A 57,671-nucleotide genomic window follows, 5' to 3' on the forward strand; every position below is an offset into this window, starting at 1 on the left:
ACTTCTACAAGGATTAGAAACTTTATCACTACGGGTTCAAAAACATGTAGAAAACACTTTACAATTAGCTAAATGGCTAGAAAATAACGATTTGGTTAAGGAAGTAAATTACCCCGGACTAACCAGCAATAAATATCATGAATTAGGCAAGAAGTATTTAAAAAATGGTTTCGGAGCCGTTTTGTCTTTCGAAATAAAAGGTTCTAAGGAAGAAGCATCGGCCTTAATAGATCATTTAAAATTAGTTTCTCATTTAGCCAATGTTGGAGATGCCAAAACATTGATTATCCAACCTTCTGTAACTACTCACCAACAATTAAGTGATGTGGAACAATTATTAGCTGGTGTAAAACCCAACCAATTAAGAGTTTCGGTGGGTATTGAGCATATTGATGATATTATAAACGACTTTGAACAAGCATTTAATGCCATAAAGGTCTCTACAAAATAAGTTAAAAAGGGTATGTCGACTTTAACCTATAAACACAAAAAAACTTTTAAGCTTGAAAGTGGCAAACGAATAAAAGCTTTAGAAATTGCTTATGAAACGTACGGTACACTTAATGCCGAACAAAATAATGTTATTTGGGTTTGCCATGCACTAACGGCAAATTCAACGGTACTTGATTGGTGGAAAGGACTTTTTGGCGAGAATGATTTATTTAATCCCAAAGACCATTTCATTGTTTGTGCAAACATACTCGGCTCTTGTTATGGAACAACCGGACCATTAAGCACGCATACAATTACCAATAACCCCTATTATTTAAGTTTTCCAACTATTACAATTAGGGATATGGTAGAGGCGCATAAAATTTTGGCTGACCATCTTGGAGTTAAAAACATAAAAGTATTAATTGGAGGATCATTAGGCGGTCAGCAAGCATTAGAATGGAGTATCATGTCTCCTAATAAGATTGAAAACTTGGTTCTTATTGCCACCAACGCATTTCATTCGCCTTGGGGAATAGCATTTAATGAAAGTCAACGTTTAGCAATATCTACCGATAGAACATTTTATGCCAATACGCAAACTGGCGGATTAAAAGGCTTAAAAACAGCAAGAAGTATTGCGCTTCTGTCCTATCGAACTTATGAAGCGTATGCATTAACTCAATTGGAGAGCGATCATTTGAAAACAGAAAACTTTAGAGCAGCAAGTTATCAGAATTATCAAGGTGAAAAGTTATGCAAGCGATTTAACGCATACAGTTATTGGTATTTAACCAAGGCAATGGACAGTCATAATGTAGCTCGAGATAGGAAATCATTAAAAAACGCATTACAACAGGTTAAAGCCAATACATTAACTATTGGAATTGAAAACGATGTGCTCTTCCCTATTGAAGAACAGAAATTGATAGCAGAAAATATCCCTGGCGCCAATTTTAAGACCTTGAAATCCGATTATGGACACGATGGATTCTTAATTGAAACAGACCAACTTACTCAGATTATAGGAAATTTCCTAAAAGATAGTATTAATAAAAAAATAATACCCTTAATAAAAACAGCATAAATGAACAATAAATTAAAAATTGGCCTTTTCGGATTCGGAGTAGTGGGTCAAGGATTATACGATATAATTAAAGGACAAGATTTAAACCTAGAGTTTACGAAAATAGCCATAAAGGACCCCTCAAAACCCAGAACTTTACCAGACAATTTATTCACAACAGATCATAACGAATTATTAGATAATCCTTCAATAAACACCATTGTAGAATTAATAGACGATGCTGATGTTGCTTATCATATTGTTAAAAAGGCCTTATCAACAGGTAAAAATGTAGTAAGTGCAAACAAAAAGATGATTGCTCACCATCTAGAAGAATTGGTAGAATTACAACAAAAATATGGAACCTCACTTTTGTACGAAGGAGCCGTATGCGGAAGTATTCCTATCATTAGAAACTTAGAAGAATATTACGACAATGAGCTATTACATGCATTGAGTGGGATTTTCAATGGGTCTTCAAACTATATTTTATCTAAACTCTACAATGAAGGATTAGGCTATAATGAAGCTTTAAAACGAGCACAAGAACTAGGTTTTGCAGAAACAGACCCAAGCTTAGATGTTGGTGGTTATGATGCTAAATTTAAACTAGCTATTGGTACAGCGCATGCTTATGGATTATTTTTAAATCCCGATAAAATATTTAACATCGGCATACAAAATATATCCAAACAGGACATAAAATTCGCAAAAGAAAAAGGCTTTAAAATTAAGTTAGTGCCTACTGCAAAGAAAGTAAGTCAGCGACAAATCATCACTTTTGTTATGCCGAAATTTGTAAAGCCAGACGACTTTTTATTTAATGTTGAAAATGAATATAATGGTGTAACCGTACAGGCTGCCTTTGCAGATCAACAATTTTTCTTTGGAAAAGGTGCTGGTGGCCATCCAACTGGAGCGGCGGTTTTAAGTGATATAGCTGCGTTAAGATATAACTATAAATATGAATATAAAAAGCATCATCAAAACGCTAACATTCTACAAACCAATAATATATCACTCGAAGTATATTTAAGATACCAGCACGAATACACAATAGAAAAATTGAAAGTCGATTTAATTAGTGAAAAATATTTTAGTAATGATTACAAATATATTATCGGCACAATTAAGCTTTCAGAATTAATAAAAAACAAATCTATTTTAGAAAACAAAGACATTTTTCTGGTTAGCACAGGAAAAATAAGCTATCAAGCTACGGCTTCAAAATCTAATACAGATTTAGATATAATTTAATTTTTACTGTACACATTATTTAACAAAAAAGCCCTGAACAATTAAATTTATTCAGGGCTTTTTATTATTTATAAAAGTTATTACAACTCTCTTTTTACATCGAAGTTCTCTAAATAATCGGCTACTCTTCTTACGAACATTCCACCTAACGAACCATCAACAACACGGTGATCATAAGATAAAGATAAGAACATCATATGTCTAATTGCAATTACATCACCATGTGCAGTTTCTAAAACAGCTGGTTTCTTTTTAATGGCACCCACTGCTAAAATGGCTACTTGTGGCTGATTAATAATAGGCGTTCCCATAACATTACCAAAAGAACCCACATTGGTAATTGTAAATGTTCCACCTTGAGTTTCATCAGGTTTTAATTTACCACCTCTTGCACGATTTGCTAAATCATTAACAGATTTAGTAATGCCGAATAAATTTAACTGGTCTGCATTTTTAATTACCGGAACGATTAAATTCCCAGAAGGTAATGCAGCAGCCATCCCTATATTGATGTCTTTTTTCTTAATAATTTGATTTCCACTAACAGAAATATTAATCATTGGGAAATCTTTGATAGCCTTAGCAACAGCTTCAATAAATATTGGCGTGAAAGTTATCTTTTCGTTTTCTCTCTTCTCAAACGAATTTTTTATTTTATCTCTCCATTGAACAATATTTGTAACATCAGCTTCAACAAATGAAGTAACATGCGGCGAAGTTTGCTTACTCATCACCATATGATCAGCAATAATCTTGCGCATTCTATCCATCTCCACAATTTCATCGCCACCACTTACAGAAATTACTGGTTTAGAAACTTCTTTTGCTGGAGCAGCGCTAACTGGAGCTGGTGTTGCAGACGGAGCAGATTGCTGACCTCTATTTTTTAAATAAGCCAATAAATCGTCCTTTGTTAATCTACCTTCAGAACCTGAACCCACTAATTGGTCTAATTCAGATAAAGGAATATTTTCTTGCGCTGCAATACTTTTCACTAAAGGCGAATAAAACTTAGTTGAAGAATTATCAGCAGTTACTTCAGTAGAATTTTGTGAGTTTTGATTTTGAACTGGAGCAGCAACAGGAGCTTCTTTAACTGGTGTAGCTTCAACTTGGTTAGAAGATTCTGCATTTCCACCTTCAGTTTCAATAATTGCTATAACCGTTCCTACCTGAACAACATCATCTACATTAAAAAGTGTCTTTACTAATTTACCAGCTACAGGAGAAGGAACTTCAGAATCAACCTTATCTGTAGCTATTTCCAAAATAGTATCATCTAAAGCAATCATATCACCAGGTTGTTTAACCCATTTGATTACAGTTGCTTCGGCAACACTTTCTCCCATTTTAGGTAATAACAATTCGTACTGCGCCATATATTCTTATTAATAATATTTTTTTGCAAAAATAGTGGTTTTTCTCCGTTATTTATCTTCCTTTTTTAAATGATACAATAAAAATGTTAATGCTGCCGAAGTAGCTCTATCTATTATCTGCTCCCTTTTACCACTAAAATTGAAAAGTTTTGTTTTTACACCTTGTTTTGAAGCAAAACCAATCCATACCGTACCTACTGGTTTTTCATCGTTATCAGTTGCCGGACCAGCTATTCCGGTTGTAGCTATTGCATAATCAGATTGAAACGTATTTAAAGTCCCCAATGCCATTTCTTTTACCGTTTCTTCACTTACCGCCCCAAAATTTTCTAAAATTTCTTTATTTACACCCAATACTTGGTGTTTAATTTGGTTATTGTATGTAATTGCTCCACCCACATAGGCTGCAGAACCACCAGCATTTAAAGTTAACATATGACCAATATTCCCTCCTGTACAACTCTCTGCCGTTGATAAAGTTTTATTTCTAGAAATTAATTCAGTTAATACCACTGCATCTAAAGTGGTATCTACCTCCGCTAAAACATAATCATTTGCAATACCTATGATTTGCTTTGCGATGGAATCAACTTCATTTTTTAAATTATCGTAATTTGCTCCAACCCCACTTAATCGAAGCCTAACTTGCCCCAGTTTTGGCAAATATGCCAATGAAATATGTTCAGGTAAATTATCTTCAACTGAAATTAATAATTCTGCTAAGAAAGACTCACCAATGTTTGCCGTTAAAATTGTTTTGTGATAAATAAAAGGCATCGAAAATTTTTCCTTCAACTTCGGAATCACTTTATCTTCCATCAAATATTTCATCTCAAAAGGAACCCCTGGCATAGAAACTACAACTTTACCATCTACCTCAAACCACATGCAAGGGGCTGTACCATATTCGTTTAACAATACTTCGCAACCTTCTGGTACTTCGGCTTGCAATTTATTAACCTCCAAAAGTGGGCGATTTAGTTTGGTGAAGAAATTTTCAACGTTTCTCAAAGTTTCCCCATCTACACGCATTTTCATGTTGAAATAACTAGCTAGGGATGATTTAGTAACATCATCTCTAGTTGGGCCTAATCCACCCGTAATTAACACTATATCCGCTCTAGTTAGGGCTGTAGATAATGCTGTTTTTATTGCTTCAGATTTATCAGAAATAGAAGTTATTTGTACGACTTTAATACCAACAGCATTTAACTTTTCTCCCATCCATGCAGAATTGGTATCTACAACTTGTCCGATTAAAATCTCATCTCCAATGGTTATTATTTCAGCAAACATATTAATATCTGGTATTAAATGATTTTCTTTTAGATAATTTTAAATCTTGCAAAATGCTAGCTCTTACCCTTAAATCAATAGAATAACTTTGAAATTGACCAAATGGAATCCAGTTTGCACTTAAATCCCAACAATGTAAATCTCTATAAATCGACAAAGAAGTACCAGAAATACGCTTAGCTGTAAAGTCGAAACCAGAAATAAACTGCACTTTCCATTTCGGCGTAATACTTAAATCTCCATTAAAGTTTAAAGTATTGGTTACTTGACCAGATTTTCCAAGGGGATTAAAATATTGAAGACTATAGTTAAATGCAATATTCCATGGAATTTTAAAATCTATAAATGCATTTGGGTCTCTAGCAATTAAAGCAAGCTGATTGGCTTGATCTGGGTTTAATGCACCCACTTTAGCCGCTTCTTTTCTAAACTGATCATTATTTAAATTCCTACTTCTAAATGATTCAGGATTAAAACTATAATCAAATGATAAACCAAATGATATTAATCTCGGTAATTTCCCTTCTTTAAAGGTATAAACATTAGATTCTCTACGGATGGTTCCTGAACCGTTTATATCCCGAATTTCTTCTACTAAATAAGGACTAAATACTCCGTTAAAATTAATACTTAGTTTTTCAGATAATTCTGAAGCACCAGAAAAAGAAATATTCGATAAATTCTTTTCCTTTTGAACAAAATTATAAGACCCATTAAATGTTAAATTTCTAAGAATGGCTAATTTTTTCTCTCCAGTACCTGTCGTGTCTTTTCTATCTGCCAGTTTTAATTCAACCGTATTTTCGAATCCAAAATTTAAACTAGCCGCTTTATTATTATTTGGCCCACCATAAATACCTTGCTCAAAAATAGAATACTTTAATTGACTTAATGGGTCGTTCGGATTCATAACCGGGCTACCATCAGGATAATAAGCATTCCTATAAATTCCTAATCTTGGATCCGTAAAATCTGGATTATAAGAAACGCCAATACTTGGTGTTAAAACATGTCTTAACTTTTTAATATTTCCTAGGTTTTTAAACTCAACAACTTTACTATAAAGTTTTGTCCCTAAAGAAAAGTTTAAACTATAACTTCCACCTCTTTTAAATCCAGGAATGGTATCATTTAAAACAGTTAATCCACTTGGATCGCGGTAAAAGGTCTTTTCTACTGTTTGCAAATACCAGGTATCAACATAATTAAAATTGGCATTTGCATTAATAAAATTGAATAAATTAAATGGCAACGACACAGGAATATTGTGTTGAAACCCATTTTGAAAATTATTTAATGATTCTCTTTTAAATAATAATGAGTCTATTGTTCTAATCTCATTCCTAGTTTGAAAGCTATAGCCTACGGTTAATCTTTCATACCATTTTGGATCAGAAATATTCTTTTTATTTGCAAATGGACTAACGGTCGACATGTTTAAACTCACCTCTGGTAATGATAAAGAAACACTATTTGTAGTAGTTTGTTGAGAGTGACGAGCTGCAACACTTAAATTAAATAACCCATTCCCAAAAACCTTTCCGTAACTAATACTAGAACTAAGTGCATTTTCGGCAATTTGATTTAAATTATAACCATATCCACCCGCAGTATTATTATTATAACTACTTGTTCTAGCATTAACAGAGGCACTAAAGGTAGTACCGGGTCTTGCATTTTGATTCTGCGAATGCGTCCAAACCACACTAAAATCTTTTCTAGGTTCATATTCTGGTGTTCCTTCTAAACCTAAACGTGTACTTGCATAATCGAAACTAAATCCGCCAGAATATTTATATCGCTTTGTATAACCTGCATTTACAGCTGCATTATATGAACCCCTAGTTGTAATGGTTCCAGTAAACTTGGCATCCCAATATTCACTTAATCCAACATAATACCCAAAATTTTCCAACATAAAACCCCTAACAAAATCTTCGCGCGGCGTACCAATTATTAAACCCGACGATTTCTTATTGGGTTTAGTGAAAAATCCGAAGGGAATACCGACTGGAAGTGGAATATCTTCTACCTCCAAATAAGCCGGACCTGTAATAATCATTTTTGGTGAAACAATACCTTTTGTAATGTGAATACCAAAATGTGGGTGAGGCAAATTACAAGTACTAAAAACAGTTCCTTTACTATGGATTTCATTATCTGGTTGTCGTTTAGACAATCCTCCAGAAAAATACCCCCCAGATTGCTCAGTAAACAAACCGTAAATAACCAATTTTTTAGATTCCAAATTAAATAAAAGTGAATCTGCAGAACCAGTTCCATCGGTTTTACTCTTAAAAATGGGCTTACCGATGTAATTATTTGCCGCATTATAACTACCTCTTGCAAATAAAGTATTGTTTTGTTGGTCGAATTCTATATAATCTGCATCTAATTCAAAATCTTGATAAATAACCCTCGCTTCTCCAATTAAATAAAAAGTATTATTTAATCTATCATACCTCGTTGTTTTAGCTGCTTTATGAACCACCTCTTCTGTATTTACTTTAGATTTTTTAGTGGTATCCATTTTATTTGGCGCAGTAGAAACCACTGGATCTTGAAACAGTGATAAACTACTAGCCAAGGTGGTTTTTGTACTAAAAATTACAATCAGTACAACAACAAATGAAATGAATGTCTTGAAAAGTTTCAAATTGAATATGTGAATGTTATTTTTGCAATAATATTAATTGCAAAACGTTCAAAATTAATGAAAAATATGCCATTGAGAATTTCTAAAAAATTTTTAAGATTAATTTTTATTTCTGCTATTGTTTTATTAACTGATAATCAACTGTTTGCACAAGAATATAAAATTAAAACTATTGTAATTGATGCGGGTCATGGTGGGATTGATGGAACTACAAGGGGATTAAAATACACAGAAAAAGACCTTGCCCTTAAAACAGCCTTAGCACTGGGAGCAGCAATTGAACAAGAGTTAAAAGACGTAAAAGTTATTTACACTAGAACTACCGACGTTTTTATACCTTTATATGAACGTATAAACATTGCCAACGAAGCTAAAGCCGATTTATTTATTTCAATCCATTTAAACGATATGGCTGCAAAAGCCGTAAGAGTTCCTAATGGATATAAAACAGTTAAAGGTAAAAGAGTTGCTCAATATAAAACCGTTTATAGAAAACCCACCTCTGTACGAGGTACAGAAACATTTGTTTCTGGTTTAGGTAGGGTAAATGAGCAAGATGAAGTAATAAAAAGAGAAAATGCCTCTATGTTTTTAGAAGACAATTATGAAGCTAACTATTCGGGTTTTGTACCTAATGACCCAGAAAATGCTATTATTTTGTCGTTAATGAAGAATGCATACAGAACTCAAAGTTTAAATTTGGCTAAATTTATTCAGGAAGAATATGTTGCAGTAGGTAGAGTAAACCGAGGTGTTCAAGAGAAAAGTCTAGCGGTTTTAGCTAGAGCTGGAATGCCTGCCGTATTAACAGAAATAGGGTTTTTAAGTAATCCTGAAGAAGAGGAATATATGGCTTCTGAAAGCGGACAAATAGAAATTGTAAACTGTTTATTAAGAGCTATAAAGGCTTATAAAACACAAATAGAAATATAACACTACACACACTAAATGAAAAAAATACTAATATTCCTGTCACTTTTAATTATAATTTCAACACAAGGTTTTAGTCAGAATTACAAAATAAAAACGATCGTAATAGATCCCGGTCATGGTGGAAGTAAACCAGGATCAGTAGGTAAAATTTCTAAAGAAAAGGATGTTTGTCTTCAGATTGGATTAAGGTTAGGTAAGATATTTGAAGAAAAAATGCCTGATGTAAAAATTATTTTCACCCGAAAAACAGATATTGATGTAGATTTAGGTAGACGAGCGGAGATTGCCAACAATGCAAAAGCAGATTTATTTATTTCTATCCATGCCAACTCTATGCCAGTTGGTTCTAAACCTGTTAGAGGTACAGAAACTATTGTTGCAGGCACAGGAAGACTCAATGAACAAGATGCTGCATTACGAGAAAATGCCGATATGAAATTAGAAAGTAATTACCAAGAAAAATATAAGGATTTCACCTCTGCAAACCCAGAATCAAATATTATGTTATCTTTGTTAAAGAATACTTATAGAGAAAAAAGCATTCAATTAGCTAAATTTATACAAGAAAATTACACGAATGTAAACAAACGTATAGATAGAGGTGTTAAAGAGCAAAACATTTTGGTTTTACAAAGATGTGGTATGCCTGCGGTCTTAACAGAAGTAGGATTTATCAACAATCCGGAAGAGGAACTTTACATAAACTCTGAAACTGGTCAGTTAGAAATTGTTACCGCAATTTTTAATGCAGTAAAATCATATAGAACAGAAATCGAAAAATAAAAGTTTAAACTACACAATTGTGAAGATAACAAACGAAACTAAAGTAGGCATATTGGCAGCATTTTCAATCGCCTTGTTAATTATTGGATATAACTTTTTAAAAGGAAATTCAATTTTTAAAGACGAAACGGTATTGTATGCTAAATATACGCGGGTTGATGGACTTTCTGTGTCTAAACCCATCTTAATCAACGGATTCCAAATTGGTAGAGTTAGCGCATTAAAATTACAACCAGACGGAATTATTATAGCTACTTTAAACGTAGATGGTAAATATGAAATTCCATTAAATACAATTGCAAAACTAGAAAGCACCGATTTATTAGGTGGCAAAGCAATTGTTATGGAATTAGGAAACAGTGCTACATTTGCTAAAGATGGTGATACTTTAAATGCCAATGTTTCTAGAAATTTAATGGAAGCAGTTGAGCCAGTTCAGAAAAAAGCTGAACAAATTATTAGTAAAATGGACTCTATTCTAACCAGTGTAAATTCTATTTTAAACCCAACATTCCAGAAAAATATTGAAAGTAGCTTTACAAGTATTGCAGGTACTTTGGGTTCATTAGAAAAAACATCTAAAAAAGTAGATGCATTAGTTGGTACTGAAAGTAGTAGAATTTCAGCAATTTTTAGTAACCTAGAAAACATTACTGGAAATTTAAAAAACAACAACCAAAAAATAAACGATATTTTAGCTAATATAAATACGGTAACCGATAAATTTGCGGCTTTAAATTTCCAAATCACCATAGATAATGCTAACAAAGCAGTGGCTGATATGCAAAAAGCGGTTGATAAAATAAACCGTGGTGAAGGTACTTTAGGTAAATTAGTAAACGATGAAGAGTTGTATAGAAATTTAGCAAATGCATCTAAAAATCTGGATAACTTAATGATTGATTTGAAAGAAAACCCTAAACGATACGTTCACTTTTCTATATTTGGTAGCAAAAAAGATTAGTTAAGAATAAAATAAAAAGTCCCGATGAAAATCATCGGGACTTTTTTTATATCTGAAATGTTCTCCCCTCTATTGCTAATTCTGTTGATTCGAAAACAGTTTTAGCTTCCATAAGAAGTGGAATTAAAGTTTTATAACGCGAACTAAAATGTCCGATTAACAATCGCTTAGAATTAGTTTTTTGAGCTACCAATGCGGCCTCATAAGAAGTAGTATGAAAAGTTTGTTTAGCTCTATCTACTAAATCATGCATAAAGGTTGCTTCGTGATATAAAAGATCTGAATCTTTAATATATGAAAAATAAGTTTCTTCAAAAATTGTATCAGAACAATAAGCGTATTTCCTAGGTGGCAATGGCGGAAAAGTAAAATCCGAATATTTATAAACTTTCCCATCCAAATCTGTAACATCTACCCCTCTTTTTAACATAGAGTAAAAGTTTAACGGAACAGCTTTGGCTTCTAATTCAGAAACATTTAATTTTCTACTGTGCGGAGTTTCTTTAAAGACAAATCCAGTACAGGGAATTCTATGATTTAATGGAAATGCCTCCACAATCAAATCTTTGTTTTCCAATATTACGGAATGTCTAGAACCATCGATTGGATTGAAAATTAAAGGAAACTTAAGCACTGTATCAGAATATTTAAATTGAATATTTAAAATATCCTCCAATGCTTTTGGACCATAAACATTTAATGCCTTTGTACGACCGTTTAAATGCAAACTACTTATTAGACCAATTAGACCAAAATAATGATCGCCATGCAAATGCGTAATAAAAACATGATCTATTTTAGAAGCTTTATATCCAAATTTAATTAACTGCTGTTGGGTACCCTCGCCACAATCAATTAAATAAAAATTATCATTACAGTTTAGTAATTGAGCAGATGGATTTCTATTAAATACCGGAGTTGCAGAACTACTTCCTAAAATGGCAATTTCAAACTTCATAATTTATTGATCCACCTCGCCTCTAAATTCTCTTTCTAATTCCTCCATAAATATAATATCAATCGCTTCATCAATTTTATTAACAAAAGTTACCGATTGGAAAATATTAGAAAGTGAAATTATTTCTTCAATTTGCTTGTTTACCCCTGTTACTACAAATGTACCACCTGCTGTCTTACACAGCCTGTCGCCCACTAATAATGAACTTAAATCTTGAGCATCTGTACATTCTTTCACGGCGCTCAAATCAAGTATAATATTTTTATAGCCTTCGGCATTTAATACATAAAGCTCTGCTTTAAGACCTGGAGCATTATCATTTGTAAATTTTGGCTCATCTAATTTTAAATGAACATATTTTTCGTGTTTATCAACTGTAAATTTCATCTTATAAATCTTAAATGAGTAATTATTTGAGTTTCTGAAGTGCTAAATTAACATTCTTCTCAATTCGTTCCATAATATTGTCGGTGTTATTTCTTATAAATTTATCACCTGTTATTTGTTCAAATAATTCTATATATCGCTCAGAAATAGATTTCACAACTTCATCTGTCATTTCCGGAACCACCTGACCATCCTTACCCTGAAAGCCATTTTCTATTAACCATTTTCTAACAAATTCTTTAGACAACTGCTTTTGTGGTAATCCCTTGTCTTGTAATTCATCATACCCTTCAGCATAAAAATATCTTGAAGAATCTGGTGTATGAATTTCGTCAATCAGATAAATTGTATCCCCTATTTTTCCAAATTCATATTTAGTATCTACTAAAATTAAATTTCTTTGAGCAGCTATTTCTGTTCCACGCTGATAAAGCGCCTTGGTATGTTGCTCCAATTGCTCGTAGTCTGATTTAGACACAATGCCCTTAGCTAAAATATCTTCTTTAGAAATATCTTCATCATGACCAACTGCAGCCTTTGTTGTAGGCGTTATAATAGGCTCAGGAAGCTTATCATTCTCTTTTAATCCATCTGGCAAACTTACCCCACATAGCGTTCTTAAGCCGCTAGAATAAGTCCTCCAAGCATGACCAGCTAAATAACCTCTAATCACCATTTCTACTTTAAATGGCTCGCAGATTCTTCCAATCGTTACCATCTCATCGGGTGTATCTAAAACCCAGTTTGGTAAAATATCTTCGGTAGCTTTTAAAAATTTTGTTGCTATTTGATTTAAAACCTGACCTTTATAAGGAATTGCACGCGGCAAAACCACATCGAAAGCCGAGATGCGGTCAGACACCACCATGGCTAAAATTTTATTCTCTATTGTGTAAACATCTCTAACTTTCCCTTTATAGAAATTAGTTTGACCAGGAAAATTAAAATTGGTTTCTTTAATTGATTGCATTATATATTGTAGTAGTATTTAATCTTTTATGTTGTAATTATTGAATATCGCCGTAAGCTTTCAATATCTTCTTAACTAGTTTATGCCTAACCACATCATCACCAGTTAAATAAATAATATCAATTCCTTTAATATCAGTTAGAATTCTAAGTGCATTATGTAGTCCAGATTGCGAAACTTTTGGCAAATCTATTTGAGTAACATCACCTGTTACAATAAATTTCGCATTTGGCCCCATTCTAGTCAAGAACATTTTCAACTGCAAATCTGTCGAATTTTGTGCTTCATCCAATATAACAAAACAGTTATCTAAGGTTCTTCCGCGCATAAAGGCAAGCGGAGCAATTTCAATAGTTCTATTTTCTAAATAAAATTTAAGCTTTTCTGCAGGAATCATATCATCCAAAGCATCATAAAGCGGACGTAAATAGGGATCAACTTTTTCCTTTAAGTCGCCTGGCAAGAAACCCAAACTCTCCCCTGCTTCAACAGCAGGTCTGGTTAAAATAATTCTTTTTATTTCTTTATTCTTTAAGGCACGAACCGCTAAAGCTACAGCCGTATAAGTTTTTCCCGTTCCGGCAGGCCCAATAGCAAACAATACATCATTGTTCTGAATACTATCTACCATTTTTCGCTGATTCGGTGTTCTTGCTTTCACCAATAATCCATTGGTACCATATACAATTACTTCACCTGAACCAACACTTGCTTTCTCAGTAGAAGAATGGTCAGTTTCTACTTTATTAGAAACCTTTAAAATAGATTCTATATCACTAGCAGTTATATTTCCGTATTTATCTAAATGAGCAACCAGCTCATTCATCTGCTTTTCAAAAACCTTTAATGCCTCATCGTCGCCCAAAGCTTTAACTTCATTTCCTCGTGCAATAATCTTTAACTTAGGAAATGCCGCTTTAATTAAAGCATAATGTTCATTCTTAACACCCCACAATTGAAGTGGATCTGTAGTATCTAATATTAATTTTATTTCATTCAAGGTCTGTATTTTTTATATTTAGACAAGTTTTTCGGTAGAAAAATTGAATATTTGCAGGAAATTTCCTGCATACACAAGAATAAGGATAAATTTTCGATTTTTAATGGCAATAATAACATTAACTACAGATTTAGGAACAAAGGATTTCTATCAGGCAGCTCTGAAAGGCAGTATCCTTTCTCTATTTCCGGAGGTGAATATTATTGACATAACCAATGAAGTTCCTTCGTTTAATGTATCGTATGCGGCTTATGTGCTAAAAAATGCTTATGCCTATTTTCCAAAAGGAACTGTACACTTAATTGGGATAGATAGCGTTTTTAGTAAGAACACCAGGTATTTAGCGGTAAAACACAATGGTCATTATTTTGTAGGTGCGGATAATGGCATTTTCTCCCTTCTTTTTGATAGAATTCCTGATGAAATTGTAGAACTTAATATACTTCAAGATTTAAAATATCTTCAATTTCCACTCGTAGATATATTTGTAAAGGCCTCTGTTCATTTAGCCAAAGGTGCAAGTATGATTGATATAGGTATTCCTTCAGATCAAATTATAGAAAGAGGAACTATACAACCGGTTATAGAAAAGGATATGATTAGAGGAAGTGTAATCTATATTGATACCTTTTCTAATGTTATTACAAATATCACTAAAGACCTATTTACTAAAATTCAAGATAATAGAGAATTCACTTTATACTTTAGAAAAAACGAAACCATAACTCAGCTTTCATGGCATTACAATGAAGTTCAAGAAGGCGAAAAATTATGTTTATTCGGGATGAGCGACCATTTAGAAATTGCCATAAATAAAGGTAAAGCAAGCGGATTATTAGGTTTACATGTAAACGATATAGTTAGAATAGAATTTCATAATTAATGATAACAAGATTAGTTAAAATGGAATTGAATGATGAATTTACAGTTCAATTTCCATTATTCTTTAAAAATTTAAAGTCAAAAATTGAAGCATTTGAGGGTTGTTTAGAGGTTAGTCTTCAACAGGATATACATCAAAAAAACACTTTCTTCACGATAAGTAAATGGAATTCTGAAACAGATTTAAACAATTACAGAGATTCTGAGTTATTTATTGAAACTTGGAAAACAGTGAAACCCAATTTTACAGAAAAAGCTGTAGCTTGGAGTTTAGAAACCCCCTAACTATGAAAGTTAAACTAATTATTTTACTATTTTGTTGTTGTAGCTACACAGAGATTTTAGCACAAAGTTTATCACCTTACGAGGTTCAAAGACAAAAAGTAAATCAATTATTAGTAGAAAGAAGCAACAAATTTAGTCAATACGACAAAAGCTTAGCCGCCAGAACGGGTATTTTTGGTTTGCAGACTAAAAAAGACATTAAAAACTCTAATGAAATTCTAAGGGAAATTGTATTAAACGACAATGCAATTTTTAGAGAATTAAAGGTATTATTAGATTATAAAGACCTAGTAACTCAAGAAATATCTCAAGCCGCAAATACCAAAGAAGACCGCATAAAAGATTATAAAAAATCAATTAAAAAACTTCAGGATCAAAACGAATTATTAAAAATTAAATTAGAAAAAACCGAATCAGGCGAAACGTTTCAATTTATTTTAATTATTCTATTAATTGTAGCTTTATTGGGCTTATCCGTACTTTTTTATAAAACTAAAAACTTGCTTAAGCAAAATAATTAATTACCAATCCAACTAAAAATTTTGGCTCTACCCAAGTAGATTTTGGAGGCATGGATGCGCCTGCATCAGCAACAGCTTTTAGCTCTTCTAAAGAAGTTGGACATAGTGTAAAAAGCACCTTAAAGTTTTCTGAATCTACTAAACGCTTTAATTCTGAAATAGGTGCTAAACCACCTTCGTATTGAATACGTGCATCGGTTCTTGGGTCCTCTATATCAAGAATAGGAAAAAGAATATGATCATGTAATATTGAAACATCCAGATCTTTAACTACATCGCCTTTAAATAAATCTGAATGTGGTATTAATTTATACCATTTATTATCTAAATACATCCCAATTTCGCGGGATGATGCTGGCACATAATCATTCGTCAACGGAACAATATCAAACTTATATTCAATCGCCGCTAAGAAAGATTTTGTATTAAAATTTAAAATATCCTTTACTAACCTATGAAATTGATAAATTTTAACTTCTTCAAAATCCATATAAACAGATGTGAAGTAATTATATGGCGCATTAAAATCCTCGTTAGGATCTAATTTAGACTTCGCTAAGGCCATATTTGTCATTGAGGCTATTCTATGGTGACCATCTGCCAAATAAACCTTCTCGAGCGACCTAAATGCTAATTCTACCTCTTCTAATTCCTGTTCGTCTGATATTTGCCAAAGTTCATGAAAAGAACCGTCATTATATTCGAACTGAATTATAGGCGATAAAGCAGTATATTTTTCAATAAATCGTTTAAGAACCGGGTTTACTTCATGGGTAATTAAAACAGGATTGGCGTCTAAACAGGTTTGTTGAAGATAATCTGCCAATAATTTTTCTCTTCTTGCAACCGTTAATTCATGTTTTAGAATAGTATTTTCCATATTATCTAAAACCGATGTTAAGGTCCAATAACCCGTTTGCAACCTTCCTTTATTATTTACACGATAAATAAATATGGAAGGTTGGTTTATTTTTTCGATGTATTTAGCATCTAAAAAGGACTCAATATTATCAGAGATCTTTTTGTATATTAATTCTTGTCTGGAGCCTCTTAAATATTGATTATCTAATTCAGGATTTATTAAATGCAAAAAAGAATAAATATTTTCCGACGCTATTAATCGTGCTTCTCCTAAACTATAACATTCTAAAGGTCTGGTTACAACTTCTGCAGCCAGACCTTTATTTGGAACAATAGCATTAAAAGCTTTGATTCTAGACATTTATTAATTTTTAAAATGTGCGATAATCAATTCTGCTAATTCAGTACCAATTCTTTCTTGTGCTTCGTTTGTTGAAGCTCCGATATGAGGTGTTAACGAAATTTTTGGATGATTTAATATAGCCGATGATGGAGTTGGCTCATTTTCGAAAACATCTAAACCAGCAAAGGAGACCTGACCTGAATTTAATGCTTCTATTAAATCTTCCTCATTAATTACACCACCTCTAGAACAATTTACAATACCTACGCCTTTCTTTGTTTTAGCAAAAGAAGCAGCATCTAACAATGGCTTTTCTGAGAATGGCGTGTGTAATGAAATAAAGTCGCTTTTCCTTATAATGTTTTCTAAATCAACAAATTGAATATCAATATCTAAAGTTTTACCTCCATAAAATTTTAATGTAATGGTTGGGTTATTTGGAAATAAATCATACGCCAAAACTTCCATCCCTAATCCCAAAGCAATTTTAGCAACTTCTCTCCCAATCCTTCCAAATCCAATAATACCAATTACCTTACCTCTTAATTCAACACCCTTGGCATAATTCTTTTTTAATTGGTCGAACTGCGTATTTCCATATAATGGCATTTGTCTATTTGCGTCCTGCAAAAAGCGTATTCCAGTAAATAAATGAGCGAAAACCAATTCAGCAACAGATTGTGAAGATGCTGCAGGAGTATTTACTACATTAATTCCTTTAGATTTTGCATACTCAACATCAATATTATCCATACCAACACCACCTCTACCAATTAATTTAATATTTGGACATTGATCTATTAATTCCTTTCTAATTTTGGTAGCACTCCTAACCGTTATTGCATCATAATTTTTAAGTGCTGCGGGTAAATCATTTTGAGCAATTGTTTCAGTATCCACTACAAAACCTGCTTCTTCCAATAACTTTTTACCAATGGGATCTATCCCATCATTTGCTAAAATTCTTACCATTATTTATTTTTTTCTTCAAAATCTTGCATTAATTCTATTAAAGCATGAACACTATTAATACTTAAAGCATTATACATAGATGCTCTAAAACCACCCACACTTCTATGTCCAGCTAATCCTTCGAAACCTGCATTATCTGCAAGCCTTAAAAATTCCTTTTCTAGAGATGAATCTTCCATTACAAAACAAACATTCATCCTCGATCTATCTTCTACCGCACATGTTCCTTTGAATAATTTATTTCTATCTATTTCTCTATACAAAGCATTTGCTTTTAAAATATTATCTTTTTCAATTTCTGCCACACCACCTTTAGCCTTTAACCAACGTAAATTAAACATAGCTACATAGATTGAAAAAACTGGAGGTGTATTGTACATTGATTTACCATCAATATGCACCTTATAATCCATCATCGATGGAATTACCCGATCAACCTTTCCTAAGATTTCGTCTTTTACAATCGCTACGGTTAGTCCAGCTGGACCAATATTTTTTTGTGCACCTGCATAAATTAAATCAAACTGACTTACATCTACTGTACGACTTAAAATATCAGACGACATATCACAAACTAAAGGAACATTAGTCTTCGGAAAATTAAAAACCTCTGTGCCATATATGGTATTATTTGAAGTAAAATGATAGTAATCTGCATCGTTTGGAATAACAAAGTCTTTAGGTACAAAATTGTAATTCTCAGATTTAGAAGATGAAACAACTTCTACTTTACCTAGCATTTTTGCTTCTTTTATAGCTTTATTTGCCCATACACCTGTATCACTATAGGCTGCAAAACCTTTAGTACTTAACAAATTCATAGGCACCATTGCAAATTGCATACTTGCACCACCTTGTAAAAACAATACAGAATATCCAGCAGGAACATTCATCAATTCTTTAATTAATTCAGTGGCTTCTTCAACAACTGCTTCAAATTGAGGAGTTCTATGTGATATTTCTAATATTGAAAGACCATCTTTAAAATCCAATACTGCTTGTGCAGCTTGTTTATAAACCTCTTGCGGAAGAATACAAGGACCTGCACCAAAATTATGTCTCATAAGTAATTTTTTTTTGTCAAATTTAATGGTTATTTAGCTTTTAATTTAGCAATTAGTCTAATATTTAATTGCCTTCCTGTATGATAATTGGGAACCGCATATTGGGCACCATTTAAATCTTTAACCCATAGGTAGGATGCCGTATTATTCATGTTTAGCAAATTAAATATTTCCATATAAGCAATTATAGAATCAAACTGTTTGCTTTTTTTAGAAGAATTGGATTTCCTTCCTTGATTTTCTAAAAAATCCTTACTAAAACCTATATCAATTCTTTTATAAGAAGGAACCTTAAAATAATCTGAATATTGATTAGTATTTGGAAGTCCTACCGGGATAGGTGATCCATATAATAAGTTTAAATGAACCTTATAAGAAGGATTTGATGGAAGTTTATCTTGAAAAAATACCGAGGCATTGATATGTTGATCTGTAGGTCTTCTTTGGCGTACATTTAAGTAATTATTGGCTTCAATACCACTATTAACAATGGTTTGATTAGCACGCATTACAGAAAGCCTAAAATAACTTAATAAGTCTTCTACCAATTCACCCCCTATTGTAAAATCTGCCCCATAGGTGTTTCCAGTTGCTTTTTGATGGGCTAAATAATTAATTTTAAGATGATCAATAATAAATGGAATCATCTTATCTGCATATTTATAATAAATTTCTGTAGTAAATTTTAAAGGCTTCCCACCTAAATTAAAAGCATAATCGTGTCCAACCGTAAAATTATAAGAACGCTGGTAATCTTGTTTCGATAATAATTGACCGTTCCAATTTCTCATAGTTTTAAAATCTGGGTCTTGATGATAGACTCCGAAACTAAACCTGGTAATATTATTTCTATCTTCATTTCTAAAGGCTAACAATAACCTCGGACTAATTGATAATTTGTCAGCGATTTTATTATATGCCGCTCTAACGCCTAATTGTAAATCTATTCCTTCTTTTAACTCATAAGCATCTTGAATAAAAGCTGAAAAATAGGATGCACGTAAATTATTTAATTTAAATAATGCTGGCGGATTAGGGATAGTTTGCGATAATACGCCTATCTGACTAATCTCATTATACTCTTCTCTAAAATCTTTCTGAATCCATTTTAGTCCCCAGCTAAACATATGGTCGCCCATTAACTGTTCGGATCTAAATTCGGAAATAAAAGAATTTGACTTTAAAAAATTATCTACAAAATTTCTTTGAAAACCATAATTTGAAATTGGAGAAAGTCCTTGCAAATAATACTGGCCGAGTACATTTGTGTTTTCTGTCTCTACGGTACTAAAATAGCTATTAATAAACTTCAATGACCAATTTGCTGAAGGCGAATAATTGAGGGTTAAACCACCTCCACTCGAAAAATAACTTGTACGCTCACTACCCGAATAATTAACAAATAAACTTCCATTTTGTAACTGTGTTCCAAATTCAGTTGCCCTATTTTCTGGAATAAAATTAAAAACGCCACCATTTATATTACCGAGAAAAGTGAGGTTAAGTTTCGGAGAAAAATGTTGACTAAATAGAAACTGTACATCTGCAAAATTTGGATTATATCTACCTTTTAAATCTTGTTGACTTAAAATCCCAGAATTATTCTTGTAGCGTGCTCCAAATAAAAAATGCCTATTAATACCTGCTTTTTTAAACGTAAAAGAGGAATTTAATATACCAGCCACCAATTTTATTTCATTACTATCTGGTATTTCATACTTAACATCTAAAATAGAGGCTAACTTATCGGCAAATTTTGCTTCAAAACCACCCGGAGAAAACCTTGCACTAGTTACTAAATCTGAATTAATAAAACTTAAACCTTCTTGTTGACTATTCCTCACATAAACAGGTCTATTTATTTCAATATTATTGATATAAGTAGCATTATCATCTGGATTCCCACCTCTAACATTAAATTGAGCGGTTAATTCATTATTTACGGAAACACCAGGAAGTGTTTTCAGAATCGCTTCAAAATTAGCAGAAGGCGCTGGCATATTCATCAATTGTTGCATATTAATACCAATGGTATTACTTAACTGCTCTCTTTTTGAAGTTATGGCAACTTGCTCTAAAATATTTATGTTTTTAAATAAATTAACATCACGCTGAATTCGCCCAGCTTTCTCCTCATTAATAAAAATTGATTCATTTTTATAGCCCAACAAGGAAAATACCAAGGTAAATTTTGTTGATTTAGAATAAATCGTGTATTCACCATCATCATTAGAAATTACATTAATCTTTTGTTCAGGAATAACAACATTAACATTTCTAAGCGGAAAATTATGCTCATCAGATATAACCCCAGTTACTTTTACTTGTAGCTGGCCAAAAGTTAAATTTGACATCAATAAAAAGGATATAAATAAAATCCTCCTGAGCATATATTTTATAAGTTTTGAGATGCAGATTCCTTCATTTTTATAATTAATGTTGAAGGATTTTCTGCTTTAAATATTGCATTACCCGCAACAAAAGCATTAACTCCTGCTTGATATAACTTATTGATGTTTTGATCTGAAACCCCTCCATCAACTTCAATAATAAATTCATATTGGCTTTCAGATTTTAAAGCATTAAGCTTTCTTACTTTAGAATAAGTTTGCTCAATAAATGCTTGTCCGCCAAACCCTGGATTTACAGACATGATTAACACCAGATCTAAATCTTGGAGTATATCTGCTAACAAATCAACTGGAGTATGTGGATTTATCGCAACACCTGCCTTACAACCATGCTGCTTAATTAATTGAATGGTTCGGTGCAAATGAGTGCAAGCTTCTAAATGAACCGTAATAATATGAGCGCCAGCATTTGCGAATCGCTCAATATACTTATCAGGTTCAACAATCATTAAATGTACATCTAGTGGTTTCTTTGCATATTTTTTAAGCACCTCCATAACAGGAAATCCAAAAGAAATATTGGGCACAAACACACCATCCATTACATCAACATGAAACCAATCGGCCTGACTTTCATTAATCCATTCGATTTCTGTTTTTAGATCAGCAAAATTAGCTGATAAAATTGAGGGAGCAATTATTGGTTTCATGCATTAAAGATATAAAATAACCTCAAAAAAAAAGCTTCCCATAGTTGGGAAGCTTTTATATTATTTTAAATAAAACCTTAAAACCTATTTTTCTGGTGCAGGAGCAGCAGCTGGTTTCTCTGGTCTAGGTAATAAAACTTTACGAGAAAGTTTCATTTTACCTTGTTTATCAACATCTAATAATTTTACTTTTACGATGTCGCCTTCTTTAAAAACGCCATCCATAGTCTCTAAACGAGCCCAGTCAATTTCAGATATATGTAATAAACCATCTTTACCTGGCATAATTTCTACAAAGGCTCCAAAAGGCATAATAGACTTAACTTTACCTTCGTAAACTTCTCCAATTTCTGGTTTAGCTACAATATTTTTGATTCTAGTAACTGCAGCATCAATTGCAGCTTTATTATCCGCGAAAATTTCGACAATACCTTTGTTATCCACCTCTTCAATAGAAATAGTAGCACCGGTTTCGCGTTGCATTTCTTGAATAATTTTACCACCTGGTCCAATTACAGCACCAATAAATTCCTTGTCGATAGTAAGCGTTACTATACGAGGAGCATGTGCTTTATAATCTTCATTAGGCGTACTAATGGTTTTAGACATTTCATTTAAGATATGTAATCTACCTTCTTTAGCTTGTTTTAAAGCTTTAATTAGTACTTCATAAGATAAGCCATGAATTTTTAAGTCCATTTGACAAGCAACAATACCATTAGCCGTACCAGTAACTTTAAAGTCCATATCACCTAAATGATCTTCATCACCTAAAATATCAGATAAAATAGCATATTTTCCAGATTTAGAATCGGTAATTAAGCCCATAGCGATACCAGAAACAGGCGCTTTAATTTTAACACCGGCATCCATTAATGCTAAAGTACCAGCACAAACCGTAGCCATAGAAGAAGAACCATTTGATTCTAAAATATCAGAAACGATACGGATAGTATAAGGATTTTCAGCACCTGCTGGTAATACTTTCTTTAATGAACGCATTGCTAAAGCACCGTGGCCAATTTCTCTTCTACCAGCACCTCTGTTTGGTCTAACTTCACCAGTAGAAAAACCTGGGAAATTATAGTGCAACATAAATTTATTATATCCATTTACGAAAGCACCATCGATCATTTGTTCATCGCTTTTAGCGCCCAAAGTAACCGTAGTTAACGATTGAGTTTCACCGCGTGTAAATACAGCAGAACCATGAGCTGCAGGTAAATAACCTACTTCACTCCAAATAGGACGAATTTGTGTAGTTGTTCTACCATCTAATCTAATCCCTTCATCAAGCAATAAATTACGAACAGCATCATACTGAACATCGTGGAAATATTTCTTAACTAATGCTTTGGTTAAATCTTCAGTGTCTTCTGGCATAGCATCGAAATAATTATTAATTATTTCAGTAAATGCTGCTGCTCTAACCTCTTTAGAACCACCTGCTTTTGCTACATTATAAACCGCTTGGTAAGTATCAGCATAAACTTTAGCTCTTAACTCATCATCATTATCTTCGTGATTATATTCACGTTTTACAGTTTTACCTGCTTCTTCTTGTAATTCTAATTGAACTTTACATTGAATTTTAATTGCATCATGTGCAAATTTCAATGCTTCAACCATTTCTTCTTCTTGAATTTCATCGCACTCACCTTCCACCATCACAATATCATTAATAGAACCAGCAACCATAAATTCTAAAGTTGCGCGTTCTAAATCAGATGCATATGGATTAATCACCAAATTACCATCAATTTTAGCTACTCTAACTTCAGAAATTGGTCCGTTGAAAGGAATATCTGAAACAGCCAAAGCTGCAGAAGCTGCTAAACCTGCCAAACAATCTGGCATAATATTTTTATCAGCCGAAATTAATGAAATCATCACCTGCGTATCAGCATGATAATCTTCTGGAAATAAAGGTCTTAAAGCTCTATCTACTAATCTTGAAATTAAAACTTCATAATCAGATAGTCTAGCTTCTCTTCTTAAAAAACCACCTGGAATACGTCCAGTTGCCGCATATTTTTCTTGATAATCAACAGATAAAGGCAAGAAATCTGTCCCAGGTTTTGCACCAACAGTAGAAACTACTGTAGCTAGGAGCATCGTATCTCCCATTTTTACAACTACTGAACCGTCTGCTTGTTTAGCTAATTTTCCGGTTTCAATTTCAATTGTTCTTCCATCGCCCAAATCGAACGATTTTTTTATTATATTCATGTACAAATTGTTGTGGTATGTTTTCCTCTTTTACATACCGGTTATGTTTATTTTTTATAAATTTCAGTAAAGGTAATTCATTTACACTTTATTTTTATAAAGCACGTAATAAAAGATCATTAAAATAAAAAAGCCACCCTATTCAGAATGGCTTTTTTGGATAAAAAGTTGCTTATTTAATGATATCACGAAGCGATAAAGCTTTGATAATAGCACGATAGCGCTCAATATCTTTTTTGTAAAGATAAGCTAAAATACCACGACGTTTACCTACTAATTTTTGTAGAGCTAATTGGGTAGAAAAATCTTTACGATTTTTTTTCAAATGTTCTGTTAAATGCGCAATACGGTATGTAAATAACGCTACCTGCCCTTCAGCAGAACCGGTGTTTGTAGCCTTTTCACCGTGTTTTTGAAAGATTTCAGCTTTCTTTTCTGAACTTAAATACATTCTTGAATAATATTAAAGTGTTTATAAATTAATTAATTGTTTACAAAGGTAGATATTTTTAATGATATTTTTAAGGTAATTCGCTCATTTATTTCTATTTGCTACGCAATTTCAATTTCAAGTAAACAATTAATAATACCTTAATCTATCTTTATTTTGCTCTTCTATTCATTTTACAGACCTTTGTGCAAACCGCATTTAAAATATGATACAAAACGAATTTTCCATTTTTGAAACCGAATTAAAAGTTCGCCCAGATGATATAGACATGTTTAATCATGTTCATAACAGCAAATACCTAGATTACGTTTTGGCTGCGCGTTACGAACAAATGCAGGATAATTACGGTATGAGTTGGGAAGAATTCACTAAAATTGGTTACGGTTGGGTGGTAAGTCATGTCGACATAAATTTTAAACGTCCATTATTAATGAACGATTGGATGCGAATTAGAACTGGTATTTTAACCATAAACCACAAAGGCTGTTGCGTTCAATTTGAAATTATTAATAAAAGAACAGGAAAAGTGGCGGCCGACGGAGTATTCGATTATGTTATGATTGATTTAAACACCAATAAAAGTGCGAAAGTCACAGAAGAAATGATTAAAGCTTATAGTATCTAGACGCAAAAATCATTATACCTATATTTTCCTTAAAAGAATATTCAAGGAAAATATAGGCAGAAAAATATTTTATTAGAATTACTTCTTTATAATATATAATATCTAAAGATGTTATTTTTTAACCTCAGGTTCAGCATTTTCTGATTTCCCAGAACCCGGAACATAACGTAATCCAGGCGTTAACCAATGCATTAAAATAACCCTAGAATAACGATAATTAAAAGGTGACAAAAGAAATACCACACCTAAAATAACCGCCACAAAAGACCATAAATTTTCGTATTTTAATTCAAGGCCTAAGATATATGCACCAACACCAACAGTTATAATCTCTGCAACGTTCATCGCATAACTAACAAACATTGCTACATAATAATAACCAGGCTCTCTCTCGAAACGTAAATTACATGATGAACAATATTCATTGGTACGTTGTAAATGAAATCCGTACATTTTCCCTGGAAATATATCGCCTTGTCTACATCTAGGACATTTGCACTGAATTACCGCTTCAAACTCTGTTAAAACTTTCATAATACAAAAATAAAGATAATAATATGGATAAATGTAATTTATATCACATTAAACCACATTTTAACAATTATCCTAAAGTTTCCTCCATAATCATACTATAAAACTCTTTTAAGCTTAATCCATAAGCTTTAATTTGTTGCGGAATAAAGCTTGTAATCGTTTGTCCAGGGATAGTATTTATCTCAATAAAATAAAAATCACCAGTATCCTTTTGCAAGAAATAATCTACTCTCACTACACCCCTACATCCAAGCTCTTTGTACACCTCTCCTATTATTCTTTCTACACGCTCCTTTTCTTCTTCATTCATATTTCCAGGTGTTATTTCTTCGGTTGCCCCAGGCGTATATTTTGCCTCAAAATCAAAAAATTCACTGGTGGTTTTAACTTCTGTAGTAGGTAATACAATTACTTCACCTTTATATTGGAAAGCACCGATTGAAAACTCTCTTCCTTCTACAAATTCTTCAACTAAAATCTGATCATCTTCATTGAATGCCTTTTCTAAAGCTGCAGTTAATTCAGACGCAGATTTCACCTTACTCATTCCAATACTGCTACCACCATTATTTGGCTTCACAAAAAACGGCAAGTTTAAATTGGTTAATACTTTTTCTTCATTATGTGGCTGATCTTTAAAAAGATGTACAGACTTTGCCACATTTAATTCATTAATATTCGAAACTACAGCTTTTGTATAACCTTTATTCATGGTTATTGCAGAAGTTAATGCATTACATGTGGTATAAGGAATATTTAGCATATCAAAATATCCTTGCAACTTACCGTCTTCACCCGGAGAACCATGAATAACGATAAATACGCCATCAAACTTTATCTTTTGCCCATTTACAGTTAAAGAAAAATCATTTTTATCAACTTCAATTTTAATAGAATCTGCAGGCTCATAAAACCAAGAATCTTCATTGACCATTATTCTATAGACATTGTATTTTTCTAAATCTATGTTTTGAGCAATGGTTGAAGCACTTTTAACAGAAACCACCCATTCGCCAGTAGTTCCTCCTGTAAGTAAAGCAATATTTTTTTTCATTCTATTTATTTTCAGGCAATTTTTAAAATTTGAGTTGGTAACATTAATAATTAAAACTAATCTTATAAAAGAAACGTTTTACTGGGGTAAAATTAAGATAGTTTAGGAGATCTTTATAAACTTGCTATTAAATATTTTTTTTAATATAAATTTGAAGAATTATTCACCTCCAATATATGAGCAACTTTATTGCATATTTAAAAACTGAATCGTTTAGAAAAACCTTGTTAGCTATGGTAGGAACCATATTTGGTATCCTGCTTATTGCTTTCTTTTTCTTAAGGTTTTACACCAAACACGGTGAAGGAATGAATGTGCCTTCTCTTAAAGGAAAATCTATCGAAGAAGCTACTTCTATTCTAGAAAATTTAGGCTTAAGATATGAATTAGATTCAGTTTATATAATGGACAAACCTCCAGGATTTGTTATAGAGCAAAACCCTGATCCAGAAACATTTGTGAAAGACAACAGAACTATTTATTTAACTGTAAATACTTCTAAAGCACCGAATGTAAATTTCCCTGAAATAGAATTTAAAACACTAAGAGAAGCAAAAGCAATTATTGAAGGTTATGGATTAAAATTAGGCGACACAAGCTACCGTGCAGATGTGAGTAGAGATGTTGTTTTAGAGGCTTTGTTTGGTGGATCTAAAATTAGATTTGGTGAATCTATTCCGAGGGGTTCTAGAATAGATTTTGTATTAGGCGATGGAAGAGGAAATGAAGAAATTGCAATTCCTGATTTAATTGGATTAACTAAAGATGAAGCTTTATTTTCTCTAAAAGGATCAATGCTTAATTTAGGATCAGTTGTTTTTGAAGGACCGATCACCGATTCTACAACAGCAATAATTGTTAGACAATCTCCATTTATGGTTGATTCTCTATCTAAAGTAAAAATTGGAACGCCCATTCATATCGTATTATCAAACAAACAATAAATGAATAAAAATTTGAGAAATATTGTTGTTGCTGCAACAATATTAGTAGTTGCTATAGGAAGCTATTTTATTTACAACTTGTATGTAACCTATTTTAAAGGAAACATAAATGGCGATGTAAAATATATTTATGTACGTACCGGAAAAAATTATGCAGATTTTCTTAATGAATTAAAACAAAATAACCCTTTCATTAATATTGATAGGTTTGAAAGTGCAGCTAAAAAAATGGAACTCGCAAACGCATTAAAACCGGGAAGATATGCTGTTGAAAAAGGCTTAAACAATAGAACTTTAATTAATAGAATTAAATCTGGAAATCAGACTCCTGTAGAGCTTAAAATTCAAAATATTCGTAAAAAATCTAATTTTATAGCCTTCCTTGCCAAACATTTAGAAGCAGATTCTGCAGCTTTTGCTCAAGTATTAAATAATAAGGAAATATTAGAAAAAAACGGATTTAATACAGAAAACAGTTATACTATGTTCCTGCCTAATTCGTATGAGTTTTATTGGAATATTAATCCTCAGGATTTTTTCGATAAAATGAAAAATGAATATACAAAGTTCTGGACAGAGGAACGTAAATCAAAAGCGAAGGCTCTTGGATTAACAGAACAAGAGACCATCATTTTAGCTTCTATTGTTGATTCTGAAGCACTATTTGATAAAGAAATGCCAACTATTGCAGGCTTATATTTAAACAGATTAGAAAAAGGAATAAAATTGCAAGCAGATCCAACTGTAATATTCGCGAACGACGATTTTACTGTTAAAAGGGTAACCAATGCTTTATTAAATAAAGACTCTAAATACAACACATATAAATATAGTGGATTGCCTCCAGGCCCTATTATGATGCCAAGTTTAAACGCAATAAATGCTGTTTTAAACAGAGAAAAGAATAATTACATTTATATGTGTGCTAAAGAAGATTTCTCTGGATACCACAATTTTGCGGTTACAGTTCAAGAACACAACATCAATGCAAAAAAATATAGAGACGCGTTGAATAAGAAAAATATATATCGTTAATGTACACACACACTACAAAAATAAGGGTTCGTTATGCCGAAACCGACCAAATGGGTTATATGTATTACGGCAATTATGCCCAATATTACGAGGTTGGCAGAGTGGAGATGTTAAGAAGTTTAGGCATGTCTTACAGCAGTATGGAGGAAAATGGGGTGATGATGCCTGTTCTAGAACTAAAATGCAAATACATAAAACCTGCATTATATGATCAAGAAATCACGGTTAAAACTATTGTAGATCAAAAGCCATCTGCGCGAATGTTCTTTAAATATGAATTATACAATGAAGCCGAAGAATTAATAAATCTGGGAGAAACCACCTTGGTTTTTGTTGATATAAAAAAGAATAAACCTACTTCTCCTCCAGCCGATTTTATGGCTAGAATTGAGAAATATTTTAAATAAATAATGAATTGGGTACATATACAATTATTAAAGACTAAACCTTATTCAAAATTTATTGAATGGTCTAAGCATTGTGTATTGCCCGGTTTTGCACCTCTACCTTTATATACGGTTGCCATATTCTTTTTTAGAGAGATAGCAAAGGATGAACTTATTAATAAAGCTTCATCTCTTTCTTATAACTTTATGCTGGCTATTTTTCCGGGTATAATTTTCTTGTTTACATTAATTCCATTTTTACCGAACGGATTTCAAGATCAGTTAATGGATTTAATTGAACTTATTTTGCCTAAAAATGCCTATTTAGCATTTGAGCAAACCATAATAGAAATTGTAAAAATCCAGAACGGAGGTTTATTATCACTCGGATTTGTTGTGGCCTTGGTATTCGCAACAAATGGTGTACATACTTTAATGATGGCATTTAACAAGTCGTCATTAATTGTAGAAAACAGAAGCTGGTTTAAAAGGCGTTTAATAGCAACTGTATTAACTTTAATCATCATTATTTCCTTATTCGTTTGTATTGGGGCAATGACTATTGGAGAAATTGCCTTGAATGTATTTAAAGACGAATTACACATTAAAGAATCGTGGGTTTATTATGCAATTCAATTAACCCGGTGGACATTATTAGCCAGTTTATATTTTATCACTATCTCTATTTTATACAGATATGGACCTGCACATTCCTCTAAAAAATGGAAATTAATTAGTCCAGGTTCTTGGTTAGCAACCATTCTGGCCTTCTTAACTATTTGGGGATTTGCTTATTATATTAACAATTTTGGATCCTACAATAAAATTTATGGTTCTATTGGTACATTGGTTGTGATTATGATTTGGCTATATATAAACTCTTTAATCTTATTAATTGGATTTGAGTTAAACGCTAGTATAGATCTATCAAAACGTAGTATCAAAATTATAAGACCAATTTACAATACGTTTAAAAAACCTGAGGTTGAAGAGGTTATTTCTAAAAAGAATAAATAAATAATATTTCCTGTAACAAAAGTCCCTTTTAACTGTCTTAATAGTAGTTAATGAAATTTATCAATTGAGTGATTGTGATTGATAATAAATCTATAAAGATTTTTAAAGCATTAACATCTACTTATGAAACAAAAAGCCCCGAATTATATCGGGGCTTTTTTGCATTTAAAGATTTATAATTAACGTCTTTGTGCTCCGGTTGTCGGTGCAGTACCTCTTAGTGGAAATTCTTGAGGTGGCGTTTGATTTTGAAGATGTTGAACAAAATAATCCCATCTTCTACGCATCATATATGGTGCAAATTGGCCGAAACTATGCGCACTATTAGGGAATAATAATAAATCAAAATCTTTGTTGTTTTTGATTAACTCATCCACAATTAACATAGTATGCGAAGGTGGAACATTATTATCCATCATTCCATGTGCTAATAATAATTTTCCTTTTAAGTTTTTAGCATGAGTATGATTGGCTTGTGCATCATAATCTATTGATCCAGCTAATCCATTATATCTATCTCCCCAAGTATCAGCGTAATTTCTATTATCGTGGTTACCAGATTCTGCAATACCTACTTTATAAAAATCACCATGTTTAAACATAGCCGATGCAGTTGCAAAACCACCACCAGAATGACCCCATATACCTACTTTATCTAAGTCGATAGGATATTTTTGCGCCAATTGTTTTATACCAGCAATTTGATCAGGCAATGTGTTTTCTGCCATATTTCCATAATTCATATCATGGTAACTTTTAGATCTGAATGGATTAGAAGTACCTTCAATTAATACAACTATAAACCCTAATTCAGCTAAGGCTTGATGATCTGAACGTGCAGCAGAGAACGACCAATTACCAACACTTCCGCCTTGTGGACCTGGGTAAATATAATTTACTACCGGATATTTCTTTCCTGCAACCATATTAGTAGGAAGAAAAACGAGACCATAAATATCTGTTTTTTGATCAGCAGCCAATAATTTAACAGGAACTGGAGCTTTCCAACCTGTTGCTACTAATCTAGAAATATCAGCTTTGTCTAATTCAGCAACCGTTTTGCCAGTCATATTTTTCAATACTGTTACAGCAGGAACATCAGGTTTAGAATAAACATCTATAAAATGAGCAAATGATGGAGAAAAAGTTATAGCATGGTTACCTGATTCTGGCGTTAAGACAGTAAAACCTTTACCATCAAAATTTACTCTAGCTAATTTTTGAAAATATGGATTTTCTGGATCCAAACCTGTCGTCATAAAAAATATCTGACGATTTTTTTCATCAACTTGCAATACTCTGGTTACTACAAACTCACCTTTGGTAATCTGATTCTTTAGCTTACCTGTATTAGAATCATATAAATATAGGTGGCCCCAATTATCTCTCTCCGAGTACCATAAAATTTCGCTACTTGCAGGCAAGTATCTCCAATTAATAGCACCTCTACCCGATTCGTAATAAGTAGGTACAACCTCTTCAAACACCTCTCTAACTTCACCAGTTTGAGTATTTGCGATTCTCAACTTATTAATTTTATGGTCACGAGAAATAGATAAAAATGCCAATTCAGAACCATCAGCTCTCCAATCGTTGTCGTCAAATGTACCACTGCTAGCGATATCATCACTTAAAGAACCTCTTCTAACATCAGCATCTACCTTAAACATAGTAGTTTTGCCTGTTTCAATATCAATAACGGCTCTATAAATTCTAGCCACATCTTTATCTGTAGGCAAGGCATATTTCCAAGAACGCAAAGTAGGATTTCCCACATTTGTGGTTACCAAATGCATATCAGTTAAATGACGTTGATCTTGTTTAAAAGTTGAAATTTTCTTAGAATCTGGCGACCATTTTAAAATAGCTCTATCACTAGATTTCCAGGCCGCATTATCTGTTGCCCAACCAAAATCTTTAATTCCATCAATAGTTAATTGAGTTTCCTTACCCGAAGCGATATCTTTAACCCAAAGATTCCAATCTTTTATATAAACTGCCTTTTTACCGTCAGGAGATACATTCTCAATACCACCTACACGACCAGCACCTCTACCCATTGGCATGGCCATACCACCACCAATAGTACCAGGAGATTTATCTTCAGAAACCCTTCCCAATTTATGCTCATATTTCCATTTTTTATTATCTAACATAAAAGAAATAGAAGCACCATCATTGGCTACCGAAATAGCTTGAAAAGGTAATTTATTAGGATCATACGTTTTATTGGTAACAGATGCTAATGTTTGAGCCAATTTAACATGATCAAAAGCTTCAGATTTTCCCTTTTTAGGATCAACTATATAAAACTTATGACCTGATGAATTAGTAGATAAAAACCAAAATTTATCGCCCGGCAGCCAATTTGCACGTACATTACCTCCATCAACCAATGGATCTATATTATACGATAAAAATTTCTCAGCGCGCGCATAATCATTTTGGGAAAGCTGAGCACTGGCCGAAAAGGCAAACAATAGCACAGCTCCTGTGAGTAAAGATCGCTTCATTATTTAAATAAGTTAGTTTGTTAAAATATTACCAAATTAAAATTATGCTTTGAACAAGCCTAATTAATCATGTAACAAATAAGATTACATTAAAATCATGCTCTATTTTTTAAATTTTTGAAGAAAAAAATTCAAAAAACGACACTTTACTCTCGTTTCTACTAAGAATCCTGCATAAAACAGCAATAACTGGGTTTTTAATATCTAATTAAAAATGAGACACTTAAATAAAAATTAAGATAAATTGAATTTTAGAAGATGATAAATGATAGAAGAAAAATAAAAAAAAATATTCATTTAAACCCATGAAAATCAGCATAAAAGTAATATTCACTAAAAAATATTTAAATTTTTTTTCAATCATATTATGTAAATATCAACGGTATTTGTACTTTTGTCGCGGAGAGTTGGCAGAGCGGTCGAATGCGGCAGTCTTGAAAACTGTTGACTGTCATAGGTCCGGGGGTTCGAATCCCTCACTCTCCGCCAAAAGCCTATCAACTAATGTTGGTAGGCTTTTTTTTTGAATCTGTCCCGTCATAAAACGGAATCCCACACGACCAGTCATTCTAGAGCGAAATGCAATGAAGCGAAGGACACTCCCGACTCGTCATCCTGGAGCGAAATGCAATGAAGCGATAGGATCTCATAGATCTAATCTAAATTCAGGTAAAACAACCTAAATAAACAGCCTAAAAATTTATATTTTTAGAATTTTTGTGTAATATTTTTATTATAACAATTAATTAAACAGCTTATTACTAAGTTATTATATTTTCACACTTACTAGAATCTGTTTTTAGATGTAATAATTCTAAAAATTAGTCGTCTATAACCTAAGAACACGCTTTTAACCACAAAGATATTGTTAAGGGGGATTGCGCAGGCTTCGTAGTTAGTATAATCGTTTAGTTCACCTCTATACATCTCCGAATTTTGAAAAACGTACCCCTTTAACATTTTTATATTGAAAAGTACTTTTCGAAGTTTTTAGAATTCGTTTTACTTAATAATTTCATCAACCGGAATTCTAACAAAATACAAGTCTCTAATTCCTTCATAAAAGAAGCCTAAAGTTTTATCATCTATTTTAGTTAAAGCAGAATAACCATATAATTTTCGCTCATCAATTAATAATTCATTTTTTGGATTCCAAGTTTCTGCAAGGTCTAAACTCGCTTTAATGGTTAAATTATATCTTCCAGAAGGCGTATTATCATTACCAAAAAACACAATATCCTTTAACATACCCTTTACCGAAACTTTTTCTTTAATAAAACTTGCCATACATACAGGATCGGGCAAAGCGCTATAAGAAGTTCGATGTTCTTTCCATGTTTTACCATAATCTTTAGTAACTGCAATACTTCTAAACGCACCTCTATTGTCGCGCATATTCAACATTAAAGTTCCTGGTTGCGTTTCCACAATTTGTGCTTCGGTGGTATTTGATTTAGGACCATTTTCCGTTTTCCACGTAATACCCCCGTCCGAACTATAGATTAATGTTGAATGAGGTATTGCATTTTCGTCCCAATATTGAGCAGCAAAAACTAACTTTCCATCAGCAGTTACTATCCCTCCACCTGGACCATTAAAAAACAAATTCCATTTCGGATTTTTAACTCCAGCTGTAATACTTTTTGGCTTTGACCAAGTTAGTCCGTCATCGCTACTAGACACTAAAACCAATTGCCCTGTCTCGTCCTCAGATAAACCCGGCTTAGATCCGGCTATTGATTTATTGCCTTTACTCCAGAGTGCAATAACCCAAATCTTTTTATTAACTGGATCATATAAAATGGCAGGATCACCTACCCCATTATTATCATGAGGTTCACCCATATCCATTATAATTTTCATGGGCTCCCAAGTTCTTCCACCATCCTTACTTCTACTCATACCTACATCAATATTAGCGGGCAAATCGCCAGCATGTTTATAACGAATATCATAAACGGCAATTAGAGTCCCTTTCCCAGTAGTGGTAATACCTGGAATTCTAAAGGTGTGGATATTATCTTCATTTGCCTTTTTTACTACAATACCTATGCGTTTAGAATATTGTTTACTAATGGGTTTAATAGTGATTTTTTGGTTCTGCTCACCCATCGCTTCAATAATTTTAAATTCTACCACATCATCAATATTAGCCAAAGGCTCTAAAGAAGCGCTAAACCATATATAATGCAGTCCGGGCTTAAGATTTAAGTCGACTTTAATTTTTAGATCTTTCCGAGCCGGAACAGAAATAATTTTATTTTGAGTAGAAAAATTAGGCTCATATCCATTATAAAAAACATCCAATTGTTGAATATGCTTAGCTCCAGCGTCATTTAGTGTTCCTGTTAATTCATTAAGATTAAAAGTTTTATAATGCTCAGGAACATATATCGTTAATCTTAACAGTTGATTATGGTTCTCTCCCTTAAACATAGGAATTACAGGCATGTAAGATGATATTTCAACCCCATTTCTTCCGAAAACCGAACCAGTAAATACAGTAATTAATACAATTAAAACTCTAATTTTTAATGCCATTTTAATTTTTTGATATGAAACTTAAATATGATAAATAAAAAATGAATCGCATAAAAACTGGAGATTATAAAATTCAAATCATTCAGAATAAACATTTTATAGATCAAACAGAATCAATTCATACATTGTCAACCAGCAACATAACGCATGGCGGCTTAGCTACTCACTTTTCTATGAAAATCTAATAAACAATAATTATTTATTGTTTATCAATAAATAATTTATTATAATTACAGAAATATTGAAACCTAATAAACCATGAATAAAACAGAAAATATCGTATTCAAAGGATTAACAGCTATAGCCTGTTTCATCTTTATAGGGCTAAGTGTAGAAGCAGGAGGCCTAATTGCGAATTATATATTCGCCGTTTTTAAACCTGAAGTTATTAATAATCTATATCAAAAATTAGATTTAACGGAGATTTACGAAAACAATCCTATAGATTTTTACCTTATATATTCATTTATAAGTAGCTTGGCCGTATTAAAAGCAGTATTATTTTACATTGTTGCTTATATGCTGTATAAAATGGATTTAAAGAAACCTTTTAATGATTTTGTAGCTACAAAAATTACCCATATCAGTTATTTAACTTTAATTATAGGATTATTAAATTATATAGGTAAAAGTTGGTTAGAAAAACAATATTCTGGCACTAAATTTATTCAAGAAATCGCCTCATTTTGGGTGGATAGCGAGGCCTTTATTTTAATGGGTGCTGTAATTTATATTATAGCCAGAATATTTAAAACGGGGGTAGAATTACAAAAAGAAAACGAATTAGTTGTATAAACATGGCCATAATAGTAAATTTAGATGTGATGATGGCCAAGCGTAAAATATCTTTGAACGAATTATCTGATAAAGTTGGTCTCACACTTTCCAATCTCTCGATTTTAAAAACAGGAAAAGCAAAAGCAATACGTTTTAGCACATTAGAAGCAATATGTAAAGTACTAGATTGCCAACCGGCCGATATTTTAGAATTTGTGGATGACCAACCCAACCAGAATGTAGCGCTTAAATAATTAGTTTTTTATCTTTCAATTTCACTCTATTTTTCAATGAAATTCCGTTTTTCATTGTAATAATAGAATAATCGATCTCCCTGCATTGAAACTGTGAAACTAATTCGAGAATAAAAAATGATCGAGCAGTAACCCAACCATTTTTACCAATTTCATCATTAAAACGTGCGATTAATAATTCATCAGTAAGTACTTCTAAATTATTTTTAAAGTTGTAGTTGTTTTTGTTTAACATGATACATTTTTTTAAGTTTAAAATGACCCATCAACAAAAGTGAAGTGTAAAGCCTTTAATTTTGACTGCCTAGCCCCCATCTATTGTACCACCGTGGTAGGTTAAACTCGGTTGGTGTACAATTAAGTACTCTTGATGATAGATTTAATTAATTATAATACAAAGATATATATATATTCTTAATTTTTTTGATAGAAAATCATTTCGACTCAGATAAAATCTGATGAGCACTCAAGATTATTTTGCCTGCCTTAGAGTTCTTTGCATAATTTAGCATAAGATCAGCAAGCTTTTTAACAGGTAGTGGTTTAAAATTATTTAATATTCCCAACTTGTTCAAAAACCCAATTATCGAAACCCCAATTTTTTCGCCAGTTCTATTGGAATTTGGTCGGACCAATGGTCCGGGTCTAAAGATTACAAATGATTGAAAATTTAAATCCTCAATGGCATTTTCTAACAGACCTTTAATTTTAGAATAAAAAAACAGAGAAGATGCGTCGGCATTTGAAGCCGATATTAATAAAAATTTAGATATATGATTGGCTTTTGCAAGTTTGGCAAACTCATACTGATATTGAAAGTCAACTTTATATTGAGCTTCTTTGCTACCTGCATCATTTAATGTGGTTCCCAAACAAGAAATTGCAATATCACCTTTAATTTCCGAAGTCCAATCTGATAGTTGGTCGAAATTAACCATCACTTCTTTCAATTTTTGGTTCGACACCTTTAATGCTTTCCGAAGCAACACTACAACTTCTGTAATGGCCTCATCTGCTAACATCAACTTTAACAATTCATATCCTGTAGCGCCAGTAGCACCAATTAATACAACTTTCATCTGTATATTTTTATTCAAGTAAAATAAGAAATCTTTTTAGAGAAAAGTGGTTAACCAAGAAATTCCGATACTGGTTTCTTAATTTGATGGCATTCCTGACTGTCATGATGTTAATTTAATTACATCTAAGAAAATTGTTGCCAAATAATCAAAATAAAGGTTGAAAAATTAATTCATAAATCTTTTACAATTAAAATACTAATTACTTATTTATCATTTTCAGCTAAGGTGCGGACAAATTTCACATAAAAAACAGTACAGACTTCTAGGAAAGTACTGCCTAAAAACTAAACCGCTCCGCTTGGAGCATAAAAAATTAAAAAAATGAACAATTTAAAAAAAGTGGCCTTAGGGCTTGTAGTAATGCTTATGGCATTCGGATTTAGTGCATTTACAAATGAAACTACTGAAAGATATGTTTATAAAAACACAAGTGATTTAAACATAAATGACGTTTCATCTTGGGAATTAGAGTCTAATTTACCAACCTCAACTTGTGAAAACAGTTTTGAATTGCCATGCGTAATTGAAATTTCTGAACCATTAGCAGATTTTTTACAAAATCATAATACAGCTAGTTCAATTATTGGTTCTTATGCAATTGTTAGTACAAAAGATTCAGAATAAATAAATAATAAAGGCGGAAATAAATTCCGCCTTTATTTAAGGATTTTGTTCCATCGATGTTAAAATCAACAAATTATCTGGTAAAGGCAATGCAAATCCTGAACTATTTGCATTCAATTTATAATCTTTATTATCAACTGTTCTTGATAATGAGATTCCTGCCCCCTCCTTATTTAAACGCTTAATATCCATCCATCTTAATCCTCTAAAAATAAGTTCCTTTCTTCTTTCGTTTAAAACCCAAGTTATAACTTGCTCTTGATTTAGAGATTCCTTGTTTTTATAAAGACCTGCTTTAAATCTTTTTACACCAAGCTTATTTAAATCAATAAGTGCATCAGAAAGCTTCCCTTCTCTGGCTAAACATTCTGCTCGTATTAATAAAACTTCATTTACTGCTACACCAGAAAACAAACTTGCGCTACCGTCATAACTCCCTTTAAAACCATAAGAACCATCTGAATTAATTTTAAAAAGCACAGATTTTCTTAAATCATTAGCTTCAAACATATTCATGATGATAGGGTCTATTTTTGCGCGCGAATTATTAATAATTGGATAAGAAGGAATAACTGTACTGTGTAAAACTTCTGGATTAAATTGTGGAACTGGAAAATTTGCAGTTGCATTTAAAATATTAAAATCAAGTAAAGTAGATTTTAAAGACAATGATGAGTCAGCATATTTTTTAGCATTAGAATAATCACGCATACTTAAATAAGTTCTTGCTAACAATCCATAAGCAGCCACCTTAGATGGTCTCATAACATGAGTATTGTTAATTGGTAAATTATCAATGGATTTTAGTAAATCATTAATTACTTGTTGATAACCTAACTCTACTGTTTCTCTTTTAGATGGCTCATTAAAATCAGTATTTAATCTTAAAGGAATTCCCAATTCTGATTTAGAAAGTTCCTTATCATAGGCATTTGACCAAACATATAATGTTTGTAAAAACGCCTTTGCTCTATAAAAATAAGCCTGACCAATTATATTTTTAGCAACTGCTGGATCATCAAAATTTTGTGGTTTCTCTAATGCATTTATTACAGTATTTGCTCTATAAACAATTCTATAATTTAAAAACCACTCATTTAGTTCGTCTGGAAAAACTTCTTTCCTTTGCCAAGTATATAAATTCCTATAAAAATTATTTAATCCCAAATAATCAGCATTTGATAAATAGAAATCACCTGCTGAAATTTCAGAACTTGCACCATCTACTGTATTTAAAAAGGTACTATTATCCAACAAGGCTTGAAAATCTATGAGTTTACTAGGAATTGCTAAATTTTTATTAGGTTTTTCATCTAAAAACTTCTCACAAGAACTAAGTAAAATCAATAGGCAACCTATTAAAATTAATTTTATATTATTTTTCATTATTAAAAATTTAAAACCTACCATTTATACCTACAGCAAAACTTTTTGAAATTGGTATATCTTTATAATCTGGATCTATTCCATATTTATTGGCTCTCCAAATAATTCCTAAATTAGATGCAACAATAAAAACATTGGTATTCTTAAGTAGCTGATTGAATTTTTTACCTGGAAAATTATAACTCAAGTTTACATATTGTATCCTTATATGATCTCCCTTAAGTACATTCACTTCAGATCCTGCATAAAATGAGTCCCTATTCGAATTTGCAGGATAAATACTACTAGGAACGCTGGTAAACAATTCATCTCCAGGTTTTTGCCAACGAGACTGATACTCACCATGTCCATCTCTCATGCTAAATAAGGAAGTATAACTTAAAGATGGTTTTCGGAAATAATATCCAAATTTATAGCTTAATCTAAATTTTAAACTTAAGCCATAAAGGCTAAAGTTATTTCCAACCGATCCAAATAACTTTGGAAAAGCAGCACCATGAAACTTTAAATCATCTACTGTAACAGCATTTCCGGTAAGTGCGGCATAATCTTGACTAACCAATCCATCCTTATACCCTTGTGGATTACCTGTTTTTGGATCTAGTCCGGCCCATTTATATGAATAAAGTCCGTATACTGGATATCCTTCTATTGCCGTATAACTTAAATTGCCAGTTAAGAAGTTTCTTCCTGACCTATTAGCCAAATAATTTTTTATAACATTGTCTTTTGATAAACTAAAATTCAAATAAGTTTCCCATTTTAGTTTACCTTTTAAATTATTTGAAACTATCTCTAAATCAATTCCATTGGCTCCTATAATTCCGGCGTTCTTAACTATAGAATTACCAATTCCAGTGGTATAATCTAATTCAGTAAGAGAGAATAGATCAACCGACTTTTTCTTAAAATATTCAACACTTCCTTTGATTACATTATTTTTAAATCCAAAATCTAATCCCAAGTTGAACATATAAACTTTTTCCCAACGTAACTGAGGGTTTTGAAAATTAAAAAAATTGGCTTGAGGTGAAAGTGTATATGGAGACGCTACACTAGAATAAATTATAGTAGTAACTGCCGACATACTTGGATCGGTATTTCCACTAGACCCAAAAGTACCTCTAAATCTTAAATAGGGTAATACATCAATTTTATAAAATTGCTCATTAGAAGCGAGCCAAGAAAAGCCAGATGAAAATAATGGATTCCATTTATCATTTATTTTTAATCCAAATGTATTAGCTGCATCCCGACGAGCACTTACAGAAAATGTATATTTATTATTAAACGTATAAGCGCCATTAAAATATAATGAAATAGATCTATTATTTAAACCTCCTAGACTATTTCCGTTAGGAATAAAAGCATTACTTCCATTTACAAATGTTTTATATGCATTAACATAGTCTACATTAACAAGATTAAGACTTTCTGAATTTATGCCATAAAAACGCGATGAAGTACTTTCTAAATCTGCCATACTAACCTCACCACCTACAAGAGCAGAAATATTGTGCCTTCCGAATTCCTTATCAAAATTTAATTGACTTCTAAGATTATGACGCTCACTATCATTTGATGAGAAATCTCTAATCTCTCCTTTTGGAATCACATATTTTATTAACCCATTACCATCTATTTGAGTAAATCTGTTAATTAAATCTCTAGTAAAATAGGATTGTTCTGAATAGAAATTTTTAATTAAACCTACTTGATTAGAAAACTGATAGGAAGCATTTAAGTTCAAATCATTACTTAATTTAAAATCAACATTTAAGTTTCCAATAAATTCTCTGGTTTTATTTGAATAATCGATATTATTATTTTCAGAGAGCGGATAATAATTCCAATCCAATAACCCTTTATTTGAAAGCCCATCTAAATATTTTTTCCTATAATTTCTTAGAACAGGTAATTCATTACCAGCATCATCATATAATCGAGTATAAAGAGGTAATATGCCTGAAGAAACATTTAAATCTATTACGTTGGGTAGTCCCTGACTTAAATTACCAATTGTATAATGAATTTTAGATCCAATTCGAACATTAGATCCCAATTTAAAATTATTCGCATATCTAATATTAAACTTTTGATTTCCATTATTTAATTCATCTATTTGGTTATTAAAGCCACCGAATAACATCCAATTACTTACATTATTCCCCTTACTTATATCAAATGCATATTGTTGACTAATCGGCGTACGAAAAACTTTATCATTAATTTCATTTCGAAGATCAAAACTTCGAAGATTTTCAATAATCGCATTTGCTACTTGAGTTGTTATAATTCCATCTCTCTGGGCAATTCTTGTTTCAACAACTTCACTTAATGGAGTTTGAGCAATGTTACTTTCTAATGATTTATAATAGCCAAGATCAAACAAATAGTTTTCTACATCAACCATATCAGATGAAGAAATACGAGGTTTATAAAATAAATCTGGAACTTGATTAATTTTTGAATTTGCTGATAAATTTACTTTTAAGGGATTATTAAAACCAGACTTTTTAGTAGAAATTACAATAACCCCATTCCCAGCTTTAGCCCCCCAAATTGATGCAGCTGCAGCATCCTTTAAAATTGTAATATTTTCAACTTCATTTGGATCTAAATTTGATATATCTCCTTCATATGGAAAATTATCTAAAATAATCAATGGACTTCTTGATCCCCTAATGGTACTTAATCCCCTAATCATGATTCCGTATCCTCCAGCTCCATTGGTTTTCCTATCAATATTATAACCACTTACTAAACCTTCTAGCTTATGAATAAGATTAGATTCAACTTGAAGATTTAAATCTTTATTTTCAATAATTCCAAAAGAACCAGTGGATCTAGTTTTAGGAATTTTTTGGTATCCAGTATTAATGACAACTTCTTCAATTGCTGCAACATTATCTTGTAAAACGACAATTAAATCTTCCTTTAAGGGCATAGTTAGAATACTATCTTTGGAGAAAAATCCTATAGACTTAAAACTAATTCTATGTTTTCCTTCTGTTAAATTGAGTTTAAAATATCCCGATGAATCTGAAGTTGATATTTTATTATTATAGTAAATATTTACTGATTGAAGACCCTTTCCTGAATTATCAACCACTCTTCCATTTACCAAATTTTGAGCTTGCACTTTATATGAAAAAATGCAAATGAAAAGCATAAATAACCATTTATTCATTTTTACCTCCTTGCGTGATTTTCTCTTTACGTTTGATTAATTCATCATTTCTTTCAAAAAGACTTTTGATATTTGAGTCTGAAATAAACTCAGAAGATGTTATAGCTTTTACCTCATTATTCATAATCCATATATAGTGAGGCATAACATTATGAGGGAAATATTTAATTATAGTTGAGTCTGTTACAACTGAACTTAAATTATATTTATTATAAGGAGGTAATTTCCCAGTCAATCTTGAAGAAATCTTATCCAAATTATCCTTTGTCCATGTTGAGTTTACCAACATCACAGATAATTTTTGCTCAAACATTTTTTCTAATGCTATAAGCTTTGGAAATTTATTAATACAACTACCACACCACGTTGCCCAGAAATCTAAAATCAATAATCTATCTTTAAATTCCTGCAAATTCTTAACACTCAATTTACCGTCTTCGTAAACATTATGTGTTTGATTCCAAAATACTTCAGGCAATTTATCTCCAACCTTTAAAGGCTGAATATTAAAAACCCCTCCCTGCCCTCTTGCCCAAAAACTTAGGCATAGCAATCCCATTACGATGGGAATCGTTAATTTTTTCATGTTTTTAGTTTAATTGATTTTTTAAATTGTTAGTTTGTATTCATTTATTTCTACCATTTTAAGTGATTCTTAGTTTATTAAAGAGTAGAAAAAGCGGAAGCACCAAGCAACTATTAACCTAAATCTAAAATTGGGCCTCCGCCTTATATTTTGCTACAGTTTATTGCATAAGTAATGCGTAGACTAAAAAAATATAGCCCTAGATTACCATTAAATGCCATTTGCGGGAACCCGTATTGCTTTATAGTAATAAGTTATCTATCTTAGAATTGCGATAAACCAAATAAACAACCATATTACTTTTACAACACGGGTATTTTACATTTAGCGCCTTTTTTGCATTAGCAGCTATCGCCCGCATTTTTGTGTGTAAAAGTCTTTGGAAGTTTAACTTGGTGAACGAATTACGTTCTTAAATAAGAGTTTAATAATACTATTATCTAAAGCCTGGTTATGACTTTGATAATAAGCTTGTTTACGGTGGTTCGTTTTCATATTCAATTAGTTTGGTTATGTAAAACGATGCGTACCCAGTAAAAGCTAATGAAGAAAACCAAATTGGATAAAAACCAATAGGGCGAACTTCAATGCTTTTGCCAGTGGTACCGTCAATTACCTACCTAGTTAAACTAGGCTCCACAAAAGACTAACATGAAGTCCGCCCTATTGAATAATATATCAAAGATATAAATATCCAATAGAAATGGCGAACTCACTGTCAGCTCATGTGGAAACTTGACGGTTTTCTGGCATGAGAGACATCGTAAAAAGCAAGGCAAAACCTCACTCTTATTCGTCGCTATAAATTATTAATAACAAATATAATAAATAAAGTATAAAAACAAAAATTTTTATACTAAATATAAAAAAATGTCAAATAAAGCTACAAAAGAATATGCTGATATACTCAAAAAGTATATGAAGAAATTCAGTCTAGACATCGTAGATATAGTTTTTTTGGCTAAATCCACCAATAAAAAAAATATTCAAGCATTGCTAGATTATAAAGGAGGATTAACTTTAGAAACACAAGAAGCTATTTCCGCTATATTTGGCCTTAGATATTTTGAGTTCGGAAACCCTAATCAACCCATTCCTAAATTAGAATCTCTTCCCGAAAAAACAAAACTTAGAATTGCTTTCAGAAAGCAAGAAGGAACTCCAAAAGAAATTACCTATACCCACAGTAATATTAATCAACAAATAGCTGATGTTATTACAAATTTTAATATTGGCGATGAGTTTTTAGCTGAAGATATCGCTAATAGTATTTTAAAAGAATATGAAATTACTTATTCTGCCAGCCAAATTATAGATCGCATTAATAAGTCTTTTAAAGAGGTGATTATAAAAACAGATAGAAAAGAAACGAATAGAAAAGGTCGCGGACCAAAGCCTATTTATTATAAATTGATAAAGCAGAAATCATAGCTTATTTAGGTTTATAATTTGTCAAAATTTTGATAAACAATAATTTAAATTAAAACAACTAAAGTAACAGTTTATTTAAGTTTTATTGACAAAGGATAAAAAAAGGAGTCAAAATATTTGACTCCTTTTTAGTTTTATAAGGTTCTGCGGATTAACAAAAGTTTAGAGCCTGTTCTATATCCGCAATGGTGTCATCATAATGTTCTACACCAATTGATAAGCGTACCAATTTATCGGTAATATGCATGGTGTTTTTAATAGCTTGTGGCACATCTGCATGGGTCATGGTATAAGGATGTTCCGCCAAACTTTCTGTCCCTCCCAAACTAACCGCCAACTTAATTAATTTAAGATTATCTAAAAATGCAAATGCCTCTTGCTCCCCTCCTTTTATATCAAATGCAATCATAGCACCAGCACTTTTATATTGCTTAGCGTAAATTGTTTTATCTCTTTCGGATCCATGGGTTGGAATATTACCTAAATAATATACCTTTTCTACTTTAGGATGATTTTGTAAGAAATCAGCTACTTTTTCAGCATTTCTAGCTTGCTGATCCATACGCACTTTTAGGGTTTCTAAACTTCGTAATAACAACCAGGCAGTAAAAGGTGCAGCCATATTGCCCATAAAGGTTCTTAATCCTTTAACCCTTGCCATAAGTGGCTTAGCGCCTAAGCAAGCCCCTGCAATTACATCAGAGTGACCGCCAATGTATTTGGTAGCAGAGTACAATACCAAATCGGCCCCATGGTTTAACGGATGTTGCCAAATTGGCCCCATATAGGTATTATCTACAGACAATATTACTTCTTGTTCTTCTGTGCTAAACATGCGTTTTATGTCGGCACACATTTCTATATCAATTAAAGCATTGGTTGGATTAGCCGGGGTTTCTATATGAATTAAAGCAAGTTTATGGGCCCTGCCCGATGCTTTAATTTTTTCTATAATTTGCTCCTTATTATCTTCAGGGGAGAAGCCAACTGATGCAATGTCTAATTTTTGAAGAAAATGGTTAATAAAATGATCGGTACCTCCGTAAACTGGTCTACTGTATAAAAGTAAATCGCCGGGTTTCATAAATTCCAACATTACGGTTGAAATGGCCGACATACCACTTTCGAATACAGCAGCATCTTCTGCCTGATCCCAAAGGCATAAACGTGATTCTAAAATTTCTAAATTGGGATTGTTTAATCGACTATAAATTAGTCCCATTTCTTCGTCCTTTTCTGGTGTGCTTAGTCCGTATGCAATTTCAAAAAAGCGTTTTCCTTCTGCTGCGGAGTTAAAAACAAAGGTTGAAGTTTGAAAAATAGGTGTTTTTAAGGCACCTTCTGATAGTTTAGATTGATAACCGTGGGTCATCATGAAACTTTCTGGGTGAATGTTGTGATACATAATTTAGTCAATATTGATAAAGCAATGTAGATTATATATCTAATTATTTTCACTCAATAGAAAATAATTCTATTTTTACATTATATAATAGATGTTTTTTCTAAATTATTAACAATATGGACATAGCAACTGAAAATTCTACTGAACACTTACAATTAGACAGTACAGATTTAGCTATTTTAAAATTACTTAAGCAGAATGCCAAATTAGGCACAAAGGAAATTGCCGTTCATATTGGTCTATCTATAACGGCTACTTACGAGCGTGTTAGGCGTTTAGAGAGAAAAGAAATTATAAAAAATTATATAACCTTGGTCGATAAACGTAAGATGGGTATTCAATTATCTGTTTTATGCAATGTACAACTCAAATCGCACGCTACAGCCTTCCTTGAGGAATTTGAATCGGCTGTGGTTACGTTGCCAGAAGTAATAAATATCTATCATATCGCTGGAAATTACGATTATTTATTAATGATTGATATTAAGGATATGGACAGTTATGCGGAGTTTATGAAGACTAAATTATCCGCTATTCCGCATATTTCTACGGTTCAAAGTTCATTTATAATGCGACAAATTAAACATGAATTTTTGTAGGCATTATTTCATTTCGGTATTGATGAGTTCTTAAGCTAAATTGTATGCCACATTAGGTGGATAAACTTTAGGAGATTCAATTTAAAAATACCCTAAAACAATAATCCTATCCATGGATGGCTTCTGAAACGCCATAACTCTGGATTATCTTCCCTTCAAATTCTAACCATTCCTTCCAGCGTTTTTCAACATCAACATCTATCGTATATTTTCGGGCAAAATTTAGAAAAGTTGTATAATGATTGGCTTCAGAAACCATTAAATCGTGGTAAAACTTAGCCAATTCCTTATCCTTTAAATTCAAAGAAAGTACTCTAAAACGCTCGCAACTACGTGCTTCTATCATGGCAGCAAAAAGCAATCGGTCTATAAATGCATCGTTCCTACTCCCATCCTTTTTATTAAACTTCACCAGCTTACCAACATAATCATCTTTACGTTCTCTGCCCAATGTATAACCACGCTTTTTTATAATCTCCACCACCTGCTTAAAATGCTCCATTTCTTCGAGTGCAATTGCGGTTAACGACTCCACTAAATCCATGTGTTCAGAATTTTGGGTGATAAGCGTTATGGCATTAGATGCTGCTTTTTGTTCACACCAAGCATGATCAGTAAGTATTTCTTCTAAATTCCCTTCAGCAATATTTGCCCAACGTGGGTCGGTAAGTAATTTTAGTCCTAACATTATGCTTCAAAATTAAGCAAAATTTAAAGGATTAGTTCCGTAATGAATTAGGTTTTAAGATATGGGTTTCAATCATATACTTGGTTAAGGGTTTTAAATATCTATTAACATCCTCCGGATGCGTGCCTGGAGCCGTAAAATATTCGACTTTATTATTTTTCTTACTGTACCATAATTTTCCAGCCGAAGCCAGCGTAATGGTGTCGGGTTTTGTTATTTTCCTAAAAACACCCACTTTTTGTTCATCAAATGCAATTATTTGCTGATCTATTTTTTTCTCATCACAACTTATCTTTTCAAAGGTCTCTCCATTCCACACCATACATTTTTCTTCATAAAATAAATTGAAACTACTAACTAACACTGCAGACAATAAAGTTAGACCCAATATATATTTGGCAAATTTTGATGAATAAACATTAGAAAAGGCAAGACTAAATGGATAAACAACGTCTTCTTTTTTACTTTTCATTTCTTTTCCATCAACCTCTTTTCCATTTTCTCCTTTACTAATCTCCATTTCATACCTATATGGTCTGTTTTGGAAATTAATAAGGTAGGCCACCATATTTACAATTTTTTCTTTCGGATGAGTGATTTTATTTTTTAAAAAATTAATAATTGGTCTATTATCATCCACATCCATTTTTCTTATTAGGGAAAACAATTCAGCTTTAGAAGTGAAATCCCCAAAAAAATCGTTAAATATTTTCACATCATAACTTTCCCATCTCTCGTTCAGTAATTTCAAAATTTCGTCTCTTAAGGTCGCGTTGGTTGGCTTGCAAAGTATATTAGATAAAGTACCATTTTCCTTTTTCTGCTGATATTCTTTTAACACCAATTGATGATAATCTTCAAAACTCATGGGAATAATTTTAATTAAAGTTAAAAGTAATTCCTAAAAATCTGAATTATTCCTGAATTATTCCTGAACAAATGAATTACCTGAATTTCATTGAGTTAAGCATTATTCGCCATCTAATTTTGTATCAGACATCAGAAAAAAGTTAAATGCTTATTTATGATTTCTAATCGCATAAACGTGTAATCGGGAAATGAAATGGGAAGCATTTTTCAATTATACGTTTTTGCAAAACCCTTCCCAAAATACAAGAAGCGCTTCTTAAAAATCAACCCCTGGTAACTGAAATATCTAGTCATGTTTCAACCTACCCTATTGTGAAATTTTAAAACCAAAAAAATCATGTTAAGAATAATTATTGCCTTATTATTAGGCCTTGCAGCAACATCTAGTTCAAACAATGTGGGAACTTATAATGCAGAACCAGATCCGATAGATAGTACCGGATATACAGGTGGCGACAATGGAAATATTCCTCCTCCACGTCCACCAAAACCATAATTTATTTAGCCTATGTATTTAACCTATGTTTTAATACATAGGCTATATTTTATTGAATTAAGCACACATTTATATTAAATTTTTAACTTAGGATAAAAATTATGTATGAATAAGCTTTGGCTACTATTTTATTTAACCTTATTATTTGTTGCCTGTAAAAAGCCTAATGACCAAAATAAAAGCAGTTATTTAAATCCAGCATTAGATAAAGCGTATGAGTTTAGCGATGAAAATCATACCGATTCTGCTTATTTATATTTTAACCTTGCCAAAGATGTTGCCCTAGCTAACCAAGATAGTTTAATGGCGGGAAATGCCTTAATTAATATGGCAATTATTTCTAATAATGAAGGTGATTCATTTGGTGCCATAGAACTTCTTTTAGAATCTATTAAACTTATAGATTCTAATGTCAAAGAAAATGCGCCCTATTTAGTTTCGGCTTATAATACGCTAGGCATGTCGCACGCCAATTTAAATGAGAACAAAGCAGCTATAGAATATTATAAACAATCTATTAAATATTCATCTAATAAATCTTCTATTCTTATAACAGAAAATAATATTGCTAATAGTTATAGGTATATGGGCGAATACAAGCAATCATTAGAAATATTTGAACGCTTGTTAAAAAGCCCAAATTCGAAGTTAGAATATGCACGAGCACTCGCCAATTACGCATACAGTAAATTTTTATATGATAGGAATTATAACGCAGCACCAGAATTACTAAATGCTTTAAATATTAGGATTCAGGAGAAAGATATTGCCGGACAAAATTCAAATTATTCTTATTTAAGCGATTTTTATGCTGATAAAAATCCTAAGCTCGCTATTTATTATGCTAAGAATTTTTTAAGAACTGCAACCCTAATTCAAAACGCTACAGATCAAGCCCAAGCCATAAAAGAATTAGCCAGATTAAGTAGTCCATCCCAATCTAAAATCTATTACGATCAATATATTTTTAAGACAGATAGCTTAACCAACGTTAGAAATAAAGCAAAAAATCAATTTGCATTAATACGCTATGAAGCTGAAAAACATAAGCAACAGAATAAAATTCTTATCGAAGAAAACACTTTAAAATCTTTCCAAATAACGCGACAAAAAATAATTATTACACTTATTTTAATTGTGTTAATATTTGGATTTATTTCTGGCTATCTGCTTTACTTGCAAAAAAAACAAAAACTTAAAACTGAAGCCGAACAAAAGCTTAAAAACAGTCAGCTTACAACTTCCAAAAAAGTGCACGATTTAGTGGCAAACGGATTGTATAAAGTTATGACAGAAATGGAGAATTTGAATACAAAGTCTAATGCGGAGGTCTTAAACGATTTGGATATATTATATCAAATTTCGAGAGACATTACTTACGATGAAATTCAATATGATGGAAGTAATTTCAATGAGAAAATATCTAATCTAGTAAAATCATTTGCTAGCGATACCGTAAAAATTGCAATAATTGGTAATACACCAGAGGTATGGAAGAAAATAGATCAATCCATTAAATATGAAATTGAAAATGTTATCCAAGAGTTGTTGGTAAACATGAGAAAGCATAGTGGAGCTACCAGTGTATTATTTAGGTTTGAACAAGAAAAAAATAATATTCAAATTACTTATTCGGATAATGGTAAAGGGTTAGGTGAAGTACAAAAAATTAAAAATGGCCTTACAAATGCGGGAAACCGCATGAATAAAATAAATGGGACTATTAACTTTGATTCTAAACCTGGAAAAAATGGTTTAATAATAACTTTAAGTTTTCCATTAAATAAATAAATCAATTTATGATTAAAAGAGTATTAATCGCAGAAGATTATGAAAGCTCAAATATATCCATACAGAAAACTTTAGATTCATTGAATATAAATAGTTATGAGTACGTTTATTATTGTGATGATGCCTTAAGTAGAATAAAGAAAAGTATAGCGGAAGGAAACCCGTATGATTTATTGGTTACCGATATTTCATTTGATGAGGATCATAATAAGCAACAATTAAAAAATGGAGAAGAGTTAATTGAAGCTACTAAAATCCTTCAGCCTAAATTAAAGGTAATTGTATTTTCGGCAGAAAATAAACCGACAAATATCAAGCGCTTTTTCGACCATCTAAAAATTGATGGATTTGTTAGAAAAGGCAGAAATGATGCTAAGGAGTTGCAAGTAGCTATTAATGCAGTAAACAATAATCAATCTTATCTTGCTGCTGACATTAAAAAGTTATTACAAAATAAAAACTCTTTTGATTTTACCGATTTAGATATTCAGATTATAAATTTCTTATCCATAGGTAAAAAGCAAAAAGATATTCCTGCAGAATTAGAAAAACTGGGAATTAAGCCCAATAGTTTAAGAACCATCGAAAAAAGACTGGAACTTATGAAGCAATGCCTAGAGTTTAATACTAATGAACAGCTTATTGTATTCGCAATAGATTTAGGAATTATATAACATAAAGTTTTCTTTATACAAACTTACTTAAACCAGCCGTGAGTAGATTTGGCTTCAGGATAAAAAATTGATCTATGAGATCCTATCGCTACTTTGCATTCCGCTCCAGGAGGGCGGGTCATAGATGATTCACTCCTTTTCATTTTGCTACAGGATTAACCCCGATCGGTCATAGAGGCACAACTAAGAGCGCAGCGAAAAGTGGCTGATAGGATCTGATGAACTTATCCATGAGATCCTATCGCTGGATTGCATTTCGCTCCAGGATGACAAATCATGGGGGATTACGCTCCAGGAGGACGGGTCATAGATGATTCACTCCTTTTCATTTTGCTACAGGATTAACCCCGATCGGTCATCCTGGAGGCACAACTAAGAGCGCAGCGAAAAGTGGCCGATAGGATCTGATGAACTTATCCATGAGATCCTATCGCTGCACTGCATTCCGCTCCAGGAGGACAAATCATGGGGGATTACGCTCCTGGAGGATGGGTCATAGATGATTCACTCCTTTTCATTTTGCTACAGGATTAACCCCGATCGGTCATCCTGGAGGCACAACTAAGAGCGCAGCGAAAAGTGGCCGATAGGATCTGATGAGCTTATCCATGAGATCCTACCGCTACATTGCATTCCGCTCCAGGAGGACAAATCATAGAGGATTACGCTCCTGGAGGACGAGTCAAGGTGTTCCGCTCCTGGAGGATGGGTCGAGGTGTTCCGCTCCAGAACTCTTAAATTAGACCTCAAGATTTATTCTTCTTAACCATGATTTTAAAAATTTAGCCTGACTACCTTTTGCTATAGATTTATAAAATGCTGCTCGTTTGAGATTAAAAGCAGTTAACAAAGCGTAAGCATCACCCATATTAATTGCATTTATGGTTATAGGACCTAATTTTCCATCCATTTCTACTTCAACAATTTCTTGAATAAATTTTACACTCCGGTTTATACCTGCGTTAACTGCAAAATCATAAATTGAATTTGCAAGTTCTTGGTTATCTATTAAATCTAAATTCATGCCTTCCCAAAAATTTATTCTATAAAATCTAGAAACCATAAATTTTAATTGATCATGCATTTCTTTAGAATTCATTTCAAAATCTATACCTGCATGTTGTGGTATTCCCGATTTAAATGCATCAATTACTGTCCACCCTTCCCAATCTGGCCAAAAATTTCTAGAAATACCTGCATAGGTCTCCCCTCCTTTATCGTCTTTAAGATTTGCATATCCTCCTTCAAATTTTCTGGTTTCAATTTCTGCAATTTCAAAATCAGCCATAATTATAAATGGTTAAAATTTAGTTTATTATAAATATATAAATTAAGATTTAAATTCAATAAACTGATTTATAAGCATTTAGGTTAATCAGCTAATTCAAGTTATTCATCGGATTGTTAAATTATTAACAACACAATCATTTAATGATTTATAGTACCGAAATTCATGTTTTAAATTTAAAAATATGGAAAGTATATACGGTAAAAACGCCTTGATTACTGGAGGTGGACGAGGAATTGGTAAAGCAATTGCAATTGCATTAGCTAAAGAAGGTGTTAATGTTGGCATAAGTGGTCAGAATGAAGAAACTTTAAAAGCAACAGTTGAAGAAATTAAAGCACTTGGAGTAAAAGCAGGTTATGCTGTTTTTGATGTAGCTAATTATGCTGCTGTTCAATCGGGTGTTTCTAAATTGGTTGATGAGTTAGGAAAGTTTGATATTTTAGTTAATAATGCCGGAATAGCAGCTTTTGGCTCTGTAGTAGATATGGATGTAGATACCTGGAAAAGAATTGTTGAGGTTAATTTATTTGGAACATATTATGTTACTAAGGAAGTTCTACCTCAATTAATAGAGAAAAATGAAGGCGATATTATTAATATTTCATCAACCGCAGGTTTAAATGGAGCAGCTACTACTTCATCTTATAGTGCTTCTAAATTTGGTGTAATCGGATTAAGCGATTCGTTGATGCGTGAAGTAAGAAAAAATAATATCCGTGTTTCTACTTTAATGCCTAGTACAGTTGCATCAGATTTGTCTAAAGAATTGGGGTTAACTGATGGTAATCCTGAAAATGTATTACAGCCTGAAGATTTTGCAGAATTAATTGTTGCTCATCTTAAATTACCGAGAAGAGCTTTATTAAAATCGGCTTCTATTTGGAGTACGAATCCATAAATCACTAAAAAAAATGCAATTGTTTTAACAGTTGCATTTTTTTTTAGAAGTATTGCCTAAATAAAATATCTTTATAAACAAAAACTATAAACCAAATAATTTCTTTAAAAATGCGCAAATTACTCTTGCTGGCCACTTTATTAATTGGCATACATGCTGATTTAGTGGCACAGAAATCAACAAAAACTTCATTTAAAATAGACTATGAAAAGTTTACGCTTCAGAATGGATTAACTGTAATATTTCATGTAGATCGCTCAGATCCTGTGGTAGCAGTAAACTTAACAGCTCATGTGGGTTCATCGCGCGAAAAACCCGGCAGAACAGGTTTTGCGCATTTGTTTGAACATTTGTTGTTTTTAGAATCCGAAAATTTAGGAAAAGGAGGTCTAGATAAGATGTCGGCCAGAATTGGTGGTTCAGGAGCCAATGGCTCTACCTCTAACGATAGAACCAACTATTTACAGACGGTTCCTTCAGATGCTTTAGAGAAAATGATTTGGGCTGAAGCCGATAAATTAGGCTGGTTTATAAATACAGTTACCGACAATGTTTTAGCGAAAGAAAAACAAGTGGTAAAAAATGAAAAAAGGCAAAGTTATGATAACGCACCTTATGGTCATACCGGTTATGTTATCGATAAAAATTTATATCCATCAGACCATCCCTATAATTGGCAAGTTATAGGTTCATTAGAGGATTTACAAAACGCTACGCTGGCAGATGTAAAAGAATTTTTCAATAAATGGTATGTACCCAATAATGTTACGCTTACCATAGCTGGAGATTTTGATACAGCTCAAGCAAAAAAATGGGTAGAAAAATATTTTAATGAAATTAAAAAAGGCGAAAATATCACTAAACAAAGTCCAAGACCAGGTTATGTGAGCGAAATTAAAAAATTATATCATGAAGATAATTTTGCACGCTTACCTCAATTAACTTATGCATGGCCTACAGTAGAAAATTATCATCCAGATTCTTATGCATTATCTATTTTAACAAACTACCTTACACAAGGTAAAAAAGCTCCTTTTTATACGGTATTAGTGGAAGATAAAAAGCTTACTTCTAATGTTAATATGTATAGCCGTAATAATGAATTAGCAGGACAAGTTCAACTTTCGTCGGTGGCATTTCCAGGAAAAAGTTTAAACGAAATAGCTACCGCATTTAATGAAGCATTCGCAAAATTTGAAAAAGAAGGTATTTCACAAAAGGATTTAGATAGAATTAAGGCTGGACAAGAAACTCGTTTTTATGGCTCACTTTCTAGCGTATTAGGTAAAAGTTCACAATTGGCTCAATACAGTATGTTTGCTGGAGATCCAGGTTATATGGAAAAGGACTTAGCTAAGACTTTAGAGGTTACTGTAGAGGATGTAATGCGTGTTTATAATAAATACATTAAAGGTAAGCATTATGTAGCGACTAGTTTTGTACCTAAAGGACAAGTAAACTTAGCTTTATCGGGTTCTACTAAGGCTCAAGTTGTAGAAGAAGCCATTGTACAAGGAGCAGAAGAATCTATTAATGCCGCAACTGATGGAAGTTATCCAAGAACACCTTCAAGTTTTAACAGATCTGTTGAACCTCCATATGGAAAAGCACCTGAAGTTAAAATCCCTGTGGTATGGAATAGCAAATTAGCTAATGGTTTACAAGTTTATGGAATTCATAATTCAGAGGTTCCATTGGTACAATTTAACATTTCTATTAGCGGCGGAATGCTTCAAGATGATCCTAAAAAAGTTGGTGTTGCTTATTTAATGGCATCATTAATGAATCAAGGAACAAAAAATAAAACGCCTGAAGAATTAGAGGAAGCCGTTAAGCAATTAGGAGCCAGTATTTCTATCTCAGCAGGAACAGAAGACATTACAATAAGTGGTAATACTTTGGCAAGAAACTACGATGCAACCATTGCATTGGTAGAAGAAATGTTATTACACCCTCGTTGGGATGAGAAAGAGTTTGCTTTACTAAAACAAAGTACCTTAAGTAACATTAGACAACAAGAGGCAAGCCCGGCATTTATGGCTTCTAAAAATTATCGTGAATTAATTTATGGTAAAGATAATTTACGTGCACAAAATACATTTGGTACAGCTGAAAGTATTTCTTCAATTAATTTAGACGATTTAAAGGCCTACTACAATAAAAATATTTCTCCTTCAGTAGCAAGAATGAATGTAGTTGGATCATTGGATAAATCAGCTATAATTACTTCTTTAGCTAAGCTTAATACCAACTGGAAAAGCAAACCAGTACAATTAGTAACTACACCACAACCAATTGCACCAGCAGAATCTAAAATTTATTTTTATGATATTCCTGATGCAAAACAATCAGTTCTAAATATAGGTTATCCGGCATTAGCCCAAACAGATGCTAATTACTACCCTGCTGTGGTTATGAATTATATTTTAGGTGGAGGTGGTTTTGCATCACAACTAACCCAAGAATTACGCGAAGGTAAGGGATATACTTATGGTATTAATTCTAGTTTTTCTGGAACACAGGCCGTTGGACCGTTTACTATTTCTAGTAATGTTAGAACAAATGTTACTTTAGAATCTTTACAGGCTATAAAGAACATCCTAGAAAATTTTGGTAAAAACTACAACGAAAACGATTTGGCAACAACAAAAAGTTTCTTAATAAAAAGTAATGCAAGAGCTTTTGAAACCGCTGGATCTAAGTTAGGTATGCTAGAAAATATCTCTAAATATGGATTTAAACCTAACTATGTGAAGGAAAGAGAAGAAATTGTGAATAATATGACCATTTCTAAAATACAAGAATTATCTAAAAAATATCTAAATTCTAATAAGATGATTTGGTTGGTAGTTGGGGATGCAAAAACTCAGTTATCAAGATTAAAAGAACTAGGCTTTGGTGAACCCATTCTTTTAAATAAATAAAGTTCTATAAATATATAAATTGGGTAAGAAGTTTGCATTCTGAAACATTTATGCAAATTTCTTACCCATTTTTATTTTGGCAATTCTACATCGCGCACCAAAATAGGTTGCGAACTTAATGCATGAAGAAAAGAAATAATAGCAGTTCTTTCGGCACTACTTAATTTTAAGCCTCGTAATAATTTATCGTTACGTGGAAATAAAGGATCTTTCATGTCCTCCTCAGTCGGACGAGTAAATGGCATACCAACATTATACATATTTAATATACCTTCCATATCAGGAAATAATCCATTGTGAAACCATGGACCTGTATTCATTACATTTCTTAAACCTGGTGTTTTAAATTTACCCACATCTTCAGGATTTTTGGTGAAATTATACAATCCTAAATCTTCGTATTTACGTTTGTAATAGGTTAAACCTAAATTATGGAACTCATTATCTGTAAATAATGGTCCATTATGACAATTTATACATCTAGCCTTGGTTCTAAATAAATGTAAACCCACCAATTGCTGATCCGTAAGCGCATTTTTATCCTTTTCTAAAAACCTATCAAAGTCTGTTTTTCTACTGGTAATTGTTTTCTGAAAAGTAGCCAAACTCTCTAAAATTCTATCTTCAGTAATTTTATTAGTTCCAAAAGCCGATTGAAAATGAGGTAAATAACCTTTTATTTTGCTTAATTTTTTTGGCAAAGTTTTTAAATCCTGATTCATTTCATTGTGCGCCTGAATTGGACTCGCAACTTGTTCTTTTACATTTTCGGTTCTTCCATCCCAAAAAAGACGTTTAAAATACCATACGTTTTCTAAACTAGGCGCATTGCGGATATTTTTTAAATGATCGTGCCCCACAGATACCTGCCTGCCATCTGTCCAGTTTAAATCAGGAGCATGACAACTAGCGCATGAAATTTGGTTAGAAGAAGATAATCTAGGGTCAAAAAACAATATTTTACCCAATTCTACAACCTTTCTTACCGAATCATTGGTTAAATCGATCGGTGAAGGCGGTAAGACGCCCAATTCTTCAAATTTTACACCATTATCTACATTTGCCTTTGGCCATTCAGCAGGGTTTTTAGCGTAAACTTTGCGTAAACTATCGATGGTTAAATCGTCATTATAATTAAATTCTACCGATTGAAAGGAAAATAAAATCATTCCCAACAATACAATAAAAGACATAACAGATAACTTCTTCATGTTAAAAATAGAGGTTATATCCAACATTAAAATCTAAACGTTGTTTACCTAATGCAAAAGTAGGAACAATATTATTATTTAAAGACGATAAATGA

54 protein-coding genes, 1 tRNA gene and 1 riboswitch (2 of these 56 cut by a window edge) are annotated in these 57,671 nt (G+C 32.2%); of the genes, 26 read left to right on the top strand and 29 right to left on the bottom strand.

Translation table 11 applies throughout. The annotated features are described in order from the left end of the window. The 3 genes in view from VRU49_RS09555 to VRU49_RS09565 are tightly spaced (at most 12 nt apart) and all read left to right on the top strand, a layout consistent with a single transcriptional unit that may run on beyond the window. A protein-coding gene (locus tag VRU49_RS09555) for an O-acetylhomoserine aminocarboxypropyltransferase/cysteine synthase family protein (RefSeq protein WP_330146555.1) crosses the window boundary here: on the top strand, nucleotides 1–451 show its 3' end. Its footprint begins 863 nt before the window's first position; 451 of the gene's 1,314 nt are visible here — the last part of the coding sequence; its start codon lies beyond the left edge, outside the window; the stop codon is at nucleotides 449–451. 12 nt (nucleotides 452–463) lie between these two features. Beyond that, nucleotides 464–1,519 (top strand): homoserine O-acetyltransferase MetX, encoded by a 1,056-nt coding sequence (metX, locus tag VRU49_RS09560; protein ID WP_330146556.1) that lies wholly within the window; start codon nucleotides 464–466, stop codon nucleotides 1,517–1,519. Beyond that, a complete protein-coding gene (locus VRU49_RS09565) occupies nucleotides 1,520–2,755 on the top strand; it encodes a homoserine dehydrogenase (RefSeq protein ID WP_330146557.1) in 1,236 nt (411 codons plus the stop codon). It begins immediately after the preceding gene. Nucleotides 2,756–2,835: 80 nt separating this feature from the next. Here VRU49_RS09565 and VRU49_RS09570 read toward each other — a convergent pair whose 3' ends face one another. Genes VRU49_RS09570 through VRU49_RS09580 form a run of 3 tightly spaced genes read right to left on the bottom strand, consistent with a single transcriptional unit; the run spans nucleotide 2,836 to nucleotide 8,086 of the window. Continuing rightward, on the bottom strand, nucleotides 2,836–4,134 hold the full coding sequence (locus tag VRU49_RS09570) for a dihydrolipoamide acetyltransferase family protein (protein WP_330146558.1): 1,299 nt from the start codon (nucleotides 4,132–4,134) through the stop codon (nucleotides 2,836–2,838). A gap of 48 nt (nucleotides 4,135–4,182) precedes the next feature. Further along, nucleotides 4,183–5,430, bottom strand: a complete 1,248-nt coding sequence (locus tag VRU49_RS09575; protein WP_330146559.1) for a competence/damage-inducible protein A — start codon at nucleotides 5,428–5,430, stop codon at nucleotides 4,183–4,185. 1 nt (nucleotide 5,431) lies between these two features. Then, entirely contained in the window at nucleotides 5,432–8,086 is a 2,655-nt protein-coding gene (locus VRU49_RS09580) for a putative LPS assembly protein LptD (protein ID WP_330146560.1), read from the bottom strand. A 66-nt stretch (nucleotides 8,087–8,152) separates the two neighbouring features. Between VRU49_RS09580 and VRU49_RS09585 the strand changes: the two genes are divergently transcribed. The 3 genes from VRU49_RS09585 to VRU49_RS09595 are packed head-to-tail and all read left to right on the top strand — an operon-like array spanning nucleotide 8,153 to nucleotide 10,766. Beyond that, nucleotides 8,153–9,019, top strand: a complete 867-nt coding sequence (locus VRU49_RS09585; RefSeq protein ID WP_431311603.1) for an N-acetylmuramoyl-L-alanine amidase family protein — start codon at nucleotides 8,153–8,155, stop codon at nucleotides 9,017–9,019. Between the two features lie 15 nt (nucleotides 9,020–9,034). Next, entirely contained in the window at nucleotides 9,035–9,802 is a 768-nt protein-coding gene (locus VRU49_RS09590) for an N-acetylmuramoyl-L-alanine amidase family protein (protein ID WP_330146562.1), read from the top strand. Nucleotides 9,803–9,821: 19 nt separating this feature from the next. Continuing rightward, a complete protein-coding gene (locus tag VRU49_RS09595; protein WP_330146563.1) occupies nucleotides 9,822–10,766 on the top strand; it encodes an MlaD family protein in 945 nt (314 codons plus the stop codon). Nucleotides 10,767–10,812: 46 nt separating this feature from the next. On the opposite strand, the gene VRU49_RS09600 is transcribed toward VRU49_RS09595, so the two are convergent. The 4 genes from VRU49_RS09600 to VRU49_RS09615 are packed head-to-tail and all read right to left on the bottom strand — an operon-like array spanning nucleotide 10,813 to nucleotide 14,081. Continuing rightward, nucleotides 10,813–11,724: a ribonuclease Z gene (locus VRU49_RS09600; RefSeq protein ID WP_330146564.1), complete on the bottom strand. Its 912-nt coding sequence runs from the start codon at nucleotides 11,722–11,724 to the stop codon at nucleotides 10,813–10,815. A gap of 3 nt (nucleotides 11,725–11,727) precedes the next feature. After that, nucleotides 11,728–12,111, bottom strand: a complete 384-nt coding sequence (locus tag VRU49_RS09605) for an STAS domain-containing protein (protein ID WP_330146565.1) — start codon at nucleotides 12,109–12,111, stop codon at nucleotides 11,728–11,730. 22 nt (nucleotides 12,112–12,133) lie between these two features. Beyond that, on the bottom strand, nucleotides 12,134–13,081 hold the full coding sequence (locus VRU49_RS09610) for a phosphoribosylaminoimidazolesuccinocarboxamide synthase (protein WP_330146566.1): 948 nt from the start codon (nucleotides 13,079–13,081) through the stop codon (nucleotides 12,134–12,136). Between the two features lie 37 nt (nucleotides 13,082–13,118). Continuing rightward, nucleotides 13,119–14,081 (bottom strand): PhoH family protein, encoded by a 963-nt coding sequence (locus VRU49_RS09615; protein WP_330146567.1) that lies wholly within the window; start codon nucleotides 14,079–14,081, stop codon nucleotides 13,119–13,121. Nucleotides 14,082–14,184: 103 nt separating this feature from the next. Here VRU49_RS09615 and VRU49_RS09620 point away from each other — a divergent pair, with 103 nt between their 5' ends. Genes VRU49_RS09620 through VRU49_RS09630 form a run of 3 tightly spaced genes read left to right on the top strand, consistent with a single transcriptional unit; the run spans nucleotide 14,185 to nucleotide 15,769 of the window. Next, nucleotides 14,185–14,964 carry an SAM hydrolase/SAM-dependent halogenase family protein gene (locus VRU49_RS09620; protein ID WP_330146568.1) on the top strand — a complete coding sequence of 260 codons (780 nt, stop codon included), beginning with the start codon at nucleotides 14,185–14,187 and terminating at the stop codon, nucleotides 14,962–14,964. Continuing rightward, entirely contained in the window at nucleotides 14,964–15,248 is a 285-nt protein-coding gene (locus tag VRU49_RS09625) for a putative quinol monooxygenase (RefSeq protein WP_330146569.1), read from the top strand. The genes VRU49_RS09620 and VRU49_RS09625 overlap by 1 nt, the downstream gene beginning before the upstream one ends. A 2-nt stretch (nucleotides 15,249–15,250) precedes the next feature. Next, nucleotides 15,251–15,769 (top strand): hypothetical protein, encoded by a 519-nt coding sequence (locus VRU49_RS09630; RefSeq protein WP_330146570.1) that lies wholly within the window; start codon nucleotides 15,251–15,253, stop codon nucleotides 15,767–15,769. Here VRU49_RS09630 and VRU49_RS09635 read toward each other — a convergent pair. The 7 genes from VRU49_RS09635 to rpsO all read right to left on the bottom strand — a co-directional run bounded on the left by VRU49_RS09635 (nucleotide 15,753) and on the right by rpsO (nucleotide 24,750). Then, entirely contained in the window at nucleotides 15,753–16,991 is a 1,239-nt protein-coding gene (locus VRU49_RS09635; protein ID WP_330146571.1) for a DUF1015 domain-containing protein, read from the bottom strand. The genes VRU49_RS09630 and VRU49_RS09635 overlap by 17 nt on opposite strands. A 3-nt stretch (nucleotides 16,992–16,994) precedes the next feature. Then, nucleotides 16,995–17,945: a D-2-hydroxyacid dehydrogenase gene (locus VRU49_RS09640; protein WP_330146572.1), complete on the bottom strand. Its 951-nt coding sequence runs from the start codon at nucleotides 17,943–17,945 to the stop codon at nucleotides 16,995–16,997. Further along, nucleotides 17,945–19,009: a 3-phosphoserine/phosphohydroxythreonine transaminase gene (serC, locus tag VRU49_RS09645; protein WP_330146573.1), complete on the bottom strand. Its 1,065-nt coding sequence runs from the start codon at nucleotides 19,007–19,009 to the stop codon at nucleotides 17,945–17,947. Before serC ends, VRU49_RS09640 begins: the two co-directional genes overlap by 1 nt. Nucleotides 19,010–19,038: 29 nt before the next feature. Beyond that, nucleotides 19,039–21,363 carry a TonB-dependent receptor gene (locus tag VRU49_RS09650; protein ID WP_330146574.1) on the bottom strand — a complete coding sequence of 775 codons (2,325 nt, stop codon included), beginning with the start codon at nucleotides 21,361–21,363 and terminating at the stop codon, nucleotides 19,039–19,041. A 41-nt stretch (nucleotides 21,364–21,404) separates the two neighbouring features. Next, nucleotides 21,405–22,070, bottom strand: coding sequence for a ribulose-phosphate 3-epimerase (gene rpe, locus VRU49_RS09655; protein ID WP_330146575.1), 666 nt, complete (start codon nucleotides 22,068–22,070; stop codon nucleotides 21,405–21,407). Between the two features lie 84 nt (nucleotides 22,071–22,154). Continuing rightward, nucleotides 22,155–24,299, bottom strand: a complete 2,145-nt coding sequence (gene pnp / locus VRU49_RS09660; RefSeq protein WP_330146576.1) for a polyribonucleotide nucleotidyltransferase — start codon at nucleotides 24,297–24,299, stop codon at nucleotides 22,155–22,157. A gap of 172 nt (nucleotides 24,300–24,471) precedes the next feature. Then, nucleotides 24,472–24,750 (bottom strand): 30S ribosomal protein S15, encoded by a 279-nt coding sequence (rpsO, locus tag VRU49_RS09665; RefSeq protein ID WP_330146577.1) that lies wholly within the window; start codon nucleotides 24,748–24,750, stop codon nucleotides 24,472–24,474. 205 nt (nucleotides 24,751–24,955) lie between these two features. Between rpsO and VRU49_RS09670 the strand changes: the two genes are divergently transcribed. Then, entirely contained in the window at nucleotides 24,956–25,375 is a 420-nt protein-coding gene (locus VRU49_RS09670; RefSeq protein WP_330146578.1) for an acyl-CoA thioesterase, read from the top strand. Between the two features lie 111 nt (nucleotides 25,376–25,486). Here the strand turns inward: VRU49_RS09670 and VRU49_RS09675 are convergent, their stop codons facing one another. Both VRU49_RS09675 and VRU49_RS09680 read right to left on the bottom strand, forming a co-directional pair. Continuing rightward, nucleotides 25,487–25,909, bottom strand: coding sequence for a DUF983 domain-containing protein (locus VRU49_RS09675; protein WP_330146579.1), 423 nt, complete (start codon nucleotides 25,907–25,909; stop codon nucleotides 25,487–25,489). A gap of 67 nt (nucleotides 25,910–25,976) precedes the next feature. Next, the gene (locus tag VRU49_RS09680) at nucleotides 25,977–26,963 is read right to left on the bottom strand and encodes a D-alanine--D-alanine ligase (RefSeq protein WP_330146580.1); all 987 of its coding nucleotides are present in this window, start codon (nucleotides 26,961–26,963) and stop codon (nucleotides 25,977–25,979) included. Between the two features lie 176 nt (nucleotides 26,964–27,139). On the opposite strand from VRU49_RS09680, the gene VRU49_RS09685 reads away from it, so the two are divergent. Genes VRU49_RS09685 through VRU49_RS09700 form a run of 4 tightly spaced genes read left to right on the top strand, consistent with a single transcriptional unit; the run spans nucleotide 27,140 to nucleotide 30,345 of the window. Continuing rightward, on the top strand, nucleotides 27,140–27,907 hold the full coding sequence (locus VRU49_RS09685; protein WP_330146581.1) for a PASTA domain-containing protein: 768 nt from the start codon (nucleotides 27,140–27,142) through the stop codon (nucleotides 27,905–27,907). Continuing rightward, nucleotides 27,908–28,942 carry an endolytic transglycosylase MltG gene (gene mltG / locus VRU49_RS09690; RefSeq protein ID WP_330146582.1) on the top strand — a complete coding sequence of 345 codons (1,035 nt, stop codon included), beginning with the start codon at nucleotides 27,908–27,910 and terminating at the stop codon, nucleotides 28,940–28,942. Further along, entirely contained in the window at nucleotides 28,942–29,349 is a 408-nt protein-coding gene (locus VRU49_RS09695) for an acyl-CoA thioesterase (protein WP_330146583.1), read from the top strand. Before mltG ends, VRU49_RS09695 begins: the two co-directional genes overlap by 1 nt. Before the next feature lie 3 nt (nucleotides 29,350–29,352). Beyond that, nucleotides 29,353–30,345 carry a YihY/virulence factor BrkB family protein gene (locus VRU49_RS09700; protein ID WP_330146584.1) on the top strand — a complete coding sequence of 331 codons (993 nt, stop codon included), beginning with the start codon at nucleotides 29,353–29,355 and terminating at the stop codon, nucleotides 30,343–30,345. 179 nt (nucleotides 30,346–30,524) lie between these two features. Here VRU49_RS09700 and VRU49_RS09705 read toward each other — a convergent pair whose 3' ends face one another. Further along, nucleotides 30,525–32,858, bottom strand: coding sequence for a S9 family peptidase (locus VRU49_RS09705; RefSeq protein ID WP_330146585.1), 2,334 nt, complete (start codon nucleotides 32,856–32,858; stop codon nucleotides 30,525–30,527). Between the two features lie 401 nt (nucleotides 32,859–33,259). On the opposite strand from VRU49_RS09705, the gene VRU49_RS09710 reads away from it, so the two are divergent. After that, nucleotides 33,260–33,347: transfer RNA gene (locus VRU49_RS09710), tRNA-Ser, on the top strand. Nucleotides 33,348–33,860: 513 nt separating this feature from the next. Here the strand turns inward: VRU49_RS09710 and VRU49_RS09715 are convergent. Further along, nucleotides 33,861–35,399: an exo-alpha-sialidase gene (locus tag VRU49_RS09715; RefSeq protein WP_330146586.1), complete on the bottom strand. Its 1,539-nt coding sequence runs from the start codon at nucleotides 35,397–35,399 to the stop codon at nucleotides 33,861–33,863. Nucleotides 35,400–35,440: 41 nt separating this feature from the next. Here VRU49_RS09715 and VRU49_RS09720 point away from each other — a divergent pair, with 41 nt between their 5' ends. The 3 genes from VRU49_RS09720 (at nucleotide 35,441) to VRU49_RS09730 (ending at nucleotide 36,430) form a co-directional block, all read left to right on the top strand. Next, the gene (locus tag VRU49_RS09720) at nucleotides 35,441–35,584 is read left to right on the top strand and encodes a hypothetical protein (RefSeq protein ID WP_330146587.1); all 144 of its coding nucleotides are present in this window, start codon (nucleotides 35,441–35,443) and stop codon (nucleotides 35,582–35,584) included. Nucleotides 35,585–35,657: 73 nt separating this feature from the next. Further along, on the top strand, nucleotides 35,658–36,194 hold the full coding sequence (locus tag VRU49_RS09725; RefSeq protein ID WP_330146588.1) for a DUF2975 domain-containing protein: 537 nt from the start codon (nucleotides 35,658–35,660) through the stop codon (nucleotides 36,192–36,194). A 2-nt stretch (nucleotides 36,195–36,196) separates the two neighbouring features. Beyond that, a complete protein-coding gene (locus tag VRU49_RS09730) occupies nucleotides 36,197–36,430 on the top strand; it encodes a helix-turn-helix domain-containing protein (protein ID WP_330146589.1) in 234 nt (77 codons plus the stop codon). Here the strand turns inward: VRU49_RS09730 and VRU49_RS09735 are convergent. Together VRU49_RS09735 and VRU49_RS09740 are read right to left on the bottom strand one after the other, a co-directional pair. Beyond that, nucleotides 36,423–36,665 (bottom strand): hypothetical protein, encoded by a 243-nt coding sequence (locus VRU49_RS09735; protein ID WP_330146590.1) that lies wholly within the window; start codon nucleotides 36,663–36,665, stop codon nucleotides 36,423–36,425. The genes VRU49_RS09730 and VRU49_RS09735 overlap by 8 nt on opposite strands. Before the next feature lie 47 nt (nucleotides 36,666–36,712). Beyond that, nucleotides 36,713–36,809, bottom strand: a riboswitch (SAM-I-IV-variant riboswitch). Between the two features lie 55 nt (nucleotides 36,810–36,864). Next, on the bottom strand, nucleotides 36,865–37,509 hold the full coding sequence (locus VRU49_RS09740) for an NAD(P)H-binding protein (protein ID WP_330146591.1): 645 nt from the start codon (nucleotides 37,507–37,509) through the stop codon (nucleotides 36,865–36,867). 324 nt (nucleotides 37,510–37,833) lie between these two features. On the opposite strand from VRU49_RS09740, the gene VRU49_RS09745 reads away from it, so the two are divergent. Continuing rightward, nucleotides 37,834–38,136 (top strand): hypothetical protein, encoded by a 303-nt coding sequence (locus VRU49_RS09745; RefSeq protein WP_330146592.1) that lies wholly within the window; start codon nucleotides 37,834–37,836, stop codon nucleotides 38,134–38,136. Nucleotides 38,137–38,172: 36 nt separating this feature from the next. On the opposite strand, the gene VRU49_RS09750 is transcribed toward VRU49_RS09745, so the two are convergent. Genes VRU49_RS09750 through VRU49_RS09760 form a run of 3 tightly spaced genes read right to left on the bottom strand, consistent with a single transcriptional unit; the run spans nucleotide 38,173 to nucleotide 43,298 of the window. Continuing rightward, nucleotides 38,173–39,522: a RagB/SusD family nutrient uptake outer membrane protein gene (locus VRU49_RS09750; RefSeq protein ID WP_330146593.1), complete on the bottom strand. Its 1,350-nt coding sequence runs from the start codon at nucleotides 39,520–39,522 to the stop codon at nucleotides 38,173–38,175. 10 nt (nucleotides 39,523–39,532) lie between these two features. Beyond that, complete coding sequence (locus VRU49_RS09755) at nucleotides 39,533–42,712, bottom strand: SusC/RagA family TonB-linked outer membrane protein (protein ID WP_330146594.1); 3,180 nt, start codon at nucleotides 42,710–42,712, stop codon at nucleotides 39,533–39,535. After that, complete coding sequence (locus VRU49_RS09760; protein ID WP_330146595.1) at nucleotides 42,705–43,298, bottom strand: TlpA family protein disulfide reductase; 594 nt, start codon at nucleotides 43,296–43,298, stop codon at nucleotides 42,705–42,707. Before VRU49_RS09760 ends, VRU49_RS09755 begins: the two co-directional genes overlap by 8 nt. Nucleotides 43,299–44,168: 870 nt before the next feature. Here VRU49_RS09760 and VRU49_RS09765 point away from each other — a divergent pair. After that, a complete protein-coding gene (locus VRU49_RS09765; protein ID WP_330146596.1) occupies nucleotides 44,169–44,729 on the top strand; it encodes a hypothetical protein in 561 nt (186 codons plus the stop codon). Nucleotides 44,730–44,880: 151 nt separating this feature from the next. Here the strand turns inward: VRU49_RS09765 and VRU49_RS09770 are convergent, their stop codons facing one another. After that, entirely contained in the window at nucleotides 44,881–46,134 is a 1,254-nt protein-coding gene (locus VRU49_RS09770; protein WP_330146597.1) for a cystathionine gamma-synthase family protein, read from the bottom strand. Nucleotides 46,135–46,250: 116 nt separating this feature from the next. Here VRU49_RS09770 and VRU49_RS09775 point away from each other — a divergent pair, with 116 nt between their 5' ends. Beyond that, on the top strand, nucleotides 46,251–46,733 hold the full coding sequence (locus VRU49_RS09775) for an Lrp/AsnC family transcriptional regulator (RefSeq protein WP_330146598.1): 483 nt from the start codon (nucleotides 46,251–46,253) through the stop codon (nucleotides 46,731–46,733). A 106-nt stretch (nucleotides 46,734–46,839) separates the two neighbouring features. Here the strand turns inward: VRU49_RS09775 and VRU49_RS09780 are convergent, their stop codons facing one another. Then, the gene (locus VRU49_RS09780) at nucleotides 46,840–47,421 is read right to left on the bottom strand and encodes a MiaE family protein (protein WP_330146599.1); all 582 of its coding nucleotides are present in this window, start codon (nucleotides 47,419–47,421) and stop codon (nucleotides 46,840–46,842) included. Nucleotides 47,422–47,452: 31 nt separating this feature from the next. Next, the gene (locus tag VRU49_RS09785; RefSeq protein ID WP_330146600.1) at nucleotides 47,453–48,289 is read right to left on the bottom strand and encodes a hypothetical protein; all 837 of its coding nucleotides are present in this window, start codon (nucleotides 48,287–48,289) and stop codon (nucleotides 47,453–47,455) included. Nucleotides 48,290–48,628: 339 nt separating this feature from the next. On the opposite strand from VRU49_RS09785, the gene VRU49_RS09790 reads away from it, so the two are divergent. The 3 genes from VRU49_RS09790 (at nucleotide 48,629) to VRU49_RS09800 (ending at nucleotide 51,252) form a co-directional block, all read left to right on the top strand. Then, nucleotides 48,629–48,787: a hypothetical protein gene (locus VRU49_RS09790; protein ID WP_330146601.1), complete on the top strand. Its 159-nt coding sequence runs from the start codon at nucleotides 48,629–48,631 to the stop codon at nucleotides 48,785–48,787. Between the two features lie 105 nt (nucleotides 48,788–48,892). After that, nucleotides 48,893–50,578: a tetratricopeptide repeat-containing sensor histidine kinase gene (locus VRU49_RS09795; RefSeq protein WP_330146602.1), complete on the top strand. Its 1,686-nt coding sequence runs from the start codon at nucleotides 48,893–48,895 to the stop codon at nucleotides 50,576–50,578. 8 nt (nucleotides 50,579–50,586) lie between these two features. Beyond that, the gene (locus VRU49_RS09800; RefSeq protein ID WP_330146603.1) at nucleotides 50,587–51,252 is read left to right on the top strand and encodes a response regulator; all 666 of its coding nucleotides are present in this window, start codon (nucleotides 50,587–50,589) and stop codon (nucleotides 51,250–51,252) included. A 739-nt stretch (nucleotides 51,253–51,991) separates the two neighbouring features. Here VRU49_RS09800 and VRU49_RS09805 read toward each other — a convergent pair. Then, nucleotides 51,992–52,540, bottom strand: a complete 549-nt coding sequence (locus VRU49_RS09805; protein ID WP_330146604.1) for a glycoside hydrolase family 108 protein — start codon at nucleotides 52,538–52,540, stop codon at nucleotides 51,992–51,994. A gap of 184 nt (nucleotides 52,541–52,724) precedes the next feature. Here VRU49_RS09805 and VRU49_RS09810 point away from each other — a divergent pair, with 184 nt between their 5' ends. Continuing rightward, nucleotides 52,725–53,441 (top strand): 3-ketoacyl-ACP reductase, encoded by a 717-nt coding sequence (locus VRU49_RS09810; RefSeq protein WP_330146605.1) that lies wholly within the window; start codon nucleotides 52,725–52,727, stop codon nucleotides 53,439–53,441. Nucleotides 53,442–53,551: 110 nt separating this feature from the next. Further along, the gene (locus VRU49_RS09815; RefSeq protein WP_330146606.1) at nucleotides 53,552–56,365 is read left to right on the top strand and encodes a M16 family metallopeptidase; all 2,814 of its coding nucleotides are present in this window, start codon (nucleotides 53,552–53,554) and stop codon (nucleotides 56,363–56,365) included. Nucleotides 56,366–56,436: 71 nt separating this feature from the next. Here the strand turns inward: VRU49_RS09815 and VRU49_RS09820 are convergent, their stop codons facing one another. After that, the gene (locus VRU49_RS09820; protein WP_330146607.1) at nucleotides 56,437–57,576 is read right to left on the bottom strand and encodes a cytochrome-c peroxidase; all 1,140 of its coding nucleotides are present in this window, start codon (nucleotides 57,574–57,576) and stop codon (nucleotides 56,437–56,439) included. A gap of 1 nt (nucleotide 57,577) precedes the next feature. Beyond that, nucleotides 57,578–57,671 carry the 3' portion of a DUF6850 family outer membrane beta-barrel protein gene (locus tag VRU49_RS09825; protein ID WP_330146608.1) on the bottom strand. 1,424 nt of this gene lie beyond the right edge of the window, so 94 of the gene's 1,518 nt are visible here — the last part of the coding sequence; its start codon lies off the right edge, out of view — the gene reads right to left on this strand; its stop codon occupies nucleotides 57,578–57,580.

It is taken from the genome of Pedobacter flavus, from assembly GCF_036324285.1.
Lineage (GTDB): Bacteria > Bacteroidota > Bacteroidia > Sphingobacteriales > Sphingobacteriaceae > Pedobacter > Pedobacter flavus.

Bases quoted from the DNA above. Each gene is read 5' to 3' on its own strand.
- metX (WP_330146556.1), top strand. From the start codon at position 464: ATGTCGACTTTAACCTATAAACACAAAAAAACTTTTAAGCTTGAAAGT.
- VRU49_RS09565 (WP_330146557.1), top strand. From the start codon at position 1,520: ATGAACAATAAATTAAAAATTGGCCTTTTCGGATTCGGAGTAGTGGGT.
- VRU49_RS09570 (WP_330146558.1), bottom strand. From the start codon at position 4,134: ATGGCGCAGTACGAATTGTTATTACCTAAAATGGGAGAAAGTGTTGCC.
- VRU49_RS09575 (WP_330146559.1), bottom strand. From the start codon at position 5,430: ATGTTTGCTGAAATAATAACCATTGGAGATGAGATTTTAATCGGACAA.
- VRU49_RS09585 (WP_431311603.1), top strand. From the start codon at position 8,153: ATGCCATTGAGAATTTCTAAAAAATTTTTAAGATTAATTTTTATTTCT.
- VRU49_RS09590 (WP_330146562.1), top strand. From the start codon at position 9,035: ATGAAAAAAATACTAATATTCCTGTCACTTTTAATTATAATTTCAACA.
- VRU49_RS09600 (WP_330146564.1), bottom strand. From the start codon at position 11,724: ATGAAGTTTGAAATTGCCATTTTAGGAAGTAGTTCTGCAACTCCGGTA.
- VRU49_RS09605 (WP_330146565.1), bottom strand. From the start codon at position 12,111: ATGAAATTTACAGTTGATAAACACGAAAAATATGTTCATTTAAAATTA.
- VRU49_RS09610 (WP_330146566.1), bottom strand. From the start codon at position 13,081: ATGCAATCAATTAAAGAAACCAATTTTAATTTTCCTGGTCAAACTAAT.
- VRU49_RS09620 (WP_330146568.1), top strand. From the start codon at position 14,185: ATGGCAATAATAACATTAACTACAGATTTAGGAACAAAGGATTTCTAT.
- VRU49_RS09625 (WP_330146569.1), top strand. From the start codon at position 14,964: ATGATAACAAGATTAGTTAAAATGGAATTGAATGATGAATTTACAGTT.
- VRU49_RS09630 (WP_330146570.1), top strand. From the start codon at position 15,251: ATGAAAGTTAAACTAATTATTTTACTATTTTGTTGTTGTAGCTACACA.
- VRU49_RS09635 (WP_330146571.1), bottom strand. From the start codon at position 16,991: ATGTCTAGAATCAAAGCTTTTAATGCTATTGTTCCAAATAAAGGTCTG.
- VRU49_RS09640 (WP_330146572.1), bottom strand. From the start codon at position 17,945: ATGGTAAGAATTTTAGCAAATGATGGGATAGATCCCATTGGTAAAAAG.
- serC (WP_330146573.1), bottom strand. From the start codon at position 19,009: ATGAGACATAATTTTGGTGCAGGTCCTTGTATTCTTCCGCAAGAGGTT.
- VRU49_RS09650 (WP_330146574.1), bottom strand. From the start codon at position 21,363: ATGTCAAATTTAACTTTTGGCCAGCTACAAGTAAAAGTAACTGGGGTT.
- rpe (WP_330146575.1), bottom strand. From the start codon at position 22,070: ATGAAACCAATAATTGCTCCCTCAATTTTATCAGCTAATTTTGCTGAT.
- pnp (WP_330146576.1), bottom strand. From the start codon at position 24,299: ATGAATATAATAAAAAAATCGTTCGATTTGGGCGATGGAAGAACAATT.
- rpsO (WP_330146577.1), bottom strand. From the start codon at position 24,750: ATGTATTTAAGTTCAGAAAAGAAAGCTGAAATCTTTCAAAAACACGGT.
- VRU49_RS09670 (WP_330146578.1), top strand. From the start codon at position 24,956: ATGATACAAAACGAATTTTCCATTTTTGAAACCGAATTAAAAGTTCGC.
- VRU49_RS09675 (WP_330146579.1), bottom strand. From the start codon at position 25,909: ATGAAAGTTTTAACAGAGTTTGAAGCGGTAATTCAGTGCAAATGTCCT.
- VRU49_RS09680 (WP_330146580.1), bottom strand. From the start codon at position 26,963: ATGAAAAAAAATATTGCTTTACTTACAGGAGGAACTACTGGCGAATGG.
- VRU49_RS09685 (WP_330146581.1), top strand. From the start codon at position 27,140: ATGAGCAACTTTATTGCATATTTAAAAACTGAATCGTTTAGAAAAACC.
- mltG (WP_330146582.1), top strand. From the start codon at position 27,908: ATGAATAAAAATTTGAGAAATATTGTTGTTGCTGCAACAATATTAGTA.
- VRU49_RS09695 (WP_330146583.1), top strand. From the start codon at position 28,942: ATGTACACACACACTACAAAAATAAGGGTTCGTTATGCCGAAACCGAC.
- VRU49_RS09700 (WP_330146584.1), top strand. From the start codon at position 29,353: ATGAATTGGGTACATATACAATTATTAAAGACTAAACCTTATTCAAAA.
- VRU49_RS09705 (WP_330146585.1), bottom strand. From the start codon at position 32,858: ATGAAGCGATCTTTACTCACAGGAGCTGTGCTATTGTTTGCCTTTTCG.
- VRU49_RS09715 (WP_330146586.1), bottom strand. From the start codon at position 35,399: ATGGCATTAAAAATTAGAGTTTTAATTGTATTAATTACTGTATTTACT.
- VRU49_RS09720 (WP_330146587.1), top strand. From the start codon at position 35,441: ATGAATCGCATAAAAACTGGAGATTATAAAATTCAAATCATTCAGAAT.
- VRU49_RS09725 (WP_330146588.1), top strand. From the start codon at position 35,658: ATGAATAAAACAGAAAATATCGTATTCAAAGGATTAACAGCTATAGCC.
- VRU49_RS09730 (WP_330146589.1), top strand. From the start codon at position 36,197: ATGGCCATAATAGTAAATTTAGATGTGATGATGGCCAAGCGTAAAATA.
- VRU49_RS09735 (WP_330146590.1), bottom strand. From the start codon at position 36,665: ATGTTAAACAAAAACAACTACAACTTTAAAAATAATTTAGAAGTACTT.
- VRU49_RS09740 (WP_330146591.1), bottom strand. From the start codon at position 37,509: ATGAAAGTTGTATTAATTGGTGCTACTGGCGCTACAGGATATGAATTG.
- VRU49_RS09745 (WP_330146592.1), top strand. From the start codon at position 37,834: ATGAACAATTTAAAAAAAGTGGCCTTAGGGCTTGTAGTAATGCTTATG.
- VRU49_RS09750 (WP_330146593.1), bottom strand. From the start codon at position 39,522: ATGAAAAATAATATAAAATTAATTTTAATAGGTTGCCTATTGATTTTA.
- VRU49_RS09755 (WP_330146594.1), bottom strand. From the start codon at position 42,712: ATGAATAAATGGTTATTTATGCTTTTCATTTGCATTTTTTCATATAAA.
- VRU49_RS09760 (WP_330146595.1), bottom strand. From the start codon at position 43,298: ATGAAAAAATTAACGATTCCCATCGTAATGGGATTGCTATGCCTAAGT.
- VRU49_RS09765 (WP_330146596.1), top strand. From the start codon at position 44,169: ATGTCAAATAAAGCTACAAAAGAATATGCTGATATACTCAAAAAGTAT.
- VRU49_RS09770 (WP_330146597.1), bottom strand. From the start codon at position 46,134: ATGTATCACAACATTCACCCAGAAAGTTTCATGATGACCCACGGTTAT.
- VRU49_RS09775 (WP_330146598.1), top strand. From the start codon at position 46,251: ATGGACATAGCAACTGAAAATTCTACTGAACACTTACAATTAGACAGT.
- VRU49_RS09780 (WP_330146599.1), bottom strand. From the start codon at position 47,421: ATGTTAGGACTAAAATTACTTACCGACCCACGTTGGGCAAATATTGCT.
- VRU49_RS09785 (WP_330146600.1), bottom strand. From the start codon at position 48,289: ATGAGTTTTGAAGATTATCATCAATTGGTGTTAAAAGAATATCAGCAG.
- VRU49_RS09790 (WP_330146601.1), top strand. From the start codon at position 48,629: ATGTTAAGAATAATTATTGCCTTATTATTAGGCCTTGCAGCAACATCT.
- VRU49_RS09795 (WP_330146602.1), top strand. From the start codon at position 48,893: ATGAATAAGCTTTGGCTACTATTTTATTTAACCTTATTATTTGTTGCC.
- VRU49_RS09800 (WP_330146603.1), top strand. From the start codon at position 50,587: ATGATTAAAAGAGTATTAATCGCAGAAGATTATGAAAGCTCAAATATA.
- VRU49_RS09805 (WP_330146604.1), bottom strand. From the start codon at position 52,540: ATGGCTGATTTTGAAATTGCAGAAATTGAAACCAGAAAATTTGAAGGA.
- VRU49_RS09810 (WP_330146605.1), top strand. From the start codon at position 52,725: ATGGAAAGTATATACGGTAAAAACGCCTTGATTACTGGAGGTGGACGA.
- VRU49_RS09815 (WP_330146606.1), top strand. From the start codon at position 53,552: ATGCGCAAATTACTCTTGCTGGCCACTTTATTAATTGGCATACATGCT.
- VRU49_RS09820 (WP_330146607.1), bottom strand. From the start codon at position 57,576: ATGAAGAAGTTATCTGTTATGTCTTTTATTGTATTGTTGGGAATGATT.